Raw genomic sequence first — 43,235 nt, 5'->3', positions numbered from 1 at the left:
CTCCACTCCAAGTCTTGTCCCATTCTACCACAACCTCGCTATCGCCAAATATTTGTCCCGGAGCCAAACCAAAGGCCAATTCAAGATGTCTCACTTCGTCGGGTCCGCCGTCTTCATATATCTCGAAAACGGCCTTGTTGACAACTCCAACTTTGGTTGTTAGTACTGGATATGATGTTGAAAATGTATCTATATCTGATGTAATTCCGTTATATGAAAATCCTTGATCCACAAAGTCCTCATTATTGTTGCCAGTCCCCAATGTCGGTGGAAAACAGTCAAACGTGCATTCATTGCTTATTATGACAGCAGATACTGGGATAGCAGTTTTAGATGATGTAATTACATCGTTTGATGTAGTAACTGCGTTATCAGACAAGATTCTTCCATTCAGGTTTACGCTGACGAATAATGTAGTAGGTCCATGAGTCACTATGTTACCTGCAAAAGTACTGACGGTGTTAAGTGACGTTGCGTGTGCTGCTGTAGATGGTACCCAGAATACTTTGTCAGGATTTGCACCGTCTAGTGTTACCACTGAGTTGGTTACAGTATTGATTGCTCCGTTTATTCTAAAAATGTAAACTCCGTCGCCCTCAAGAGTAATTCCGGGTGCTGCTATATCGACAGCGCCGTTAATACAATAGATTCCAGGTATCAGAGTTCCAACAGCAGGCATTCCAGGAATTACAGCGGTTGACAACTCAGTTGCAGCGTTAAGGGTTGTTGTACAGACTCCTGTTTCTGCAGGATTATTTAAGGTTAGAAAGAGCTCGCCTTGTTTTGTTATTGCTGTTCCATATGCTGTACTAGGAGACGCAATCACTACGCCGTTAATTAGTACAGGAGTGGTCGTAATAGGATCAGGTCCTATAGTATATCCAAGATCTCCAGTCAGAGTGGTCGGATTGGTGTTGGTATAGGTTTCAGAAAGAATGGCAAAATTGTCTAGTCCTGCAATACTTGGATCCGCTGCAGTAGCAGTTGGGATGGAGGAAAACGCAATAGAAATCATGGCGACGAGCACCGGTAGTAGAAGAATTTTTTTCATTGTAATAGTTAACACTAACAATCTGATGTTGGTATTATTATTAAGTCGCGCTTACATTCGTGTCAGTTTTATTGACAGATCTGTCAGTGTGATCAACTAGTCTATTAGTATCAGAGATCAATCTCTAAACTCCACATTATTGAATTCAATACCTTAAGAATGGGCGCCAGAGGGAGTTACTTGGCTTTGGGTCACTTAATTTTTTGAATTTTGATTTCTGGCACATCGATACGCGATTAGTTTTATCTTTGTCCCTTGGTTTTTGAGTTCCTTTTGTAATCCATTTGTGTTCTTTTCTTATTTGTCACGTGTCTTTTTTGTCCTCGTGTTTTACACTCAAAACTTGTATCATAGTAGATCGGACCGCCATCAAAGGCACATGTTTATTCAATCCCTAAATGCCGCAAACAATCATAATGCTAGCAGATCGTTCTAGGTATAAAAAATGAATAATTTTTCTTGATTACTGAGGCTTCTTTGGGTAGCATTCGCCTCTAAAGTATTTCCCTTCTTCACATTGTGAACCGTCTGGAAACACGCAGATGCTCTGCATTAACTTGCCAGTTCCTTGCACCTTTATTTTTCCGCCGTTATCAAGGCAGTGCATGGTTGCAGGGCTTACAGACTGTTCTGGAGTATGCGGATTTTGGATTGCAGAGCTGTCCCATATTCCCTTTGCTATTAGCGCCTCACTTTTCTTCAGCTTTTCAAACGCTAGAGTGTCTCGTGTATCTACAAAGTATGACGGAGTGGATTTGTCATGCATCGGATCCTGAATTTTAGAGCTGTCCCACTTTCCCTTTGCTATTAGCGCCTGATCTTTTTTCATCTGTGCAAACTTTATGGTGTCCCTATTATCGACTACAGAATATTGCACCGTATCAGTTATGACAGGCATGTGAGTTTGAATTTTAGAGCTGTCCCATAGTTTCTTTGCTATCAACACCTGATCTTTTCTCAACTGGTTAAATTCCAATAAATCGTTTCTATCATAACCACTCCAATATGACAGACTGCTAATTCTGTCAGATACGTTTGTTGCAATAGTGTTGAATTCAACTGGTGCTGTGAGGGTATGATAAAGCTCTACAATCAGGCAATCATTTTTGGCAACACCTACGTCACATGATCCCCTTGAGGTCTCCACTCTAACATTTGTCAGGGCATGTTCCGGATCGATGACTTTGGTAGTCTCTATTCCATTCCATGTCTTGTCCCATTGGACCATGATCCTGCTATCGCTAAATATCTGTCCTTCTGCCACGCCAAAGACCAAATCAAGATGCCTTATTTCACCAGGTCCAGCTTTTTCATATATCTTGAAAACTGCCTTGTTGACAACTCCAACTGTTGGTGCCACCTCTATGTATTGTGAAGAAAATATCGATGTGCCTGTACTTCCCTTGTACGAAAAGACTTGATCTGTCGGGATTGTGCCATCGCTGTCAGATTTCGATGGTGGCGAAGACGGTGCTTCACTGTCTTGTATGGTAGCAGGAGTTGGGGTTTTTGGTGGGATTGGAATTAGAGTAGCGCCTGATGGAACTGCAATTGTGTCAGGTCCTGTCGTAGTAACTGCACCATTTGAGAGTATTCGTCCATTCATACTTACAGTGCTGCCCATGGTAGTAGCGGCATTAGTCACTATGTTCCCCGCAAAAACACTGTTTGCTCCAAGTGTTGTTCCACCCGTTGGTACCCAGAACACGTTGTTAGATTTTGCGTTGCCTGTTAGTACAACATGTGAGTTGGCCACAGTATCAAGTGCGCCGTTTATTCTAAAGATGTAAACTCCGTCGCCGTTAAGAACAATCCCTGCGGTGTTTACATAAGCAGCTCCACCAATGCAGTAGACGCCAGGCGTTAGCGGTTGTGGAAGATCGTCTAAGACAGTTGCCCCAGATCGGGTCGTCGTACAAGCGCCAGATTTTGCAGGATTGTTTACGGATGCAAGAAGATTAGATTGAGCAGTTATTGCTGAGAGATAGGTAGGAGCAGGAGTTGGAAAGATTGTACCAGAAACTGTTGGAGGGCTTCCATGGGCCACATAATATCCAAGATCGCCGTTAAGAACGATTCCTGTGCCGGAGTTAGTATAGGTATTAGCAAGAATGGCAAAGCTGTTGACTCCGGTAAGATCTAAAGAATCAGCTGCAACGACAGTTTGAGTAGAGAAAAACACAACAGATATCATGGCGACCAGTACTGGAAGTAGAATAATTTTCTTCATAGTTAACATCTACAGTTTGTCTGTCAGCAATGTAATTAAGCCGTGCTTACATTTGTGTTAGTTTTATTGACATACTTGTCAGTGTCGGAAATAATCAAGGTAGACAGATTGTTTTTGATTCCAATCTCAATTCGGTCTTTAAACACGACTAACGATCAAGCCATCATTTCTAAAAACGCAAAATCAGTGGACATGTCTACAATTCCCTTGAGATCACGCCAGTCAGATTTGAGCCGCCACACAGGGTTTTAACCTTTTGACTAGTTGCTTTACCTGACACCACACAATATTCAAAAACCACGGATTCTGTTGAAAATGTATGAGTGACGACAGTTGGTCCAATCTTGACAAGGTGGATCAGAAGATCATAGAGATCCTAAACAGTAACGCCCGCACCCCTTCAAAAGAAATTGCAAGCGAGTTGCGAAAGTCAGGCAATGACGTATCAGATAGGACCATACGAAAGAGAATAGAACGCCTTGAGAAAAGCGGCATCATCAAGGGTTACAAGGCAGTGCTAAGCGACGTTGCAGAGTCCAACGAACATGAGGCGTTGTTTTTGAAATTCAAGGTCGCAAAATCAATCGAGTCCCTAAAAGAGGCAATACGAGAACATGTGGTTTCCATGCCAGAATATCTTTTTGTTGCAAATATGGACGGAGAATGGAATATGCTGGTAATATCACGAATTGATCGCGGAATAAAAAACCCAACGTCAAGAATAGTTGAAAAGTTTTCCGATGACATCATAGATTACAGAATAACAAAGTGCGATTTCAAAGACATAAATCTTCTAAACATGTCGCTTTTACTTCTTTGATAGCGAGTATTCGGATTCGGCAACATCTAGCGCGTCTTTGAGTTCCTTGATTGTAAAAGGCTTTTGAATAAAGGCAAGCACCCCCACACTGATCGTGTCCTTTACGCGTTTTGTTGTTTTTTCATCGGCAGTTATGAGTACGATTTGCGCGTCCGGTTTTTCCGACAAAATCTTGTTTGCCACCACGTCCCCGTTTACATCAGGCAGACCCATATCAAGGAGGATTATCGGGTTTGTCTTGAGCAGCTTTTTGCATCCGGTTAGTGCATCTTTTCCAGTAGAAAACGAGTGCGTATTTTTGTATCCAAGCTTTTCAAGATAATTTTCAATTTTTAATACGATTGACTTGCTGTCATCTATTATTATTACTGGCCTTAGGTCTTCTACAGCAGTGTTCCTCTTGATGGCTTTTGATTTTTCAAATGCCGCTTTTGCGTCATCATACTTTCCTGCACGGAGGAAGCATTTTGCTGCGCACAGGTATGCGTTTTTCACACTGTAATTATTTTCTTTTTTTGCAAAATTGAAAAAGAGTTTTCCCGCCTCAGTTATCTCATCTTCTGCGCCTTTGTTTTGGCGTATTTTACATTCTGCTGCAAGCACATACGATAGGGCAGCCTTGATTAAATCAGTCTTTTTTATGGATTCCGCGATGATTGTAAACTGGTTGTATGCAGCCATGTTTTGCCGATTGCGCAGATGAGTAAGGGCAAGATCAAAGTTAGGTTCTTTTGTTGCCACGGTTAGACATGGGACTTGTTTTATTTTATGTGTTAGCTCGAAATTTGAAAATAACTCACACAAAAAGTTTGATCAAAAGCATTGTCAAATATGAAACTCCGGCACTGGCTGGAATCGTGACTATCCAGGCCCACATTATTCTTTTGCCAATTCCCCACCTGACTGCAGACATACGCCTTACTGCGCCGGCGCCCATGATAGCGCCCGAAATCGCATGAGTCGTGCTTGCTGGAATTCCAGCGTGCGCCAAGACTGCCAAAATTGTAGCACCCCCAGTCTCCGCAGCAAATCCCTGGTACGGTTTTAGCTGTGTTATTTTTACTGCCATGGTTTTTACAATTCGCCATCCGCCAAAGAACGTGCCAAGGCTAATTGCAAGCGCTGCCATCAATATCACGTAAAACGGCACAGCAAATTCCGTAATGACGCCTTCCGTTAGTAAAATCAGCGCAATTATTCCCATTGTTTTTTGGCCGTCGTTTGCGCCATGTGTTAATGAGAAATAGGTAGACGATACAAGCTGCAATTTGCCAAAAGCAGAGTTCACCTTGCCCGGCTTTTTGTTTGCAAAGACAGTAATGATTATAGTTGCAAGTAAAAATGCTCCAACTAGTCCGACCACGGGCGAGATGATTATGCCAGTTACGACTTTTTCAAGTCCGCCAAAAATTATTGCGTGCGTTCCAGCTCCTGCGATGCCCGCTCCAATGATGCCGCCAATCAAGGCGTGACTGCTTGAAGAAGGAAATCCCCAGTACCACGTGATTAGATTCCACGCAATTGCGCCAGAAAGTGCTCCTATGATGATGTGAATTGTCACAAAGTCAGGATTGATTATTCCCTTGCCGATGGTCGTTGCAACTGCAACTCCAAAAAGAAAAGGACCAATGAAATTTGCAATGGCCGCAAGGGTCACAGCCTGGAGCGGTTTTAGCACTCTAGTTCCAACAACTGTTGCAATTGAGTTTGCCGCGTCGTGGAACCCGTTGATAAAATCAAAAAATAATGCTGCGATTATTGCTGCTATTGCTAATTCATACATGTTTTTTCCTTTAGGTGTATTTTAGAACAATATCTTCAATGACGTCCGCAACATCAAGACATCTGTCAGATGCAGTTTCTAGTGATTCGTAAATATCTTTTAGTTTTATTATGTTGATTGCGTCTGTTGTTTCAAATAATTTCCCGACGGCAGTTCGGTACAGGTCGTCAACGGTGTGTTCTATATCGCTTATTTTTCTACAATGATTAATTAGTGATTTATCCGCCTTGACGTTTTTGAGCCTCGATATCATCAATTCCACTTCTTTTATTGCGTTTACGAGCTCTTTCGCAATGTCTAGCATGTATGGCGGGTTTATTGATATGTGGTAGCTTACTATTCTGCCGGAAATTCCCTCTATGAAATCAATCACATCATCTGTTTTTGCAGCTATTCTCTGCATGTCTTCCCTATCAAGCGGGGTGATGAACGTCTTGTTTAGCTCTGCAAATATGGAGCGGGTCAGATCGTCTGCATCACGCTCAATTTGCTTTATTTTGGCATGATATTCGGATGCCTTGTCAATATGTGAGAACATTTGGACTAGTTCTTCTGATGCCTCCTTTGCTTTGATCGCAAGATTATCCAGAATTGTCAGGATTTCTTTTTCGTTTGATTTTACCCAAGAAAGCCACTGGACCATAAAGAGCTCCACGGGTAATGTGATTAAAGCCTGTACTACATACACTATATTCCACTATATAGTAAACGATCCATACTTGAGAATTGGCAAAACGGTTTTTACAGTCAGCAAATGATGAAAACCGTGAAGCGTCTTGAGGCCATAATCCCAAATAACAAGATGAGCCTGATCATTTCTGCAATAGAAGACGTCAGTACGGCTGGAATAACGGTTGTCGAGTCACGCGGGCGCGGAAAGGGTGCGCGTCCGTCAGTTAGAAGCTCAAGAGGAACAAAAATGCAGCAGGCAGAATACAACAGCCTGATCACAGTCATGACAATTGTGGATGATTCCAAAGTTGAGCAGATAGTATCGGCCATCCTAGATGTTGCAAGTACTGGAACAAGTGGCGATGGTAAGATATTCATCTCAGACGTCTCTGAAACAATAGACATTCAGACAAGACAGAGGGGAAAAGACGCCCTTTGACATCAAACGTAAATGTGATTATCAAATGATTACGCTGCAGTACACACCATTATATGAGCTAGAAATCACAAACAGGTAGTGAGCGATAGAATAACAATACTGCTTGATAGCGATCTAACAAAACAACTGCGTCAAATTCAGGCAAAAATGATCATACAGACTGAAAAATCAATAAGTTTTTCCCAGGTACTAAATCTGGCTGTAAAAGAAGGACTGCCAAAATTAAAGTCAAAGGCCTCAGACTAGGCCTGCACTCAGACGCGGCTTAGCCCGTAAACTGTTTTTTGCGGATTTATCTTTTCGTCAAGTGTCGATAGGTACTCCAGGATGCAAAAGTTGACTAGGTCACTAAACGACTTTATTTTGTAATTTGCCTGCAGGAGATCCTTGTTTTGCGCATAGAACTGATCAACCCTGAGAAGTGTGTATTTTTGCAGTGGGACTAGCCTGCTTCTTTTTGTCGTATGCACCACAGATGAGGCCTCTAGCTCTTTTTCTCCTTCAAGCGTATCCATGTCCACGATTTCAGTCATTTCCGAAACAAAGATCTTGCCGCCGTCTTTGGATTTTATTCCCGAAGACCTTGAGATTATTTCAATTACCTTTTTTGCGTCAGTGTCAGGAACGACTAGTTCGATTTTTGCCAGCGGGATGCTTTTGAGGCCGGCATTTCCCACCTTAGGTCCTGTTTGCTTGTCAAAGACATCATTGTTTGAGATGTCGTGCTTTGCAATAATATACTGGCCAATCTTGGAAAGACTCGCCTTTAGAGTCGAGAAATTTTGAGAGCGGATGATCGCCTCTATTTTTTTCATGCTTTTGGAAGCGTTGTTATTTATTTATTAATTATTAGGTTGTTTCAAGGGTTGATAACTGCTCTGCCGATTATTTTTCTTGCCTTTAGGTCTTCTAACGCAGTGTTTGCATCTGAAAGCGAGTACCTCTTTGAGATCGTCGGATTTATCACTCCGCGCTTTGCAAGGCCAATTAGTTCCAGCATGTCATTATAGTTTCCAGTGTATGCACCCTGGATGGTGATTGCCTTTAGCGGAATCGTAACAAGCGACAGGTCAATCGATCCGCCAAAAAGTCCGACGAGGATCATGTTTCCTCGTTTTCGCAAAACTGCCAGTCCCATCTTCACAGTTGGTGGCGCATTGACAAAGTCAATCACACAGTCAGCGCCCTTGCCGTTGCAAAGAGATATGATTTTTTGCGCCGCATCCGGATCCTTTGAATTAACAACGCTATCAGCTCCCAACTCCTTTGCAAGAGCAAGCTTTGTGTCGTCGATATCCACACAGACGATGTTGGCATTTGTGATTGCCCTTGCAATTTGCACGCCCATCAATCCCAATCCACCTGCCCCGAATATCACCATGCTGTGTTGCGAATTGGCGTTTGATTTCTTAATTGCAGTGTAAGCTGTAAGGCCGGAGCATGCAAGCGATGTCGCAGCATCCATGTCAATTCCGTCTATATTAGCTAAAAACTTGAAATGAGGAACAAGTACGTATTCGGCATAGCCGCCATTTTGAAACACGCCCAAAGAACGTGGGGCGTCGCAAATATTGTCATTTCCAACCCTACATGCGGAGCAAATTCCACACCCAATCCACGGATACACCAAAACGTTGTCCCCTACGCGTATTCCCTGGACGGCGGCCCCGATTTCAGACACGGTGCCTACAATTTCATGGCCGGGCGTAACTGGGAATTTGACTCCCCTGTCTGTCACCTTCATAAAACCATCACCCGTATCATATCCGCCCTCCCAAAGATGCAAGTCACTGTGGCAAACGCCCGTTGCCTTTACTTTTACTACGACCTCAACGTCTTTTGGTTTTGGAGTTTCGATTTCCATTATTTCCAAGGGCTGTTGCGGAGACGTGATTCTGGCTGCCTTCATTACGGATCGACAGCAGTAATAACAATATAAGAGTTGACCGGCAAAGGCAAAAAAATAGAGCCCCACAGTATTATTAAACAAAACACGTGTTTTAGTTATGAGTGAGAACCAAGCAGAAAACATTTCTCAAGCTCCAGTAAACGTTCTGTTTAATCCAAACACCATAGCAAAAAAGGACGTCTGGGAGATCAACATAGTTCAGATTTTAGAGATTCTAATTCACATTTTAAAAAAGGCAGATAAGAAAGACCTCCGAGTCGCAGGGATGGCAGCACTCTCGTCTTCGCTCATACACAGAATGAAGGTAGAGAGAATTTTTGCGCTGCAAAAAGCGGCAATGGAGAAAAAGCCGCTCAGGGGAAGAACGGACGTGGATGTGGAGATGCTCAACATACCATATCGCCACGAATCCACATATCCTGTCACGCTAGACGAATTGCTTTCACTTTTGGAAAACCTAATTGGCGCAATCGCTAACCCAAGCTCGAGGAGGGGAGGACACCTAAGGTTTGAGCCGGTTGAGGTTCCGGATTTCAAGGATTATTTCGTATCGCTTGAGAACATAATTGGAAAGTACGAGGACTTGATTCTAAGAAAAATAGGAGACGCAGGATCTGGGTTTTTGCATGCAATAATTGCGGATTTAGACACTGTTGACTCCATCAGGTGCTTTTTTGCAATCTTGTTTTTGGCCAGGGATCAAAAGGTAGACTTGGAGCAGATTGAAGACGACATCAAGATAACCATACTGACAGAGAGTATGGCATAGGTGAGATTATGACAAAAATTGAAGACGATGGCGAGGCAACGGCTCGGCTGGAGGCAGCACTGTATTCTGCGGGAAGGCCGCTTTCGATAGAGGAGCTAATCAAGGCATCAGGCACGGAATCTAGGACAAAGACACTTGCACTGCTTGGCGGGATAGAGAAAAAGACAAAGTCGGCATACAAGGCAATTGAGATTGCCACGCTTCCAGACGGGTCTTACGTGTTTCAGCTAAAGCCAGAGTACAACAGTGTGATTCGAAGATATGCATCAAAACCAATTTTGCCAAACGCGACACTTAAGACATTATCATACATTGCATACATGCAGCCAATATCATCAAAGCAGCTAGTAGAAACAAGGGGCACAGGAGTTTATTCGCATCTCAAAGAATTAGAACAGCTTGACTATATCGCCCACCAAAATGTTGGCAGGCTAAAAATTTACACGACCACAATAAAGTTTCAAAAGTATTTTGGAATTAGCGGCGATGCAGATGTCCTAAAACAGAAACTATTCAAAAAGGCCAGAAAGGCGCCGGCAGAATCCGCAAGCCCAGAGCAGGTAACCCAGCAAGCATAATCACACATTGCGTCAAAGCCAATTATTTGAGAATTTTTGCGTTGTGTATAAATTAGAGTAAAAATGAAACGACCTTGTGAAGAGGTCAGTAGAGAATCTTTCAACAAGCAAGATAACAGGCGGAAGAAGACATCCGTTACGAACCAGAAGAAAGTACGACATGGACAGATTTCCAAATGAGGCAAACATCGGAGCCCAAGTCACAGTGACAAGACAGGTTCGTGCAAATCACATAAAGACGGGACTCAAAACAATCGATTATGTTAATTTGGCAATGCCAGACGCCAAAGTGAAAAAAACTAAAATTCTCAAAGTTTTAGAAAACGCAACAAACAGCGACTACCAAAGACGTGGAGTGATTTCCAAGGGCGCAATTTTAGAAACAGAAAGTGGCAAGTGCCGTGTTGTTTCAAGACCAGGACAGCACGGAGTAGTAAACGCAATTCTCTTAAAGTGATTCAATGAAAGATTACGAACACATCGTAGTCTGGTTAGATTATTTCAATAAGACATTGACAAAAAGAATGGGGCGAAGACTCCCAAAGGACAAATGCGTTTTTGATCCTTCCCTCAAAGAACTAACAGATGCCGCAAAGGAAGCTGGATTTGAAACCACTGCATCTGATGACAAGGTTCGATTCCCAAGAAGAGCGTTTGTCAGGTCAGGATACATAACGCTGCCAAAAGTCACTCCAAAGGCAAAAGTTCTCTACAAGATTTCAGAAAAACTCGTTGCAAAAAGAGCAAAACAATCAAAATAAAATTCAATATAGCTCGCAGCTAAAGTAAAGTTGACAGAAGTATATGATTAGCACTTGAGGGTTCTAGACTTCAATTGCAGGAGGTAGGGGAAATTATGCACTTGGCCAGTAGTGGCAGAGTCATCATACGACTCAAGGTACCACTTGATGAAGGCAGAATTGTTTGTGACAACACCGGAAGGAAGGTTGCCAAAGTAACGGAAATGATAGGCCCGGTATCAAAGCCATATGCTTCGGCAATATCCCTGACAAACAATATCAAAAAATACATCGACCAAAAAGTGTACTCCCTTGATGAACCTGTGATTAAACACGATAAATTTAGGAAGAGAAAAAGATGAACATAACAGAACTACAAACATGCTGCCCAGAATGTAAATCGTCACTAGTTGACGACGTACACAATGGCGAGCAAATTTGTTCCATGTGCGGAATTGTAGTCATGGAACAGATGGCAGACTATGGCCCAGAATCAAAAAGCTCAAGCATCGAAGAAAGAACAAAGCTCACACGAGCAAGCGGACAAACTACTTTTTCGCAACACGACTTGGGAATTGCAACAGAAATTTCCATCAGTACAAAGGACTTTTCTGGAAAGACAATCAACTACCAAGTTGCAAATCAGATGCACAACCTCCGAAAATGGCAACAAAGAGTCAGGGTATCATCCCCAAGAGAGAGAAGACTTGCAAATGTTCTCACCGTAATTGGCGGAACATGTCAAAGCCTGGCACTTTCTTCAAACGTTTTGGAAACATCGTCAATGATTTACAGAAATCTTGACTCACACATGGAGGTAAAAGGCAAATCTGTTGCGTGCATCGCTGCTGCCGTGATTTACATGGCGTGCAAACAATGCGATGTAGTAAGGTCACTTGAGGAAATTTGCAGTGGCACGGGATCCAACAAAGATCTCAAAATGAAGACAAAGCTTGCTGCAAAATACTATAGAACGCTCGTAATGGAGCTTGGTTCAGTAACCGCACCTGTCATAACCATGGACAAGTACATCTCCAAGATCTCAAACATGACAAACACGGATGTGCGAGTAGAAAGACTCGCCTTGGAGATTGCCGAAAAGACAGACGACGCAAGCGTAGCAGATGGCAAAGCGCCAAACGGAATCGCTGCAGCGTACCTGTATATCGCATCCGTCTTGCTTGGACAAAACGTGCTTCAGCGCGACGTGTCCAGCATTGCAGGAGTAACCGAAGTCACCATACGTAACAGATGTAAAGAAATTCTTTCATGCTACAAGCTGAATCTGACACTAAGACCAAGTTTAGCCAAAAACTAAACACTAATCCTTCTTTCTTTTTGTTTTTCATATGATTAGGGTCAGCTAAAATTAGTCGAAATTATATAGACTTTGGAGCAAATAACAAAACATGGCAGTACTTGAGATTAGGGATTTGCACGTCCAAAGAGAAGGAAAGCTAATTCTCAAAGGCGTGAATCTAAAGACGGGTCCGGGAGAGGTCCATGCAATAATGGGTCCAAACGGCTCCGGAAAAAGCACACTTGCCTACACTCTTCTCGGTCATCCAAAATACGAGGTGACGCAGGGACAAATTCTGCTTGACGGCGAAGACATCACACATGCATCAACTGACGAGCGGGCAAAAAAAGGACTGTTTTTGGGATTCCAGTATCCGACAGAGGTATCGGGCGTCGGCTTTTCGCACTTTCTTAGAACATCATACAACGCATTAAGCAAATCACTTGCATCCAGTGACAGAGAGGTGTTCATCACAGTTAGAGAATTTCAAAATTATCTGAAAAAGAACTTACAGACAGTAGGCCTTGGCGATGACTTTCTCTCAAGATATCTAAACGAGGGATTTTCTGGCGGAGAAAAGAAAAGATCCGAAGTGCTCCAGATGGCAGTCCTAAAACCCAAAGTCTCCATCCTAGACGAGCCAGACTCGGGTCTTGACATTGATGCGGTGCAGGCAGTTGCAAAGGCAATCAGCGACGTCTCAACACCAGATGCAACAATCATAGTTATTACCCATTATGCGAGAATTCTAAAATTCCTCAAAAAATTAGACTATGTGCACGTGTTTGCACGAGGGCAAGTCCTAAAATCAGGAGATGCCTCACTTGCAGACGAGCTAGAGAAGAAAGGCTACGACTGGATCGTAAACGCATAGAACTAAATTTGTTATACCAAGTGCACGTCGAGTTCAACTCAGATTCTATCACAGTAGACGGCAATGAGATAACAATCGGCGTAAAATCAAAACCGGTAGACGGTCAGGCAAACAAGGAAGTCATAAAGAAAATGGCAAAACATTTCGGCGTGTCTTCTGCAAACGTGTCAATAAAAAAAGGTCACAAGTCAAGGGACAAAATTATTGAGATAGTCTAGCTACGAATCTAGTTTTTCCCGGTGCTGTTTTTCTCTTTTTTCAATTTCCAAAAATTCGTTTAAGCAGTAATAGTCAAAGACCCTCATTTGTTTTTCTGCTGCCTTTTCTTTGAACTTTAAAATGTCTGGCACTAGCAAGCCTTGTGCTGCCAAGAATGCCTCATCGGGCTTTCCTAATTTTGTGTACGCCTCAGATTTTGCAAGCCCTGCCTCTTTGATGGTATTATCGACTGACTGCACCTTGTCATAGATAGGTATGGCATCGGCATACCGTTCTAGGTATGAAAGAGTGATTGCCTTGTTCATGAGCGCAGTCGTGTTGTTTGGGTTAATTTTGAGTGATGCATCATAACTTGATATTGCCTCATCATGTCGGTTTAGCTCATTTAGCGCCAACCCCTTGCTGTCAAGTGTCCAAGAGTCTTGTTGATTTTTTTCTAGGAGCTTGTCGCAGCACAAGATAATTTGATCGTGTTTTTTTAGTCGCTCCAGCGCAAATATTTTGTTTTTTAGCGCATATTCATCAATGGGATTCATTTGCAAGACAGTGTCACAGTACGATATCACATCATCATACTTGCCGACTTGCAATAGCGCAGTCGCTATGTTTTGCAATGCAACCAAGTCCTTCGGGTCTGACTCTAGCATGGTTTGGCAGTATGTGAATATTTCATGCCATTTTTGTTCAGAATAGAGTTTCTTTATTACGTCTATGGGATTTCCAAGATAGCTCAATGGATACAGTATGGAAATGGCGCAAAATTAAGCTTTCAAAGCATTGTAGGAATGCAGTCTTTGACTGAAATCTGTCGATGTCAATTACAAAATTAAACATGATAACCTCGGCAAAGACGATTGCAGAAATCAGTGCCAGAGACACATGCCCAAGATACGCCAGATATTCGGTAACTCCTATTGCAGCCATCAGCTCAAGCCCGGTGCACGTGAACAGAAACAAAAGCTGCCATTTCAGGTATTACGATACGGCAAAACAGACAAGCACTCATCCAATTTGGCGGTGTTTTCGGTCTTGAGAAAGTTGATTATTGTTAAATATGGTCATAGGAAAAACCAATCATGGAAGAATCAAAGCGGACGTTTTTCAATTTCTCGTTTTTTAAAATAGATCCAAAGTGGAGATGGATGGCAGACTTGGCAAAAGAAGAATCTGCCAAGGAAATAGAGCAAGTGATTCGGAACTCCAAGGTAAAATTCAGGGCATACTCCACATTAGGGCTGAGAGATGATGCCGAGTTTTTGTTCTGGTTTTCCGCAGACAATGTCGAAGCAATCCAAGAGGTCATCTCAAAGATATACCTGACGGTATTTGGGAAATACATCATTCCATCTCATGTTTACCTTTCCTCAACTAGGCAGTCAATGTACGCAAAGGCAGGCAGGGTCTCATCTTTTGTTGAGGGAAATGATCCGCTAAGATACGCAGTCGTTTATCCATTCATCAAGACGCGAGAGTGGTACCTTCTGCCGGTGGAACAACGAAAGAAGATGATGGACGAGCACATCATGGTCGGTCAGAAATTTCCGCAAGTTGTGCTAAACACGACGTATTCTTTTGGAATCCACGACGAGGATTTCATGTTGGCATTTGAAACAGACAACCTGCACGCGTTTCAGGATTTGATAATGGAGCTGCGCGAAACCCAGGTCTCAAGGTATATTGAGCGAGACACGCCGATGATTGTCTGCGTCAAGAAAGATATTATTCCGCTAATTGCAAGTCTTGGGTAGATGAACGCGCTAAAGGAGTGGGCAACAGTTGTCAAGGCACTTGAATCAGGAGACCAGACAGTCATTTTGCGAAAAGGCGGAATACTGGAAGTCGCGTCCGGATTTGTAGTAGAATCAAAAAAGTTTCTTCTTTTTCCCACATTTGAGCACCAAACCTACGACAACCTAAAGCCGCAGTTTCGCAAGTATTTGGATATCGCAATGGGGCAGAAACCAAAGGAGGGACAAAACAAGATAACATCGTATGCCGAAGTCCTATCAGAATCAGACGTATTATCTGACGATAAAATTAATCAGCTATCTCAGTTCCACATTTGGAGTGATCCATACATTGCGACAAGAAGGAACTGGATGCCAGACAAGCCAATGAAGGCAGTGTTTCTCAAAGTATACAAGGTGCCCGAATTTGAAATTCCGCTAAAACCAGAATATCAGGGCTGCAAATCTTGGATAGACATAAATGCAAATCTCAGTTCTGGAGAATCAGTTTTGAGCCAGACAGAACTCGATTTGAGATTGGCAAAGTTCAAGGAGATCGTAAATTGAAATACAAGACGCTTGGAAAATCAGGAATCAAAGTATCCGAAATAGGATTTGGGGCGTGGACAATTGCGCTTGACTGGTGGGGCAAAAAAATAGAGGACGACGAGGCAAAAAGAATGCTCAGACGTGCGTACGATTTAGGAATCAACTTTTTTGAGACGGGAGACATGTACGGCAAGGGAAAAAGCGAAAAGCTGATCGGTGAGGCGTTCAAGGGAATGAGAAGCGACATAGTCATCTCCACAAAATACGGTTACGAGTTTGAAGGCGCACAGCAAATTGGCCACAGCGAGCTGCCGCAAAGATTTGACCCATTGTTCACAGAGCACGCGCTGGAAAAAAGCCTTGAAAGACTTCAGACAGACTACATTGACGTGTATGGACTGCACAATCCAAAAATGTACCACATCAAAGACGACGTGATATTCCATACGCTTGACAATAAGATTAATGAAGGAAAAATAAACACGTACCAAGTTGCACTCGGTCCGGCAATAGGCTGGACGCAGGAAGGCCTAGAGGCTATGAACCGAAAGAACGTTTCCGCCGTCCAGACAGTGTACAACATTTTGGAGCAGACGCCTGGAAACGAGTTAATCGAGGCAGCCGAGAGAAAGAACGTCGGGATCTTGGTTCGTGTCCCTGACGCATCAGGCATATTGACAGGAAAGGTGTCAGCAGATACAAAAATTGATGAAAAAGATCATCGCTCTGTTCGAAAGGGGGAGTGGGTCAAGGCATCACTTGCCAAAGTAGAACAGCTAAGGCCAATTGCCAACAGAAACGGCCTTAACATTACGGAGCTTGCAATCAAATTCATCATATCAAAGAGGGCAGTCTCGTCTGTTTTGCCAACTGTGATCAGCACAGAAGAAATCGAAATGTTTTCCGCAATGTCAGACGGAAAATACCTAAGCTCACAGGACATGAGAGAGATAACAGATTTGTACAACTCTTGGCCTCCGTACGAGATCAAGTCAACTATTCAAGCTGCATAATTTCTGATTTTCCGATTTGGAATCTGAATTTTGCTATTATTGCACAAATTGCATGAAAGATTAGATCAGAGTTCCATCATATTAAATAGCGGAAAATCGCTTTTTTGATCATGGATGCAGAAAACAATGCCAAACGAGCATTGCTTGCTTTTGCAGTAGAAAGCACCCTCCTAAGAATGGGAAAGCCAGAATATGAAAAAGTTGTATCCAAGCTAGAAAAGGATTACAATTGCTACATTCCAGATTGTCATGAAAATCCAGAATTTCTAAAAAGAGTATTGCAGGACATTTTTGGTGACGCCTACGACGACATCATAAATGAAATAAGGGCAGAATTAGGCGAGTTCGTCTCCCAGAAATACTTTGACGATTTTATCAAGGCACTAGCAAGATAGAAAACCAATTTTAAGATCTCTTACACACAGGATTACAAGCATGCAAAAACTCTCACAGAAAGAATTTTTGCTATTCTCACTGGTATCAGCAGTAGTTGTTTTTCTTCTTGCGGGATTTTTTCATGAAGATGACTATCCCTTAATTGAAAACCAGTTCTACTATACTGACATATTTTTTGTTACAGTACCGATAATCGCAGTTGCATTCTCAATAATTCTAGTCATAAGACATGGCTTAACCGGTAATAACTCCAAGGCATGGATCCTGTATTGTGCAGCTACGATAATGTGGTTTGCAGCAGATCAGACGTATTACCATTTTGGGGAGTACGCAGCAGAAAACAACAACTCGTATTTGGTTGACTTTTTTTATTTTACCAGTTATTTTCTGTATTTTGGGTTTATGATTTTCTATTTGATTCCAAGAAAAAACAAAATTACAAAAAAGAACATCGTTCTTTCTGCTGTAATTTCCACCAGCTTCATAATGCCGTCATTTTACTTTGTCACACAAAGCACTCCCAGCGACAACTTTGAGACGACAATAAACTTGGTCTATCCATTTCTTGACGCACTAGTGTTTGTTCCTGCGTTTATCTCGGTAATTTTATTTTTCAGAGGGCAGGTCAACTTTCTGTGGGTCACGGTGACGCTGAGCTTGATTTGTATGGCTGCTGCAGACACCATATTTTTGATCGAAAGGTACTACGGCGTGTTTTCAGCAAGCAGTGCCGCAAACTTGTTTTTTGCATGGAGATGGATATTTCTGATTTTTGGTTCTTATAGCCACATCAAAATTTTTGGCGCGACAAAAAACAGCCTTACTAAACAGTAATGGTTTCTTCGATTTTGAATTCGTTTTCCGTAAAATATTCTACTCGTGTCTTTTTGAATTCGCGTGAGCTAAACAGAATTCTGTAATCATCCACCTTGATTTGCTTCTGGATTTCTTTTGCTACGTCCTCTGCCTCCGGAATAGACTTGCAGTGCACCATTGAAAACACGTTGTACTGCCAGTCCTGATACGAAGGTCTTTGATAGCAGTGACTTACCTGCGGAAACGCACCAAGAATTTCACCCACATCCTCAATTCGAGGCTCCGGTACATTCCAGACAATCATTCCGTTTGCCGTAAATCCGACGTCTCGGTGTCTTAAAATGGCAGCATACCTTCTCATGACGCCGATTTTTTCATACCGTTTTAGTTGCTCAAAGACTTGGTCTTCTGTCATGCCAAGGTTTTTGGCTGCTTGTAGGAACGGCCTGTCCACCACCTCAAGGTCCTTTTGCAGTTGCCTTATGAACTCCTTGTCTTTTTCAGTTGGGACGAACTTGGTTTCAACGATTTGCTTTTTTTCCTCGGACGGCTTTACTTCCTGTTTTTTCTCATCGACCATCTCAAGTTTTACGCCAATTTTGAATAGCTTGATAGTTGGAAGCAGTCTGACCTTTTTTATTCCGCCAAGTTTTGAAAATTTGTCAACTTCTGTTTTAAGATCAGTGCCAGGAGGGGTTGCCAGTGTAAACCAGAGATTGTACTCGTGGTTTCGCTCATAGTTGTGGGAGACTCCGGGATGGCGATTAATTTGATTTGCAACATAATCCAGCCTATCTGGTTCTATCGACATTGCGACAAGTGAGCTCTTGTATCCAAGCTTTCTTGTGTCAAAAATTGCCGAGAGCTGTCGCAGGACTCCAACCGATTTTAGGTTAGAAATTCTATTTTTCATCTCATCGGTGGTGAGGTGAAACCTGTTTGCAAGCTCCTTGTACGGCTCAGACACTAGAGGAAACGACCACTGAATCTCATTTAGTATTTCTTTGTCAAGGGAATCCAGTGATGCCATACTGGCTTTAGTGTTAGTTTTCAATTAAAAACGTAACGAGAGTCTGGGAATCCTATAAATACAAAACCAGATGTGCCAGATCGTGATTGTCGACCTCAATTTGAGGGGAAAATTAGTCATCGTTGTAGGTGCAGGTCAGGAAGGCCTAAAAAAAGTAAATTCGCTCCTGACCCAGGACTGCCAAATTCTAGTAATCAGCGATTCTGCAAACACGCAGATAACAAATTATGCAAAAAACGGCAAAATAGAGTTCAAAAAAACAAGACTGGACAATGCAGACTTTCTAGAGGAATATGATCCCATTTTGGTGATGGCTGCAACAGATGACAGAGAGCTGAACCGAAAGATCGTCCAAAAGGCAAAGAAAAAAAGAGCGTACGCATACGCAGCAGATGACCCCAACTTTAGCGACTTTGCGCACCCGTCTGTGATCAATATTGAAGATACCGTCCAGATTGCCATATCGACTGGTGGCAGGAGTCCCGCGATGGCGCGAAAGATAAAGCTAAAGGCAGAAAAAATATTCAACGACATAATCGACAAGGAGGACATCTACCAGATCAAGCTGCAAAAAATAGCAAGAGACATGGCAAAAGAAAAGATCCCCACAATCACAGAGCGAAAAAAGTTCCTTTATTCTGTATTAAATAGTAACAAGATAAAACAGTTATTAAAAGAAGGTAATTTGCAAACTGCACAAAAGGAAATGATCAGAATTTTAGGGGATTGGAAATGAGCAACATAATAAACGCGAGAGTGACGTTTCACAATTCACCGATCCACATTTTAGAAAGGTTCACGTTCAAGGATATCGACTCGGCATACGAATATTTCAAAGAGTATTCTGGGCTAAAAGAATGCGTCATACTTCAAACATGCAACAGGGTCGAAGTCTTCGGCCTGTCAAACGATTTCAACATTCAAAAAATCAAAAAAACTTGGGCATCGCTTGCAGGACTAGAAGAAGTGGCGTTTAAGGAGAATTTCGAGATATCTGAAAACATTGACGTCTATTCGCACTTGTTAAAGCTCACATCAGGTCTTGATTCCATGGTGGTCGGAGAGGAGCAAATTCTAGGCCAAATAAAAGAAGCAATAACAAATGCAAGGGAGATCAGGGCGTCAGGAGAATACCTAAACACGCTATTTGACAAGGCAATCAGAATAGGAACAAGGGTAAGAAACTCTACTGGGATAAGCAAGGGAAGCATCTCGGTTGGCTCGATGGCAGTAAAGCTTGCAGAGGAAAACATTGATGATCTAAAATCAAAAAAGATTCTCCTCATTGGGACTGGCGAGGCAGCTACAATGGTTGCAAAATCACTAAACAAGCGAGGATACGAGTTTTTTGTGACAAGCAGGACGCTGGACAGATCAAAAGCATTTGCCGAGACAGTCGGCGGAAACCCGATTGGTTTTGAGGATGTGTTGTCGGGCTTTTCAAACTACGACGTGTTGTTTGTTGCCACAATTGCACCGTACTTTTTAGTTACATTTGAGAGAATCAAAGAGGCGATGAATGATAAAAAAACAGGAATGATGATACTTGATTTGTCAAACCCAAGAACAGTTGATGAAAAGGTCACCACCATCCACGGAATAAAGATGATGAATCTGGACCAAATCGCAGAAATTGTCGATAAAAACATGAGAAACAGGGTAAATGAGAAGACATATGCAGAAAAAATAATTAGTGAAGAGATATCAGTACTTGAAGCCCAGATGAAAAGACTAGAAGTAGAGCCGGTAGTCAAGGAGATATTCAAGGACATTGACACCCGCAGAGTAAAGGAATTGGAAAAGGCGCTATCAATGCTTGGCGAAACAGACCAGGAAAAAATCAAGATAATCGAGGATTTGACAAAGGCAGTAGTCGAGGGAATAATTGCAGAGCCGATGAACAACATCAGACGCGCATCAGAGCAGTCAGATGAGGAACTGCTAAAAGCTGCTACAAAGCTTTTCGATTACAAGAAAAAAAGCGAGTAGATTTTCCAAAACGCACCAGACTAGAATTATATTGCTTTGGATGGGATTTTGTTCATGACGTCTTCTTTTCCCACAAGACGACTGCGAAGATTGCGCAGAAATGAGAAAATGCGCAACCTAGTTCAGGAAATTACATTTTCTCCAAACGATTTGATTTGCCCAGTGTTTGTCCAGGAGGACCTCAAGTCAAGAATTCAGGTGGACTCCATGGCAGAAATCGAGCGACTCCCGCTATCAGACATAACAAGAGAAGTAGAGGAGATAAAAAATCTCAAAATTCCAGCAATCATGTTATTTGGAGTTCCTGCAAAAAAAGACGACGCGGGAACAGCGGCGTTTGTTGACGACGGAATTGTCCAAAAGGCAATATCAGAAATCAGGAAAAACTTTGGCGACAGCATTGTAATAATGGCAGATGTCTGCCTTTGCCAGTACACTACATCGGGGCACTGCGGCCTGCTCAAGGGAAACCACATAGATAATGACTCCAGTAATGAGACACTTGCAAAAATAGCACTCAGCCAGGCAAGGGCCGGGGTAGATATCGTATCACCGTCTGCCATGATGGATGGCCAGGTCAAGGCAATCAGGGAAAGATTAGACAGGGAGGGGTTTACCGATGTCGGAATAATGTCGCATTCTGCAAAACACCGCTCTTCATTTTATTCCCCATTTAGGGATATGGCATCATGCGCCCCACAATTTGGGGACAGAAAATCATACCAGGTCCCATTTACCAACCCAAGGGAGGCAATGCGGGAAATAGAATCAGACATCAACGAAGGAGTCGACATAGTGATGGTAAAACCTGCACTTGCATATCTTGATTTGATTGCAGAGGCAAAACGAAGATTCAACATTCCAATATCTGCTTATTCGGTGTCAGGAGAATATGCACTAGTCAAGGGCGCAGCAAAGCATGGGTGGATAAATGAAACTGATGTAATGTCAGAAATTTTGTTTTCAATTAAAAGAGCTGGTGCAGACATGATTGTCACGTATTTTGCAAAAATGATGGCAAAACAGTTGAACAATCCATGAGAAATGACGAGCGTTTTGAGATAGAGCGTGCATATGATTTGCTCCCGCATGTGGTGGGGGCAAGCTGGGCATGTATTTGGTTCCGGCTAAACAAGATAAAAAAGCCGACAATCGAAGAATTTCGCCAAAAGACAGTCGAGTATTTTGCAACAATAGAGAAACTAGACGAGTCATACCCAGACGAGGAATCATTTTTGGAGATAAAAAAATACATGAAAATCCGCTACAAGGAAGAAATTGAGAAAATTCTCATTGGGAAAAACCCGGAGATTGAGAAAAGATACTCCAGATACGTCGATTACGGCTAGATTTCCTGCCCCAATTCGGCAAGAAATTCCTTGAGGATTTTGGTTCTGCGCTTTGCCTCTTTTTTCGCAAATTTAGTATTCATCTTTTTTTCAAGAAGCAGCAGCTTGTGGTAAAAATGATCAACTGTCCAATTCTGGTCATCGGGGGCCCTGGTGCGACAGAAAGGATCAGTTGTGCTGTAAATCGGCCTATTTTCCGCACCCCCCACACTAAATGTCCGTGCAATTCCAATTGCGCCGAGGGCATCAAGCCTATCGGCATCCTGAAGAATCATCCCCTCTATTGTTTTTGGAGTCACGTTTCTTGAAAAGCTGTGATCTGCAATTGCATCGACGACTGTTTTTATTTCATTTTGCGTGTAATTGTATCTTTTCAGTATTTCTTTTGCCTTTTGCGCACTTTTGAGCGACGAAGTCTTTGATCTCTTGTCGGATTTTGGAAACGACACCACGTCATGGAGAAGTGCAGCCGCTAAAACCAAGTTCGGGTTTATATTTTCATGTTTTGCTATCTTCTTTACATTTTTACAGACCCGCATTACATGCTCAAAGTCGTGCGCAGGATCGTTTTGAATCTGCTTTCGCACTTGAAACTCCAGTCTTTTTAGATCGTTCATTTCACAATCTCCAAAGTTTCGGCTTTACGAATTGTATTTTTCTTTGCGTGATCAGCATGTTCCAGTTTATGCATGCAAAAAAGACAAGTATCAGAATACTCAGGACATCTACAAGTATTATTCCCAACATTCTGTCCTCGAATAGTTTTGCAAAAGGGGTCAGGACGACGTGGCTAATTGAAATCATCACATAGTATGATGTAACACGACCAAGCCAAAATCCAGTGTAAATTTGCACGCTTTTTGCCCTCATCAGGCCGTATCCGATAAAGAGCATGTTGCTTGGGAGAGGAGTCGATGCAAACAAAAACGAGGCAAGAAAATATCCAATCTTTTTTGACTTTAGGTAATTTGCAATTCCATCAAGGCTTGACTTTCTTTCCTCGCTCATGAATTTTCTAAAAAATCCACTAGTGTACATCAGAGCAACCCTCCCAATCGTTGCTCCAGTTGCCCCAACTATTGCAAGAAGTGCAGGGCTTAGCGTATCGTCCAGGGCATGAAACGACGCCAGAATGAGCCATGTTGGCGGCATCAGAATCGGTGCAGTGTTTACCAAAACAAGGAGGAGAAATATTCCAAAATATGAAAACTGGCTAAAAATCGAAAAAATATCCATTATGATGTGAATTTTTGTCTCAACTAAATTAGTTTGCAGGTTGAATTATGCCATAATGTGTCAGCAATGTGTAATTTTTGGTGTTTTTGATCCGATTATGCAAAAAAGTGGATGAAATATCCACTATCCTTAAATTTTATGAACGCTATATTATACCCATGAGTGCCAAGATGTGGAAGTGTTATCGATGCAACTTGACATTCAAAGAAGAATCGTCGGCAGATCTTCACAAGAGCCTTTCAGCCCACAACGTGTCATATGTTAACGCAATCGAAGTTTAGAAAGACTAGTTTTTGATTTGTCCTACAAGTGACAGTTTTGTAAAAAAGAGTGCAGAGGGTGGGATTTGAACCCACGAACCCCTAAAGGAAGGGATTTCTTATTTTTTGATCTTGAGTCCCTCTCGGTTGGCCGGGCTTCGATACCTCTGCAAATGCATTTTTCAAATCTGAGTATATAACTGATATAGTGGCAAAACGCACAAATTTTTCGCCGCCGGTGTAAAATTTATAGAATTTCTGGTCTATTTTCAAGAAACTAAAAAGCTTATTACTGGTTTATTTCAGATTTGATTTGTGGTAACAACAGCAGAAGCAAAAAACATGAGAAACAAAATCGACATAGAAGGAACAGTCGAAAGAATGGAAGCGCCACGAACAGTCAATCTAAAGATGGGCGGAACTACAGAGGTGTGCAATGCATTTCTAGTTGATGCAGCAGGAGAAATCAAGCTGACCCTTTGGGGAGACGAAATAACTAAGGTAAAGAACGGCTCTAAAATCCTAATCAAAAATGGATACACAAACACATTCAAAAACGAAGTTTCTCTTGGAAAAGGAAAATACGGCGAACTCATAGTAAAAGAATACTAGACAAAATTAGAAGAACGGTTTTTTCTATAATCAATTATAATTATTATTATTCCAACTATGGTGGTCAATATACCCACAATGAAGAAAGTCCCAGAAGCTGCAAGTGGGAGAAGGGATTTGCCAAGTGGTGAGTTCGGGTTGATTACAGATTCAGAGTCGTCTGGGTTTTCTGCAAACATCATCACCAGCGTAACGGGATTGCCGCCTTTGTTTTCTACGTTAAAATTGTAAACGTCGGATCTTGTTATTTCCAGTGTTTCAAAAAACACTGGCTGGCTTGTTGTGAATTTTCCAAAATCATCCCCATAGATGTTTGAAATAGAAATCGCAAGGCTTTCATCCATTTGGGGATCAATTACCTGAAATCCCCACATGAGCATTCTTGCGTCGCCCGATGCATCAAACGAGAAATATGCAGTATCCCCAGGCTGGATTTGTGTTTTTTCAGACACCTGATCAAACGCATCCTTTAGTACGTCTGGAAGTAAAAACTCATCACCAGTCATCCCTGAGCTTTCAAGTATAGAAATAGCGATAGAAAATGAAACGGTAAGCATTGCTATGCCTGCAAGCGAAACTATGATTCCTCTTTTTTTCATGTACAATAGCAACAAATTACTGTTTTATAACATATGCATAAAAAAAGTCAGATAATTAACGCCTTGACTTTTTCTTTTGCTTCTTCACGGATTTCTTTTTGGCTGCCTTTTTCTTTTTTGGTACAGCCTTTTTCATTGCTGTTTTCTTTTTTGTTGTCTTTTTCTTAGTCGCCTTTTTAGCTGCCGCTTTTCTTTTTGCGGCCGCCTTTTTAGCTGCCGCTTTTCTTTTTGTGGCCGCCTTTTTAGCTGCCGCTTTTCTTTTTCTTGCCAATTGTTCTGCCAGTTTCTTTGATACCACGTCTAGGATTTTGCTTACATTTTGTTCTTTTTTGACTGCAGTGTCGACGCGTTTTTTGAGTCGCTCAGAGTCAACTGTACTTGTTTTAATCTGGCTTAGCAGCACTGGTTTTGATTTTGCCTGTTTTTGGATTTGGTGCGAGGTTTTGGTTTTTGACTTTTTGAAGTCTTCAATCACCTTGACGAGTTTATCTGCTGCGGCCTGCCTTTGCTTTGCCTCCTCTTCTAGTTCTGCAATTTTCTGAATTATTTGCTCTAGCCTTTCTGCGGCAATTTGCTTTGCTCCCTCAGTTTCGGCATTCTGCAGGTCTGTTTCGGCCTGGTCTTTTGCGGCAATTTCTTGGGTTAGGCGTTCTTGTGCTGCAGAGGCAAGCCTCTCAAGGCTCTCCTTTCTTGCCACAACATGGTTAAATTCGGCATTAATTTCGCCTAGTTTTATCTTAGAATCCTCCATTCGGTGTTCAACTGACGATAATCCAGATGACGATCGGCGTGCCAGTGAAACTGCTTCTTTTAGCATTTTTTCTTGCAGTCTTCGCTGTTTTGCGGCGTCTAATTTTTCCTGTTTTAGCTTTTGCGCTAGTTTAGCTAATGAGGTCAATGAGAATCATCTCATGTGATTATCGATAAGGTATTACTATAATCAGTATTTGACTTGTAAGTTAAGAATTTTAACACTCGATCACGTGGTTTTTTTGTTTTCCCAGATGAATTAATTAAATTGCACGCATTTGTGAGTTTATGGAGTTCCATCCATCGCAGATACCAATTGTAAAAACATTTGTCACAAAAAACGAAAAGGAGGCATCCGCCTTTGCATCAGAAATGGTAAGACTAGGTTTTGAAAATCAGAAAGGCGGATACAAGGTACTGATGCCAAAGCAAAAAGACCTAGCAAAAAGAATCGGATTCATCGTGACAACTGAGATCAACTACATGCTAAGGCAGACAAAACAGGAAAGAAATCTAAGATATTGGACATATCACCACGACGCGGAAAACTATGCCATTGTCCTTATTAGTTCAAGAGTTCTTGACGAGCTAAACCTGTGACTTTTTGAAAAACTCGCTGAGCTTTACTTTTTTGCTTACCAGATTTGCAACGATTATTCCAAAAACAGTTCCCCCAAAGACATCCATCGGATAATGTTCCAAGACATAGACTCGGCTAATTGACTCCACGACAGGGAACAGCCACATCAGGTACCTGCCCCTTGGGAATCGCTCAGACAGGGCATATCCAAGTACAAAGGCCACGATTGCAGCCCTGGTTGCGTGACCGGATGGAAAAGAGCCGTCAGTCCCAATAACAAAGGTGTCCTGGCCTATCGCATATGGGAATTTTGAGCCCAAGAACTCAAGATCCGGGCGAGGGCTGTCTATCACATATCCTTTAAAGTATCCAGATGCAAGCGTTCCAATCACTATACACAACAAAAGCGTGATTCCTATTCTTCGCGTACGGCGTATGATTGCAAGTATTACGCTCAAAAGCAGAATCGATATGACATTGCCTATCTCAGTCATGCCCCACATGAAGAGATCTACGGCAGGGTTTCCTGCTATTGACTGAAAATACAGTATGATGGATTTATCAAAGCCAGACGTGATTTTTGCCTGTACCAGAACGGACATTACGATAAAGGCAAGTACAAACAGCAGAAACGCCCGTGATCTAACATCAAACAACCAGTTTTGCAACTATATCGCATCCATGCATGACATTTTTAATTTATCTCAAAGCGTCTAACCATATCGTACTGTAAATTGTTTTGGAGGAATGACTCTGATCGGCTGAAAGATTTTAAGCTGGCAGAAAAAGACAATGGATGTGAAGATTCTAACCCTTGACGATTTTGACTTGAAGGGAAAGACTGTTCTTTTGCGCGTTGACATGAATTGCCCGATTGATCCTGTAACGGAGGAAATTTCAGGGTCTAAAAGAATCGAAGAGGTAATCGAGACAATCAAGGCCCTAAGCGAGGCAAGAGTGGTTGTCGTATCTCACCAGGGACGAGTTGGAAACACAGATTATGTTGGAATGGAGCAGCACGCAAAAATTTTAGAAAAATTACTTGGTAAAAAAATCACGTATGTGCAGGATGTAATTGGCTCACTTGCGCAATCTGAAATAAAGAAAATGAAAGACGGCGACATCATGTTACTTGACAATCTGAGATTTTGTGCGGAGGAAAATTACGAGTTCACTCCAGAGAACGCGTCAAATACGATAATGGTAAAGAGACTGGGAAAACTTTTTGACTTGTGTGTTCTGGACTCATTTCCAAGTGCACATAGGTCGCACCCATCACTTGTAGGGTTTTCACATGTGATACCTGCATGTGCTGGAAAAATAGTAGAGCGCGAGGTGCGAAAGCTTGACGAGATACTAACAGTTGCAAAAGCGCCCCACGTCATTGTTCTTGGAGGCTCCAAGGTAACTGACAGGTTGGAAGCAATCAAGATGCTCATAAAGAGGGGCAGGGCAGACCAGATTCTCCTAACTGGCCTCATAGGCAACGTTTTCATGCGTGCTCAGGCACGAATCAAGTACCCCCTTGGAATCAAGGGCGAAGAGGAGGCAGTTGCAAAGGCTCACGCCCTGATGGGAGAATATCCAGACGTCTTCTTTACTCCAGTCGACGTGGCAATAAACAAAGACGGTGAAAGGTACGAGCTTGACGTCAGGGAGCTAAACAAGGGGGACCAGATTTATGACCTTGGTCCAAAAACAATAGAGCATTATTCCAGAATAATATCGAGTGCTGGAACTGTTTTCATCAGCGGGCCTGCGGGATTTTTTGAAAAAGAGAAATTCAGCTACGGCACAAGATCACTCCTAGAGGCAGTTGCAAACTCCATGGCAACAACAATAGTGAGTGGAGGACACCTCACATCGGCACTCAAAAAATACGGGCTGGCAGAAAAGATAACCCACATCAGCACGGCAGGCGGTGCACTGGTGCTATACCTGACTGGAGAAACACTTCCGATGATCCAGTCTTTGGAAAGCGCAGCTCAGAGATACAAGCCTAAATAGATGCCTTACATATAGGGCATACTCGCGGTTCGGATTTTCCAATCGGGGACTCGGCATTGCACGAATTGCATTTTACTTTTTCCACATCGTCAAATAATTTGAAATACTGAGTGGTAAAGTTTTGTGCGATGTTTCGCATCAGTCCGGCATCGCACAGATCTGTGAAATATTTTTCCACATCGTCTATCACAAGCGATTTGTCAATGGAGTTGTTTTGTTGGAGAATTTCAAATATTTCGTCGTTTGTGAATCTAATGTCCGGATTGTTGTATTTTTCAAAAATCACTTTGCGGATTTCTAATGAAACGTCAGCCAAGGTATCTCTAGTATAGTGCCGAAGCCTCTTGCTTTAGTGCGTCTGCGTTTGCGTCGTTTAGATGTTTTGCGAGGTATGTGTAGATGCCGTATTTTAGTACTTTAAGTGACAAAAGCGCGCATTTGATCCTGACTGCCTGGAGGTTTTGCAGGCCAAGTTCGCCCAGTATGTCGTCTTTTTGTATCTTTTTGACATCGTCAATGCTTTTTCCTTTCACAATCTCAGTCATGACAGAAGAGCATGCCATGCAGATGGCGCATCCTCTCCCGTTGAACTTGATGTCAGATACCTTGTTGTCTTTAATATTCATGAAAATATCAATGGAATCACCACACAGAGGATTGCTGTCATGGTATGTTATGTCTGGATTTTCAATTTTCCCAAAGTTGCTTGGGTGCCTTGAATATTCCACAATCATCTCATGGTATATGTCTGCATTGCCGCTCATAGTTTGAACAACCTCGCTGCCTTTTCAAGCGATTTTATCAAAACGTCGACTTCTTCTTTGGTGTTGTAGATGTAAAAGCTTGCACGCGATGTTGCTGCGACATCGAGTCGTTCCATTAGCACCTGTGCGCAGTGGTGGCCCGATCTTATTGCAACCCCTTCTTCGTCTATGATGGTTGCAAGATCATGCGGATGAATGTCTGCAAAGTTAAATGATATTACTCCTCCCCTCTTTGAGATGTCCTTTGTTCCATAGATTTTGAGTCCCTTGATTGCGGACATTTTTTCAAGGGCGTATTTTGTTATCTCGATTTCGTGATTTCTGACAAAGTCCATCCCCAAATTATTCAGATAGTCAAGCGCTGCTGAAAATCCAATTACGTCTGCAATATTCGGGGTTCCCGCCTCAAACTTGTATGGTAGGTCATTCCAGGTGGTCTCATATTTGTGAACCTCGCGGATCATGTCCCCTCCTCCGTGGAACGGGATCATTTGCTCTAGCAGTTCCTTTCTCACCCACAGAACGCCAACGCCTGTTGGGCCCAGCATTTTGTGTGCGGAAAACGCGAAAAAGTCACATCCGAGATTTTGCAGGTCAACTTTCATGTGCGGAACAGACTGTGCGCCGTCAACTAGTACCCTTACTCCTGCCTTTTTGCATTTTTGCATCACTGCAGGCATGTCAGTTATGGTACCAAGTACATTTGACATCTGGCTTATGGCGACAAGCTTTACTTTGCCGGTTGCAAGATACGTGTCAAGCTGGTCTAGGAGCAGTTCGCCATCATCGTTTACTCCAATGTATTCTAGTTTGGCGCCCTTTTCCTGAGTCAGCAATTGCCATGGGACAATGTTGCTGTGGTGCTCGTATTCTGTTGTAACTATGATGTCGCCTGCTTTTACGTTCTGTCGGCCCCAGGTGTACGCTACGAGGTTGATTGCCTCAGTCGTGCCGCGGACAAAAATTATCTCCTGCCTGTCCAGTATGTTGAGGAATTTGGCAACCTTGTCGCGAGTCATCTCGTATGCCTCTGTTGCCTCCTCTGCAAGGGCATGGACTGCGCGATGAATGTTGGAATTATGATTTGTGTAAAAGTCTGAAATTGCATTGATCACTTGGATTGGTTTTTGTGCAGTTGCGGCATTGTCAAAGTACACTAGCTGCTTGTCGTTTCGCACCTTTCGTTTTAGAATTGGGAAATCCGCTCGAATTTTTTCAATAGAAATTGCAGTCTGCATTGCTATACCTCAACGTAGATCTCGTTTTGATCTATTTTAACATTGTACGTTTTCAGCGGCTCCTCTGCAGGCGGGTTCAGGGGATTGCCAGTCTCCAAATTAAAAACAGAAAGATGTAACGGGCATCTCACTCCCTCGTCACTGAGAAATCCTGAAGATAGATCTGCTTCTGCATGCGTGCAGATTCGATCTGTCGCATATATGGTTCCGTTTAGGTTTGTTATGAGAAGTCGTTTTTCCTTGTGATCAAAACTGAACATTTCGTTATTTCCAACTTGGTCTTTGTTACATGCTTTAATCCAGATTGCCAAAATGCTCACCGGTATTTGTAGTGGGTTTCAAGCTGATCTGCTTCTTTGTATCTTACTTCCTCTACTTCCACTATTGATTTTAGTTGTTCGTCTGATTTTATGACCAGATCTCTGTTTTGCCACTTGGCTTCTATCAGGTATGAGATCCAAGCCCTTACCTGGTACGACATCACACGCGACATCGGCTCTAGGAATCCTTCGATGATTATTTTTTCAGCCTCAGAGCGGTCAAGGCACCTAGCACCTAGATAGAAAATCTGTTCTTCATCTATTTGTGCAACGGATGCAGAGTGGGTTGCCTTGACGTCGTTTGTCAGAATTTCAAGTCCTGGGATGGCATCGGACTTTGCATCCTTGTCCAGCAGTATTGAGCGGCCAGACAGAAATGATTTTGATTTTGGTGCAGTTTCCATTATTTTGATCATGCCCTTGAACAATGATTTTGATTTGTTTTTTAGAACGGATCTTTGCACCACCTGTCCTTCTGTGGACGGTTGCAGGTGAATCAGATTTGCAGACAGGTCAAATGACTGGTCATTGTTCCCAAATACGACCTCGGCATCTTGGACAGATGCGCCAACTCCGTTTAGGTAATAATGGGTTCTGTATCTAGATAGCATCGAGCCAAACAGTCCAAGGTACGAGTTTACCTTTGCATCTTGTGATATCGTGCAGTTTCGTGTCGAAAAGCTAACTGCGCTTTGATCCATTGCCTGAAACGATGTGAGATGCAGCTGACTGTTTTGGTGTGCGTTGATTGTCATTAGTTCAAGATATGCCTGCTGCTTGCTTGATTTTGGCGCGTAGAGTTCTTGTACTATACTTGCCTTGCTTGATTCCTCTGCTACGATGATGTTTTTTGATATTGCAGATGTTCCGTCAGGTGACACTGATGACACCACATGGATTGGTTTTTCCAGTACGAGGTTTCTTGGAATTTTAATAAATATTCCAGAATTAAATGCGGCATTGTTTAGTGCCGTGTACTTGTCCTCATTTGGGTTGCTTGATTCAAGGATTTTTCTGACAGTATCACCGTCTGTCTTTATTGCATCATAAATTGATGTTACCACGAGCCCCTTTGACTTCATTTCGTCTGGAACGTGAATTCTAAAAATGTTAGAGCCGATCTGTATGATGTGGATTTCAGATTCTAATTCCTGCAGTCGTGGCTTTAATGTGTCAAAGATTGTGTTCTCTGAGCTTACGGACAGTGACACCTGTGCAGGATCCATTCTCTTTGCATCTGTATACTTGTTGTATAGTGGGGACACTTCTGGCGGCAAGGTCTGATAGATAGTAAAAGAGTTCTTTCGGTATTGTTTTAGCCAGTCTGGCTCACTTTTTGATGCAGAGATATCATCGACGTGAGTTGTGGTGATTGTTGATAGGGCTTGCATGTCCGTTCAAAAATAAAAAGTAGGATTTTATCCTACAGAGTCGTCCATTTCTAGTTTTATGAGTCTGTTTAGCTCTACTGCATATTCCATTGGAAGCTCCTTTGTGAATGGCTCCATGAATCCGTTTACAATCAATGTGAGTGCCTCTTCTTCTGTGAATCCCCTAGTCATCAGATAGAATATTTGCTCGTCGCCAATTTTTCCGACGGTTGCCTCGTGGGTAACGGTTGCGTCTTCTTGGTTGATTTCCATGTATGGGTAAGTGTCAGTCTTTGATGTATCATCAAGTAACAAGGCATCGCATCTAACGGACGCCTTTACGTTTTTAGCGCCCTTTGCCACGTGGAGCAATCCCCGGTATGTTGATCTTCCGTTTAGTCTGCTTACTGATTTTGATGTGGTTCTAGATGTGGTATCAGATGCTAGGTGTACCATTTTTGCGCCGGTGTCTTGATGCTGGCCTTTTCCTGCAAATGCAATTGACAGAGTTTCGCCATGTGCATGTGGTTCAAGTAGATAAATTCCAGGATACTTCATTGTGATTTTGCTTCCAATGTTTCCGTCAATCCATTCCACCTTTGCTCCTTCGTATGCATATGCTCTCTTTGTTACCAGATTGTAGACATCGCTTGACCAGTTTTGGATCGTGGTGTATCTTAGTTTGGCATCTTTGTGTGCGACTAGCTCGACTACTGCAGAGTGCAGTGACTCTGATGAATACACAGGTGCGGTGCATCCTTCGATGTAGTGTACCTCGGATCCTTCGTCTGCTATGATCAGCGTTCTTTCAAACTGTCCGATGTTTTCTGCGTTAATCCTAAAGTATGCTTGTAGCGGCATGTCTACCTTGACTCCTGGTGGGATGTAGATGAAAGAGCCACCACTCCATACTGCTGAGTTTAGTGCTGCAAATTTGTTGTCCTCCGGTGGAATTACTTTGCCAAAGTATTTTTTGAAAATATCAGGATGCTCGCGTAATGCGGTTTCAGTGTCAAGGAAGATTACGCCTTTTTTTGCCAAGTCTTCTCTCAAACTGTGATACACTACTTCTGATTCGTATTGCGCGCCTACGCCTGCAAGGAATTTTTTTTCTGCCTCTGGAATGCCTAGCTTGTCAAATGTTTTTTTGACATTTTCTGGAACGTCATCCCAGCTTTTCTCGCTTTTTTCAGAAGCCTTTGCATAATAGTATATGTTTTGAAAATCAATTGCGCTAAGATCTGGGCCCCATTTTGGCATCGGTTTTTTCATGAAAACATCATAAGATCGTAATCTAAAATCAAGCATCCATTGCGGCTCGTTTTTTAATTTGCTAATTTCAATGACTGTTTCCCTTGTTAGTCCCTTTTTGGAAAGGTGGACGTATAGTTCGGTTGAATCTTTAAAATCATATTTTGAATAATCCATTTCTAGATTTTCAGTAGTCATGCACTACAAAACTCCGTTATGTTATAAATAGATTTTACATGGTTTACTAGTTGTGCGGCGGAGTAGGTCTAGCTAACATAGCTTAAGCTAATGAAAAAATATTTTTCATTGCGTCAAACGCGCCATGCACGGTGTGCACGTCTGCAACTTTTGTTTGCACGTTAAATTTTTTCAATTCTTCTGCTGTGAAGGGTCCGATTGCAACGATCTGAATCTTTTCCAAGTTCTTCAAGAGATCTTTATTCTCGCACATATGCGACATGATTTCAAAAAATCCTTGAACTGACGACACGCTGGTGTATACGATGCCATCGATTTTGTTTTGCAAAAACAGTTCAGTGAATTCTTTCCACTGGGAATGATCAGAGAATGCCTTTACGTCATAGAGATAGATTTCCTTTACGATCAGTCCAATTTTTTCCAAGAGGTCTGCCAAAAATTCAGTTGATGCGCCGCTTCTTGGGATGATGACTTTTTTTCCAACGGCGTTCAGTCTGGTAAAAGATTCCCCCACGCCTACAGACGAGTACCTGTTTGGCACATGGTTTACCTTTATTCCCTCCGATTCTAGTGCCTCTTTTGTCTTGGGGCCAACTGCAACCACGATAGTATTTGCAACTGCCATCTGCAGTTCGTGGTGTTTAGAGTTGTTTTTTGCGACATCAAAGAGCAATTTGACTGCCTTTGGACTCATAAACACCGAATAGTCTGGATTAAACTCTTTGATTGAATCTAAAAAGTCGTCTGCTATCTTTTCTCCTTTGCTGACCAGCTCTAGTGTGGGAAGCGGTATAGGGATTGCGTTTTCCTGCGATGCGAGATCGATGAACTCCTTTGCATCTTCCTTTGTTCTTGTGATTGCTATTGTCTTTCCTGAAATCATTTTTTCCATCCGATTGTTTTGTGTAGTTTTACTACGTTTCCTATTATAATTATTGATGGCGGCGTGATCTTGTTTTGCTTTATCTTTTTTTCTATATTCGATATGGTGCCAACAACCATCCTGTGATTCTCAGTTGTTCCATTTTGTATTACTGCAACTGGTGTGTTTTTGGCCAATCCTCCTGCGATCAGGGACTTTGATATTGTGCCGATTCTAGACAGGCCCATCATTATCACTATTGTCTCAACTGATTTTGCAAGCTGCTTCCATTTTACAGCGTCTTTGGTTTTTTCCGGATCCTCATGACCTGTGACAAACACTACGGAGGACGAATATTTTCTATGGGTGAGTGGAATTCCAGAATAAATTGCAGAACCGATCCCAGATGTTATTCCAGGAATGATTTCGAATTTCACTTTGTATTTTCGTAGGTACTCTGCTTCCTCTCCACCCCTCCCAAAGATAAACGGGTCCCCTCCCTTTAGTCGGACTACGTTCTTGTTTGACTTTGCAAATTTTACCATTAAATCGTTGGTGCTATCCTGATGTTTGTAGTCGTCTCCAACGTCTCTACCAACGTAGATTTTTTCTGCCTTTTTTGGAATCATTGATATGATTTTTTTGCTTACCAGTCTGTCATACAGGACCACATCTGCGGATTTGATCAGTTCTACTGCGCGCAGCGTGATTAGCTTTGGATCCCCTGGTCCTGCCCCAACTAGATATACGATTCCTGTCATTTGTTCCATTCCTCCAGCTTTTCTCTCCAATCCAAGGCAAGCTCATTTACACCTTTTTGTATCAGTTCCTCTGCGACTGACTTACCCAAACCACAAGGGTCGGCCCTTGATCCGTTTTGCTGCACGATGATTGATTTTGTTCCATCTATGGAATACGCCACAACAACCAGATTCATGTCAGAACCATTCACCTTCGCGTGTGCACCAACTGGAAACCTGCATCCAGATTCCACAAATGTTGAGAGTGCCCGCTCCGATTCCACGGCTATTCTGGAATCAGGATCCTCGATCGTCTTTAGCATGGATAGTGTTTCCTTGTCGTCTGTCCTGCAGATTATTCCAAGTGCGCCCTGTCCTGGAGAAGGGAGAAAGTCGACAGAGGATAGTTTGGAGTGTTTTACGTCAATTCCGATTCGGTTTATTCCTGCCTGTGCAAGAACTATGCCATCGAATTTTCCGTCCTGTACTTTTTTTATTCTGGATTCCACATTTCCTCGGATTGGTCTTACATCAAGGTCTGGTCTTTTTCTTTTTACCTGTACTGCCCGCCTAAGACTGCTTGTCCCGATTATGGAATTTGCTGGAATTGTTTCTAATGTATGATTTTCTTTTGATATGAAAATGTCATTTACCTCTTCTCTTTTTGGGACGCATCCAAGTACAAGATTGTCCATCAGTATGGACGGGACGTCCTTTAGACTGTGCACCGCAAAATCAATTTCATGATTTGCTACTGCCTTGTCTATTTCTTTTTCAAAGATTCCCTTTTGATCTATTGTAAATAACGGTCTTGCATCAGTATCACCCTTTGTTAGAATCGTCTTTATTTCATAATCACAGCCAGGATTGTTTTTTTTAAGCTCCGATACGACCCAGTTTGTCTGTGATATAGATAGTTGGCTTCCCCTGGTACCGAGAAGGTATTTTTTCAATTTTTCACCATTTTTAGTGCGTGCCTATAGGCATCGACTGTTTTTTCAATGTCGTCAGCAGTGTGAGCATACGAGAAAAACGCAGTCTCAAACTGGGATGGCGGAATGAATATGCCTTGTTTTAGCAGATGATGGAAGAATCGGTGGAATTTTTCAGTGTCTGATCTTTTTGATGTCTTGTAGTCAACCACCGGAGAGTTAGAAAAGAAGATTTGAAACATTGAGCTGAGGTGGTTTAATTGGTGAGGGATTCGCATGTCGTCTGCAAGCTCGCTTATTGTCCGGGATAACACGTTACAGTATTGTTCCAGCTTTGGATAGAGCTTGTTTTTTAGAGCAGTCATTGTTCTTATGGAAGCGATTCCGGCGGCAACAGACACGGGGTTTCCGGCAAACGTGCTTGCCTCGTAAACTTTGCCGTTTGGTGCAAGCTGGTCCATTATGTCGCGTCTGCCCCCGACGGCAGATATTACAAATCCGTTGCTCAGTGCTTTTCCAAGTGTTGTGATGTCAGGAGTGATTCCAAAATATTCCTGCGCACCGCCAACTCCAAGTCTGAATCCTGTCACTATCTCATCAAATATCAGCGGTATGTTATGTTGTTTGGTGATTTTTTGCATTTCCTTGAGATAGTTTTTTTGCGGCAGTACCAGCCCCATGTTTGCAAGTACTGGCTCCACAATCACTCCTGCAATGTCTTTGTTTTTTGATATGACGGATTCTAATTGTTCGGTGTCATTGTATTGTACCACGACGGTGTTTTTCGAAAAATCTTCAGGTATCCCGTCAGATATTGAGATCCCGTTGTGTGCAGAGCCGGATCCTGCCTTTACCAGCATGGATTCGTGTGCTCCATGATAGCACCCTTCGAATTTTAGAATTTTTTTCTTTTTTGTTATTCCCCTTGCGAGGCGTATCGCAGTCATTGTGGCCTCAGAGCCGCTGTTTACCAAGCGAATTTTTTGCATCGATGGATAATTCTTTATGATTAGTTTTGAAAGATCAATTTCAGATGCAGATGGTGCCCCATACATGGTTCCAATTTCTAGCTGTTTTTTCACTGCAGAGACTACCTCTTTATTTCGATGCCCCAATAGTAGCGCGCCATAGCCGTTGCAAAAGTCAGTGTACCGGTTTCCGTCCTCGTCCCAGATTGAGCTCCCCTGCGCTTTTTTTACGTAAAACGGGTATGGCTCAAAATACCTAACTGGGCTGTTTACGCCAGACGGGATTACCTTCTTTGCCAGATTAAAGAGGTCTTTTGACTTCAATGATTTGGCATGATTTTTGTTATTATTAATCGTAAATGAGTAAAAAGTTCTTTTAACATTCATAATCAATCAGATTTTTACAAATTGGGATTTATTGGAGATTTGTGCTAGTGCCCTAACAATAGATTAAACGGACCCAAAGGTTCTCCGAGTAACAGTCAGTGCAAGTTCGGCAGGTCTTGTTACCAAAATAATACAAAATACAGTAAGATTATCGGAGTAGCTGTAAAACTCTTTCTCTAATTTTTTATCAGATATTATTTTTCACAAGTAACTTGGCTATTCATTCCGCCGTCATACAGTTTTACTAAGGTATCCACATCACAATCAGAGATGTATGGATAAGCTGTTTGAATTGTTGGTGCCATCAGATCCTCAGGTGCGGTGGAATGTGCAAGTCCCAACGCATGACCAAACTCATGTCTAAGTACGGTTTTGAATTGCTCATCATTTAGTTTGTCTACTTCATAGATTGTGATTGTTGATTTTAAGATCTGGTTCTGAGAGTCGTCAGCTATTGATTTGGTAAATCCGGAATATCCGTCACCGTTTCTTTCGTTAGTCAAAATTATTGTAATATCCCCCTCTCCTGCTTGTGTATCTATTACATCAAGGTTTGATGGAATGGTAAATTTAGTGGATTGTGCAGATATGTGTTCAAGTGCACCCTTCCAACCAACGTAGTATGTTGAAATTGATCCCCTTAGTCCTTTGTGAAGCAACGAGTCATCGATATCGACAGAATCTTCAGAAAGCACAACCTCCTTGATCAATGGAATCTTGTCAGGATATTTAGCGGCATTTGTTATTCCGACATGTAATGTAGAGCCAGGCACAAGTCTCCAAGACAGCCAAGTGTCAATAGTATCACCCCTTAGGTTTTGTATCAAATAGCCGCCACTATTTATTTTTCCCAGATTTGAAACTTGATATTGTTTTCCTACCAAATCTACAACATATAATGAATATGATGTAAAGCTAACAGCAACAATTAAGGCAAAAATTGCAATAATGATGATGTTTTTTCTACCAAGTTGAAAGTTTTTTTGTTCTTCAAAATGTACTGTTTTATTCAATATCAATCGTTCCTGTAAGATCTCATTTTTTTGCCGTTCTGATTCCACTGCCTTATTTTGCAATTTTTGAATTTCAGAATCATCTCGATCGCTCTTTTCAACAAGTAGTTGATTGATCTTTTCCAGTAGCATGTTTTGTTGCTCCATCTCTTTTATGGACGATTTTGTCTTATCGTCATCCACATTATTGATAGATCCATGTATTTTTTTATCAAGTAAGATTTCAATTTTTTGTTGTAATTGTTTTGCGTTTGCGCTGATCATCTCTACTTTGTTCTTTTGTTCAGGAGTTAAATGCCCAAATTTTCCTTGAAATAGCATATCGGCGTATGTCCTTATTGGAACGAGTGGGGTTTTTAGCTCGTGATGAATTATGTTTAACGAGTTTTCCGTCAGCACGATTTTATTTGATAGAATATTTTCTACGGTTTTTGTTGAAAAATTGTTCGTTGATTCTATGTGATCAATTATTTGTGCAATTTGCTCGTCTTTTGAAATATCACTATTAATCATACCATCTAATTTTTTCTGAATTAACGCTATCTGTTGAAATTCGCGAATCAGATGATTTGGATCCAATTGGTTATGATTTGATTCTCATCAGATAGTTGAGCAGTTCGTCCGGATCGATTGGCTTTCTTAGCACCGAATGAACGCCCCTTTCTATCAAATAGGCTTTGTCGTCATCTGAGACGGAAGATGCCGTAAGTGAAATTATTATTTTATGATCCACTTTGTTATTTTTGTGCAGATAGTCGATAATGTCATGTCCTGAAAAATCAGGCATTGCCAAGTCAAGTAAAATGGCATCAAAGGGGCTATTTTCGATCATTTGTAGACCGTTTTGCCCACCGTTGGAAACGTGGATGTCGTGTCCCTTTAATTTGAAATATTTTGCAAACATTGTGGTAATATCCTGATTGTCGTCAATCAGCAATATTTTCATTGTATATTTCCATGTTTAGAAGATAATAAGATTTTCGTACGAAATAGAATCGTCAATGATAATATGAACTCTTGCAGAAATCACATACGATGGTATGATTGTACGCAGGAAATGTTTGCTAGATATTAAATTCAACATAAAAAACAGTTCCAGTTTTTCCATCACTTTCAACCCAAATTCGTCCGCCAAGTTTTTCTACTATTCCCTTTGAAATGGCAAGGCCAAGACCGGTACCACTTATCTTTCTTCTCGCCGAAGTATCAACCTGATAAAATTTTTGAAAGAGATTTTGTTGGGATTCGAGTGAAATTCCAATTCCGTTATCACGTATATAGAAAATAATCTTGTTGCCTTCTATCTTCCAGCCTACCGTGATCTTGCCATTTTCATCAGGAGTAAACTTTATTGCATTTGAGATAAGATTATCAAAAACTTGACGCAGGCGTATTTTGTCAGTTTGTATGGTATGATCAGTCATCGGAATGTCTGTGATGAATTCTTTGCCTTGTTCTGCCAACACTTGCTTATAGCTTGATTCAAGATTTACAAAAAAATCAGCAATAGAAAGATCTTCCATAGTGAATTTCATCTTGTTCATATCCAGTTTTCGTACATCCATGATATCAGTGATTAATGTTTCAAGTCGCTTTGCATTTTTTTCGATTGTCAGAATAGAGTCCATCTGTTCCTCATTTATTTGTCCCATCATTTGATTCCTTAACATCTTACAATATCCGATAATTGGGACTAGTGGGGTTTTTAGCTCATGTGTTATCATTGCAGAAAACTCTTCCTTTATTTTATCAATCTTAATGAGTTTGTCTCTCTGGGACATCGTTTCATTGTATGCTGCGGCAATTTTTGCGACAAGAATTTTTTTGGAGTGAAGCATTCTAAAAATAACGTAGCTTGCAGACATTACAATTGTCAATAACACAATATCCAAGTATATTTGCGCGCGTATCACGTCAACTGTGTGAAATACATCAGAAGACGGTTGTTGTATCACTATCAGCCATTTGTTGTGAGGTACGTCTACAGAACCATAAATAAAATGCATTTTGGTGCCACTGACTGTTGTTACAGATGTTTTAGTTTCCATGTCATGAATACTTTCAATAAATTCAGAATACGGGTAATGCGCCAGACCACTCTGCGTTACAGACTCGCTTGAATCTGCGATTACGTTCCAATTCTGATCAATAAAAAAAACTTGCTCGTTTTTACCCAGTTCTAGCTTCTTAAGATTAGATCCCAGATTTGTTAAGCTTAGAGAGCCACCCCAGATCCCAACCATAGATCCATCATCAAAGACTGGCGTTCTAACTGCCACTACGTTATGACCAAGAGTTCCAGATATGTAGACTTCACTTACGTACGTATCATTAGTTTTCATGACTCCCTTGTACCAGTCCCTATTAGCAAAATTCAGATATGGTAAATTCAGTTGTGACGAATACGGCTCCATCATGTAAAAGTCGCCGTTTGGCATGTTGAATGTAATGAATTCAAAATAGGCATACTTGTCCAGAATATCACGTGCAAGAATTCTTTTCTTTAGATCCTTGTCCTCAGGTATTCCTCTTGTGGTTTCACTGATGAACTCTGAATGCGAAACATCTTTCACTATTGGTAAATTCCTAGTAACTTCAATCAGATTCACTGCATTTTTTAAATTGCTATCCAGCATGTCAGTTAGGAGACGAAGTTTGTCATTTTTTACACGTTCAATATTTTGTATTTCTTGATTAATTTGAATATCCCCATACCAAGCTATGAGAAACATGCCTATTGCAGATATGATTAGGATTACAGCTACTGGAAGCAGTTGTCCCATGAAATGTATGTCACCAATTCTAATGCGCATTTGAGCATCGATGTGCTTAGATTCTTTTGCCTATAAGCATAATGATATGTGAATAGGATTCAGGGTGAAAGCAATATGGCAGTAGTCAGATCCAACCTTACTTGCCAGATGTAAAGGATTCGTGAGAGAAACCCAATCAAAGGACTACAGTAAAAATATTTTAGTGGTCAACTTGGTCGTGTCTTAAATTCTTAAAACATGCAAAGGATCCTCAAGGTCACTAAATTAGAAAAGACTCCAGACTCAAAGATTGAGTCCTGTAAGACTCACTACAAAACTACTTTCTATAATTTCTTATTTTAATTTTCCAGCTAAGACTCGCATTTGATGATAACGTCGTCTTCGCTGTTCTGAGTTGCACTGCACGAGTCATTGTCATCTCCACCATCAATCACATCTACACCGTTTCCACCAATCAGTATGTCGTCCCCAGATTGTCCCTTTATAACATCAGAGCCATCGGCGCCGTTAATGGAATCACTACCCTCATTTCCATACACTATATCGTCGCCATCACCAGCCAAGATGCAGTCGTTTCCTTTTTCGCCAAATATTATGTCGTCACCGCCAAGACCGATTATCAAGTCTGCAAGGCCAGTTCCGACCAAAATGTCATCGACTTCTTTTCCAATCATTACGTTGTATGATGATTCTGGCTTGCCGCACGCATTGACCTCAACTGTCTGTGTCTGGCTGATTTCATTGCCAAATGAGTCAACTGCAGTCCAGGTGATCGTTGTCTTGCCGAGTGGGAATGATTCGGGTGCGTCGTTTGTCACTTTGGGCGTGATGTCAGTTAGATCAGTAACAGAAGGAGTCCCCACGGTAACCAGAGTGGTTAGCGATACTGCGTCAATTACAATATTATCTGGAATGCTTAGTCTTGGCGCAGTAGTATCAACTATAACAACATTCTGAGGAATTGTAGATGTGTTTCCAGACTCGTCAGTTGCAGTCCATGTGACTGTGGTCTCGCCGAGTGGGAATGTCTCTGGCGCGTCGTTTGTTATCTTTACTTGGCTTACAGAGTCATCTGCAATAGGCGCAGTCAATGACACCGTGTTATCTGCAAGAGAAGTTGCCTCTGAGACTATGCTGTCTAGGGCAGTAATCTTTGGCGCAGTAGTATCAATTATTGTAACCTTTTGAGTTATAGTGGATTGATTTCCAGATGAATCAGTTGCAGTCCATGTGACTGTGGTCTCGCCGAGTGGGAATGTCTCTGGCGCGTCGTTTGTCACAGATGACACCATTACTGCGTCAGAGGCTTGTGCGTTGCCTAGATGTACTACATTATCGCTAGCAGAAGTCGCTTCCATTGTGACGTCTGCCGGTGCTATTACGGTCGGAATCGTAGTATCAATTACAGATACCTTTTGAGTAGCAGTCGATGCATTTCCAGACTCGTCAGTCGCAGTCCATGTGACTGTGGTCTCGCCTAGCGGGAATGTCTCTGGTGCGTCGTTTGTAAGTGAGATAATATCCAAAATGTCTGAAACTTGTGGAATCACAAGTGAAACTAGATTATTATCATTGCTTGTCGCCTCTACTGTGACGTCAGATAATTTGGAAAACTTTGGTGGAACGGTGTCAACCACTATAACCTTTTGAGTCACAGTATTGACATTCTCAGATGCATCGCTTGCAGTCCACGTGACTAGGGTTTCTCCTACTGGGAATAATTCAGGTGCGTCGTTTGTTATGTTTGCCACTCCAACACTGTCAGTTGCAATAGGCGTCTCTAACAATACGACGTTGTCTGATTTTGATGTAGCTTCAAGTGTGATATCAGACGGTGCTGCAATTGTTGGCGCAGTGGTATCGATTACAGTTATCTTCTGGGTTGCAGTTGACACGTTTCCAGATGAATCAGTCGCAGTCCATGTGACTGTGGTCTCACCTAGCGGGAATCTCTCCGGTGCGTCGTTTGTCACAGATGACACCATTACTGCGTCAGATGCCGTAGCGTCACCTAAAGATACGGTGTTTCCATCAGACGATGCAGCTTCGAGTGTGATATCAGACGGTGCGATGATTGACGGCACGGTAGTGTCAGTTATGGTAATTTTTTGGGTGGCAGTT

Annotated in this window: 52 protein-coding genes and 1 tRNA gene; 24 read left to right on the top strand and 29 right to left on the bottom strand. The window is 42.0% G+C overall.

Annotation, left to right across the window (positions count from 1 at the left end):
- Nucleotides 1-1,051: ice-binding family protein (locus NKMY2_RS04870; protein ID WP_042685355.1), on the bottom strand; the 1,051-nt coding region annotated here is incomplete at its 3' end.
- A 463-nt stretch (nucleotides 1,052-1,514) separates the two neighbouring features.
- Complete coding sequence (locus NKMY2_RS10225; RefSeq protein WP_081781874.1) at nucleotides 1,515-3,290, bottom strand: ice-binding family protein; 1,776 nt, start codon at nucleotides 3,288-3,290, stop codon at nucleotides 1,515-1,517.
- A gap of 310 nt (nucleotides 3,291-3,600) precedes the next feature.
- Between NKMY2_RS10225 and NKMY2_RS04860 the strand changes: the two genes are divergently transcribed.
- Entirely contained in the window at nucleotides 3,601-4,101 is a 501-nt protein-coding gene (locus NKMY2_RS04860) for an Lrp/AsnC family transcriptional regulator (RefSeq protein ID WP_042685352.1), read from the top strand.
- Here NKMY2_RS04860 and NKMY2_RS04855 read toward each other — a convergent pair.
- Genes NKMY2_RS04855 through NKMY2_RS04845 form a run of 3 tightly spaced genes read right to left on the bottom strand, consistent with a single transcriptional unit; the run spans nucleotide 4,090 to nucleotide 6,527 of the window.
- Nucleotides 4,090-4,842 carry a response regulator gene (locus NKMY2_RS04855; RefSeq protein ID WP_042685387.1) on the bottom strand — a complete coding sequence of 251 codons (753 nt, stop codon included), beginning with the start codon at nucleotides 4,840-4,842 and terminating at the stop codon, nucleotides 4,090-4,092. The genes NKMY2_RS04860 and NKMY2_RS04855 overlap by 12 nt on opposite strands.
- Nucleotides 4,843-4,897: 55 nt before the next feature.
- Nucleotides 4,898-5,884, bottom strand: a complete 987-nt coding sequence (locus NKMY2_RS04850) for an inorganic phosphate transporter (protein ID WP_042685351.1) — start codon at nucleotides 5,882-5,884, stop codon at nucleotides 4,898-4,900.
- A gap of 10 nt (nucleotides 5,885-5,894) precedes the next feature.
- Nucleotides 5,895-6,527, bottom strand: coding sequence for a DUF47 domain-containing protein (locus tag NKMY2_RS04845; RefSeq protein WP_042685348.1), 633 nt, complete (start codon nucleotides 6,525-6,527; stop codon nucleotides 5,895-5,897).
- Nucleotides 6,528-6,650: 123 nt separating this feature from the next.
- Here NKMY2_RS04845 and NKMY2_RS04840 point away from each other — a divergent pair, with 123 nt between their 5' ends.
- Nucleotides 6,651-6,995 (top strand): P-II family nitrogen regulator, encoded by a 345-nt coding sequence (locus NKMY2_RS04840; protein ID WP_042685384.1) that lies wholly within the window; start codon nucleotides 6,651-6,653, stop codon nucleotides 6,993-6,995.
- Nucleotides 6,996-7,073: 78 nt separating this feature from the next.
- Entirely contained in the window at nucleotides 7,074-7,241 is a 168-nt protein-coding gene (locus NKMY2_RS10880; RefSeq protein ID WP_177316514.1) for a hypothetical protein, read from the top strand.
- A gap of 8 nt (nucleotides 7,242-7,249) precedes the next feature.
- Here NKMY2_RS10880 and NKMY2_RS04835 read toward each other — a convergent pair whose 3' ends face one another.
- Nucleotides 7,250-7,810, bottom strand: coding sequence for a P-II family nitrogen regulator (locus tag NKMY2_RS04835; RefSeq protein WP_042685345.1), 561 nt, complete (start codon nucleotides 7,808-7,810; stop codon nucleotides 7,250-7,252).
- A 44-nt stretch (nucleotides 7,811-7,854) separates the two neighbouring features.
- A complete protein-coding gene (locus tag NKMY2_RS04830; protein ID WP_042685343.1) occupies nucleotides 7,855-8,904 on the bottom strand; it encodes an alcohol dehydrogenase in 1,050 nt (349 codons plus the stop codon).
- A 97-nt stretch (nucleotides 8,905-9,001) separates the two neighbouring features.
- On the opposite strand from NKMY2_RS04830, the gene NKMY2_RS04825 reads away from it, so the two are divergent.
- The 8 genes from NKMY2_RS04825 to NKMY2_RS04790 all read left to right on the top strand — a co-directional run bounded on the left by NKMY2_RS04825 (nucleotide 9,002) and on the right by NKMY2_RS04790 (nucleotide 13,383).
- A complete protein-coding gene (locus NKMY2_RS04825) occupies nucleotides 9,002-9,673 on the top strand; it encodes a chromosome segregation protein ScpA (protein WP_042685340.1) in 672 nt (223 codons plus the stop codon).
- An 8-nt stretch (nucleotides 9,674-9,681) separates the two neighbouring features.
- Complete coding sequence (scpB, locus tag NKMY2_RS04820) at nucleotides 9,682-10,251, top strand: SMC-Scp complex subunit ScpB (protein ID WP_042685338.1); 570 nt, start codon at nucleotides 9,682-9,684, stop codon at nucleotides 10,249-10,251.
- 76 nt (nucleotides 10,252-10,327) lie between these two features.
- A complete protein-coding gene (locus tag NKMY2_RS04815) occupies nucleotides 10,328-10,708 on the top strand; it encodes a 30S ribosomal protein S8e (RefSeq protein WP_042685335.1) in 381 nt (126 codons plus the stop codon).
- A gap of 4 nt (nucleotides 10,709-10,712) precedes the next feature.
- On the top strand, nucleotides 10,713-11,012 hold the full coding sequence (locus tag NKMY2_RS04810) for a signal recognition particle subunit SRP19/SEC65 family protein (RefSeq protein WP_042685334.1): 300 nt from the start codon (nucleotides 10,713-10,715) through the stop codon (nucleotides 11,010-11,012).
- A gap of 74 nt (nucleotides 11,013-11,086) precedes the next feature.
- Nucleotides 11,087-11,353 carry an H/ACA ribonucleoprotein complex subunit GAR1 gene (locus NKMY2_RS04805; protein WP_076613391.1) on the top strand — a complete coding sequence of 89 codons (267 nt, stop codon included), beginning with the start codon at nucleotides 11,087-11,089 and terminating at the stop codon, nucleotides 11,351-11,353.
- Entirely contained in the window at nucleotides 11,350-12,309 is a 960-nt protein-coding gene (locus NKMY2_RS04800) for a transcription initiation factor IIB (RefSeq protein ID WP_042685333.1), read from the top strand. Before NKMY2_RS04805 ends, NKMY2_RS04800 begins: the two co-directional genes overlap by 4 nt.
- A 91-nt stretch (nucleotides 12,310-12,400) precedes the next feature.
- The gene (gene sufC, locus NKMY2_RS04795; RefSeq protein ID WP_042685330.1) at nucleotides 12,401-13,165 is read left to right on the top strand and encodes a Fe-S cluster assembly ATPase SufC; all 765 of its coding nucleotides are present in this window, start codon (nucleotides 12,401-12,403) and stop codon (nucleotides 13,163-13,165) included.
- Nucleotides 13,166-13,173: 8 nt separating this feature from the next.
- Nucleotides 13,174-13,383 carry a DUF167 domain-containing protein gene (locus NKMY2_RS04790; protein WP_042685329.1) on the top strand — a complete coding sequence of 70 codons (210 nt, stop codon included), beginning with the start codon at nucleotides 13,174-13,176 and terminating at the stop codon, nucleotides 13,381-13,383.
- On the opposite strand, the gene NKMY2_RS04785 is transcribed toward NKMY2_RS04790, so the two are convergent.
- Nucleotides 13,384-14,118: a tetratricopeptide repeat protein gene (locus NKMY2_RS04785; protein ID WP_042685325.1), complete on the bottom strand. Its 735-nt coding sequence runs from the start codon at nucleotides 14,116-14,118 to the stop codon at nucleotides 13,384-13,386.
- A gap of 339 nt (nucleotides 14,119-14,457) precedes the next feature.
- On the opposite strand from NKMY2_RS04785, the gene NKMY2_RS04775 reads away from it, so the two are divergent.
- From NKMY2_RS04775 to NKMY2_RS04755, 5 genes are all read left to right on the top strand, one after another.
- A complete protein-coding gene (locus NKMY2_RS04775) occupies nucleotides 14,458-15,132 on the top strand; it encodes a chlorite dismutase family protein (protein WP_042685321.1) in 675 nt (224 codons plus the stop codon).
- A complete protein-coding gene (locus NKMY2_RS04770) occupies nucleotides 15,133-15,678 on the top strand; it encodes a DUF1802 family protein (protein ID WP_042685319.1) in 546 nt (181 codons plus the stop codon). It abuts the gene before it with no gap.
- Complete coding sequence (locus tag NKMY2_RS04765; RefSeq protein ID WP_042685315.1) at nucleotides 15,675-16,673, top strand: aldo/keto reductase; 999 nt, start codon at nucleotides 15,675-15,677, stop codon at nucleotides 16,671-16,673. Before NKMY2_RS04770 ends, NKMY2_RS04765 begins: the two co-directional genes overlap by 4 nt.
- Before the next feature lie 110 nt (nucleotides 16,674-16,783).
- Nucleotides 16,784-17,068: a hypothetical protein gene (locus tag NKMY2_RS04760; RefSeq protein ID WP_042685311.1), complete on the top strand. Its 285-nt coding sequence runs from the start codon at nucleotides 16,784-16,786 to the stop codon at nucleotides 17,066-17,068.
- Nucleotides 17,069-17,108: 40 nt separating this feature from the next.
- Entirely contained in the window at nucleotides 17,109-17,903 is a 795-nt protein-coding gene (locus NKMY2_RS04755; protein WP_042685309.1) for a hypothetical protein, read from the top strand.
- On the opposite strand, the gene ahbA is transcribed toward NKMY2_RS04755, so the two are convergent.
- Nucleotides 17,893-18,906, bottom strand: a complete 1,014-nt coding sequence (gene ahbA, locus NKMY2_RS04750; RefSeq protein WP_042685380.1) for a siroheme decarboxylase subunit alpha — start codon at nucleotides 18,904-18,906, stop codon at nucleotides 17,893-17,895. The genes NKMY2_RS04755 and ahbA overlap by 11 nt on opposite strands.
- 91 nt (nucleotides 18,907-18,997) lie before the next feature.
- Between ahbA and NKMY2_RS04745 the strand changes: the two genes are divergently transcribed.
- The 4 genes from NKMY2_RS04745 to NKMY2_RS04730 are packed head-to-tail and all read left to right on the top strand — an operon-like array spanning nucleotide 18,998 to nucleotide 22,253.
- Nucleotides 18,998-19,651 (top strand): precorrin-2 dehydrogenase/sirohydrochlorin ferrochelatase family protein, encoded by a 654-nt coding sequence (locus NKMY2_RS04745; RefSeq protein WP_042685377.1) that lies wholly within the window; start codon nucleotides 18,998-19,000, stop codon nucleotides 19,649-19,651.
- Complete coding sequence (hemA, locus tag NKMY2_RS04740) at nucleotides 19,648-20,904, top strand: glutamyl-tRNA reductase (protein WP_042685306.1); 1,257 nt, start codon at nucleotides 19,648-19,650, stop codon at nucleotides 20,902-20,904. Before NKMY2_RS04745 ends, hemA begins: the two co-directional genes overlap by 4 nt.
- 54 nt (nucleotides 20,905-20,958) lie before the next feature.
- Complete coding sequence (gene hemB / locus NKMY2_RS04735) at nucleotides 20,959-21,945, top strand: porphobilinogen synthase (protein WP_042685375.1); 987 nt, start codon at nucleotides 20,959-20,961, stop codon at nucleotides 21,943-21,945.
- Nucleotides 21,942-22,253: a hypothetical protein gene (locus tag NKMY2_RS04730; RefSeq protein ID WP_042685303.1), complete on the top strand. Its 312-nt coding sequence runs from the start codon at nucleotides 21,942-21,944 to the stop codon at nucleotides 22,251-22,253. Before hemB ends, NKMY2_RS04730 begins: the two co-directional genes overlap by 4 nt.
- Here NKMY2_RS04730 and NKMY2_RS04725 read toward each other — a convergent pair.
- Entirely contained in the window at nucleotides 22,250-22,870 is a 621-nt protein-coding gene (locus NKMY2_RS04725; RefSeq protein WP_042685301.1) for an HD domain-containing protein, read from the bottom strand. The two genes, NKMY2_RS04730 and NKMY2_RS04725, sit on opposite strands and share 4 nt — an antisense overlap.
- A gap of 1 nt (nucleotide 22,871) precedes the next feature.
- Nucleotides 22,872-23,492: a hypothetical protein gene (locus NKMY2_RS04720; RefSeq protein ID WP_042685298.1), complete on the bottom strand. Its 621-nt coding sequence runs from the start codon at nucleotides 23,490-23,492 to the stop codon at nucleotides 22,872-22,874.
- Between the two features lie 155 nt (nucleotides 23,493-23,647).
- Between NKMY2_RS04720 and NKMY2_RS11010 the strand changes: the two genes are divergently transcribed.
- Nucleotides 23,648-23,770, top strand: coding sequence for a hypothetical protein (locus NKMY2_RS11010; protein ID WP_255347545.1), 123 nt, complete (start codon nucleotides 23,648-23,650; stop codon nucleotides 23,768-23,770).
- A gap of 50 nt (nucleotides 23,771-23,820) precedes the next feature.
- Here the strand turns inward: NKMY2_RS11010 and NKMY2_RS04715 are convergent.
- A tRNA-Leu gene (locus NKMY2_RS04715) sits at nucleotides 23,821-23,920 on the bottom strand.
- A gap of 144 nt (nucleotides 23,921-24,064) precedes the next feature.
- Between NKMY2_RS04715 and NKMY2_RS04710 the strand changes: the two genes are divergently transcribed.
- A complete protein-coding gene (locus tag NKMY2_RS04710; protein ID WP_042685295.1) occupies nucleotides 24,065-24,361 on the top strand; it encodes a single stranded DNA-binding domain-containing protein in 297 nt (98 codons plus the stop codon).
- On the opposite strand, the gene NKMY2_RS04705 is transcribed toward NKMY2_RS04710, so the two are convergent.
- Both NKMY2_RS04705 and NKMY2_RS10220 read right to left on the bottom strand, forming a co-directional pair.
- Complete coding sequence (locus tag NKMY2_RS04705; RefSeq protein WP_042685293.1) at nucleotides 24,358-24,960, bottom strand: hypothetical protein; 603 nt, start codon at nucleotides 24,958-24,960, stop codon at nucleotides 24,358-24,360. The genes NKMY2_RS04710 and NKMY2_RS04705 overlap by 4 nt on opposite strands.
- A 55-nt stretch (nucleotides 24,961-25,015) precedes the next feature.
- A complete protein-coding gene (locus NKMY2_RS10220; RefSeq protein WP_052347518.1) occupies nucleotides 25,016-25,858 on the bottom strand; it encodes a hypothetical protein in 843 nt (280 codons plus the stop codon).
- Between the two features lie 140 nt (nucleotides 25,859-25,998).
- Here NKMY2_RS10220 and NKMY2_RS04695 point away from each other — a divergent pair, with 140 nt between their 5' ends.
- Entirely contained in the window at nucleotides 25,999-26,310 is a 312-nt protein-coding gene (locus tag NKMY2_RS04695) for a hypothetical protein (RefSeq protein ID WP_042685291.1), read from the top strand.
- Here the strand turns inward: NKMY2_RS04695 and NKMY2_RS04690 are convergent.
- A complete protein-coding gene (locus NKMY2_RS04690; RefSeq protein ID WP_042685288.1) occupies nucleotides 26,299-26,958 on the bottom strand; it encodes a phosphatase PAP2 family protein in 660 nt (219 codons plus the stop codon). The genes NKMY2_RS04695 and NKMY2_RS04690 overlap by 12 nt on opposite strands.
- 124 nt (nucleotides 26,959-27,082) lie before the next feature.
- On the opposite strand from NKMY2_RS04690, the gene NKMY2_RS04685 reads away from it, so the two are divergent.
- A complete protein-coding gene (locus NKMY2_RS04685) occupies nucleotides 27,083-28,297 on the top strand; it encodes a phosphoglycerate kinase (protein WP_042685286.1) in 1,215 nt (404 codons plus the stop codon).
- Here the strand turns inward: NKMY2_RS04685 and NKMY2_RS04680 are convergent.
- From NKMY2_RS04680 to NKMY2_RS10210, 14 genes are all read right to left on the bottom strand, one after another.
- Complete coding sequence (locus tag NKMY2_RS04680; RefSeq protein ID WP_042685281.1) at nucleotides 28,290-28,613, bottom strand: hypothetical protein; 324 nt, start codon at nucleotides 28,611-28,613, stop codon at nucleotides 28,290-28,292. The genes NKMY2_RS04685 and NKMY2_RS04680 overlap by 8 nt on opposite strands.
- Before the next feature lie 7 nt (nucleotides 28,614-28,620).
- Nucleotides 28,621-29,061 (bottom strand): iron-sulfur cluster assembly scaffold protein, encoded by a 441-nt coding sequence (locus tag NKMY2_RS04675; RefSeq protein WP_042685276.1) that lies wholly within the window; start codon nucleotides 29,059-29,061, stop codon nucleotides 28,621-28,623.
- Nucleotides 29,058-30,299 carry a cysteine desulfurase gene (locus NKMY2_RS04670; RefSeq protein WP_042685274.1) on the bottom strand — a complete coding sequence of 414 codons (1,242 nt, stop codon included), beginning with the start codon at nucleotides 30,297-30,299 and terminating at the stop codon, nucleotides 29,058-29,060. The genes NKMY2_RS04675 and NKMY2_RS04670 overlap by 4 nt, the downstream gene beginning before the upstream one ends.
- 2 nt (nucleotides 30,300-30,301) lie before the next feature.
- A complete protein-coding gene (locus tag NKMY2_RS04665; RefSeq protein ID WP_042685369.1) occupies nucleotides 30,302-30,610 on the bottom strand; it encodes a non-heme iron oxygenase ferredoxin subunit in 309 nt (102 codons plus the stop codon).
- 5 nt (nucleotides 30,611-30,615) lie between these two features.
- Nucleotides 30,616-32,010, bottom strand: a complete 1,395-nt coding sequence (locus tag NKMY2_RS04660; RefSeq protein WP_042685271.1) for a SufB/SufD family protein — start codon at nucleotides 32,008-32,010, stop codon at nucleotides 30,616-30,618.
- A 27-nt stretch (nucleotides 32,011-32,037) separates the two neighbouring features.
- Nucleotides 32,038-33,438 (bottom strand): Fe-S cluster assembly protein SufB, encoded by a 1,401-nt coding sequence (gene sufB / locus NKMY2_RS04655; RefSeq protein WP_042685269.1) that lies wholly within the window; start codon nucleotides 33,436-33,438, stop codon nucleotides 32,038-32,040.
- An 82-nt stretch (nucleotides 33,439-33,520) separates the two neighbouring features.
- A complete protein-coding gene (locus tag NKMY2_RS04650; RefSeq protein WP_042685367.1) occupies nucleotides 33,521-34,321 on the bottom strand; it encodes a uroporphyrinogen-III synthase in 801 nt (266 codons plus the stop codon).
- On the bottom strand, nucleotides 34,318-35,061 hold the full coding sequence (gene cobA / locus NKMY2_RS04645; RefSeq protein WP_042685365.1) for a uroporphyrinogen-III C-methyltransferase: 744 nt from the start codon (nucleotides 35,059-35,061) through the stop codon (nucleotides 34,318-34,320). Before cobA ends, NKMY2_RS04650 begins: the two co-directional genes overlap by 4 nt.
- Nucleotides 35,058-35,993, bottom strand: a complete 936-nt coding sequence (gene hemC / locus NKMY2_RS04640) for a hydroxymethylbilane synthase (protein ID WP_042685266.1) — start codon at nucleotides 35,991-35,993, stop codon at nucleotides 35,058-35,060. Before hemC ends, cobA begins: the two co-directional genes overlap by 4 nt.
- Entirely contained in the window at nucleotides 35,990-37,264 is a 1,275-nt protein-coding gene (hemL, locus tag NKMY2_RS04635) for a glutamate-1-semialdehyde 2,1-aminomutase (RefSeq protein WP_042685263.1), read from the bottom strand. The genes hemC and hemL overlap by 4 nt, the downstream gene beginning before the upstream one ends.
- A 257-nt stretch (nucleotides 37,265-37,521) precedes the next feature.
- Complete coding sequence (locus NKMY2_RS04630) at nucleotides 37,522-38,853, bottom strand: matrixin family metalloprotease (RefSeq protein WP_157832448.1); 1,332 nt, start codon at nucleotides 38,851-38,853, stop codon at nucleotides 37,522-37,524.
- 70 nt (nucleotides 38,854-38,923) lie between these two features.
- A complete protein-coding gene (locus tag NKMY2_RS04625) occupies nucleotides 38,924-39,286 on the bottom strand; it encodes a response regulator (protein ID WP_042685260.1) in 363 nt (120 codons plus the stop codon).
- A gap of 118 nt (nucleotides 39,287-39,404) precedes the next feature.
- Nucleotides 39,405-41,123: a sensor histidine kinase gene (locus NKMY2_RS10215; RefSeq protein ID WP_052347517.1), complete on the bottom strand. Its 1,719-nt coding sequence runs from the start codon at nucleotides 41,121-41,123 to the stop codon at nucleotides 39,405-39,407.
- 341 nt (nucleotides 41,124-41,464) lie between these two features.
- A partial coding sequence (locus tag NKMY2_RS10210; protein WP_157832447.1) for an HYR domain-containing protein occupies nucleotides 41,465-43,235 on the bottom strand: 1,771 nt, incomplete at its 5' end.

This window comes from Candidatus Nitrosotenuis chungbukensis (genome assembly GCF_000685395.1).
Taxonomy (GTDB): Archaea; Thermoproteota; Nitrososphaeria; order Nitrososphaerales; family Nitrosopumilaceae; genus Nitrosotenuis; species Nitrosotenuis chungbukensis.
This window is presented reverse-complemented; position numbering and strand designations above follow the sequence as displayed.

Bases quoted from the DNA above. Each gene is read 5' to 3' on its own strand.
- NKMY2_RS10225 (WP_081781874.1), bottom strand. From the start codon at position 3,290: ATGTTAACTATGAAGAAAATTATTCTACTTCCAGTACTGGTCGCCATG.
- NKMY2_RS04860 (WP_042685352.1), top strand. From the start codon at position 3,601: ATGAGTGACGACAGTTGGTCCAATCTTGACAAGGTGGATCAGAAGATC.
- NKMY2_RS04850 (WP_042685351.1), bottom strand. From the start codon at position 5,884: ATGTATGAATTAGCAATAGCAGCAATAATCGCAGCATTATTTTTTGAT.
- NKMY2_RS04845 (WP_042685348.1), bottom strand. From the start codon at position 6,527: ATGGTCCAGTGGCTTTCTTGGGTAAAATCAAACGAAAAAGAAATCCTG.
- NKMY2_RS04835 (WP_042685345.1), bottom strand. From the start codon at position 7,810: ATGAAAAAAATAGAGGCGATCATCCGCTCTCAAAATTTCTCGACTCTA.
- NKMY2_RS04830 (WP_042685343.1), bottom strand. From the start codon at position 8,904: ATGAAGGCAGCCAGAATCACGTCTCCGCAACAGCCCTTGGAAATAATG.
- NKMY2_RS04825 (WP_042685340.1), top strand. From the start codon at position 9,002: ATGAGTGAGAACCAAGCAGAAAACATTTCTCAAGCTCCAGTAAACGTT.
- scpB (WP_042685338.1), top strand. From the start codon at position 9,682: ATGACAAAAATTGAAGACGATGGCGAGGCAACGGCTCGGCTGGAGGCA.
- NKMY2_RS04810 (WP_042685334.1), top strand. From the start codon at position 10,713: ATGAAAGATTACGAACACATCGTAGTCTGGTTAGATTATTTCAATAAG.
- NKMY2_RS04800 (WP_042685333.1), top strand. From the start codon at position 11,350: ATGAACATAACAGAACTACAAACATGCTGCCCAGAATGTAAATCGTCA.
- sufC (WP_042685330.1), top strand. From the start codon at position 12,401: ATGGCAGTACTTGAGATTAGGGATTTGCACGTCCAAAGAGAAGGAAAG.
- NKMY2_RS04770 (WP_042685319.1), top strand. From the start codon at position 15,133: ATGAACGCGCTAAAGGAGTGGGCAACAGTTGTCAAGGCACTTGAATCA.
- NKMY2_RS04760 (WP_042685311.1), top strand. From the start codon at position 16,784: ATGGATGCAGAAAACAATGCCAAACGAGCATTGCTTGCTTTTGCAGTA.
- NKMY2_RS04755 (WP_042685309.1), top strand. From the start codon at position 17,109: ATGCAAAAACTCTCACAGAAAGAATTTTTGCTATTCTCACTGGTATCA.
- hemA (WP_042685306.1), top strand. From the start codon at position 19,648: ATGAGCAACATAATAAACGCGAGAGTGACGTTTCACAATTCACCGATC.
- hemB (WP_042685375.1), top strand. From the start codon at position 20,959: ATGACGTCTTCTTTTCCCACAAGACGACTGCGAAGATTGCGCAGAAAT.
- NKMY2_RS04730 (WP_042685303.1), top strand. From the start codon at position 21,942: ATGAGAAATGACGAGCGTTTTGAGATAGAGCGTGCATATGATTTGCTC.
- NKMY2_RS04725 (WP_042685301.1), bottom strand. From the start codon at position 22,870: ATGAACGATCTAAAAAGACTGGAGTTTCAAGTGCGAAAGCAGATTCAA.
- NKMY2_RS11010 (WP_255347545.1), top strand. From the start codon at position 23,648: ATGAGTGCCAAGATGTGGAAGTGTTATCGATGCAACTTGACATTCAAA.
- NKMY2_RS04705 (WP_042685293.1), bottom strand. From the start codon at position 24,960: ATGAAAAAAAGAGGAATCATAGTTTCGCTTGCAGGCATAGCAATGCTT.
- NKMY2_RS04695 (WP_042685291.1), top strand. From the start codon at position 25,999: ATGGAGTTCCATCCATCGCAGATACCAATTGTAAAAACATTTGTCACA.
- NKMY2_RS04685 (WP_042685286.1), top strand. From the start codon at position 27,083: ATGGATGTGAAGATTCTAACCCTTGACGATTTTGACTTGAAGGGAAAG.
- NKMY2_RS04675 (WP_042685276.1), bottom strand. From the start codon at position 29,061: ATGAGCGGCAATGCAGACATATACCATGAGATGATTGTGGAATATTCA.
- NKMY2_RS04670 (WP_042685274.1), bottom strand. From the start codon at position 30,299: ATGCAGACTGCAATTTCTATTGAAAAAATTCGAGCGGATTTCCCAATT.
- NKMY2_RS04660 (WP_042685271.1), bottom strand. From the start codon at position 32,010: ATGCAAGCCCTATCAACAATCACCACAACTCACGTCGATGATATCTCT.
- sufB (WP_042685269.1), bottom strand. From the start codon at position 33,438: ATGACTACTGAAAATCTAGAAATGGATTATTCAAAATATGATTTTAAA.
- NKMY2_RS04650 (WP_042685367.1), bottom strand. From the start codon at position 34,321: ATGATTTCAGGAAAGACAATAGCAATCACAAGAACAAAGGAAGATGCA.
- cobA (WP_042685365.1), bottom strand. From the start codon at position 35,061: ATGACAGGAATCGTATATCTAGTTGGGGCAGGACCAGGGGATCCAAAG.
- NKMY2_RS04630 (WP_157832448.1), bottom strand. From the start codon at position 38,853: ATGATTAATAGTGATATTTCAAAAGACGAGCAAATTGCACAAATAATT.
- NKMY2_RS04625 (WP_042685260.1), bottom strand. From the start codon at position 39,286: ATGAAAATATTGCTGATTGACGACAATCAGGATATTACCACAATGTTT.
- NKMY2_RS10215 (WP_052347517.1), bottom strand. From the start codon at position 41,123: ATGGGACAACTGCTTCCAGTAGCTGTAATCCTAATCATATCTGCAATA.